Genomic DNA, 56,758 nt, shown 5'->3' with positions numbered 1-56,758 from the left:
ACTGAACCCGCTTCTGCCATTTGGCCAGATTCCCCGGCCCGGCATTATAAGCGGCAGCGGCGAAGAACAGGTTCCCGTCCACTTCCGGCTGGGCCAGCAGGGTTTCCAGATATTTCTGGCCCAGCGACATGTTCACTTCCGGCACCATCACCGTCTTCGATCCGGTCAGCCAGCCATTGGCGTTGCCATCCCAGCTGGCCACCAGCCGGGCGGTGGCCGGCATCATCTGCATCAGCCCCTGCGCTCCGGCCACCGACCGCGCTTCCGGATTAAAGGCCGACTCCTGCCGGATGAAGGCATAGAGCAGGGCGCGGTCCAGCCGCCAGCCGTCTTCCGGCTCCCAGAACGGTACCGGATAGCGGGCGGCATCGGTCACCGACACACTGCCCTCATCGGTCCGGCTGCGGTAGGACGCCAGCCCGAGGGCAAACGACGCCATGCCGGAAATATCGGCCATCCGGACGATGGCATCCTTGGTGCGTTCATCCACCACCGCATACAGGCGGCGCAGTTCTTCCTCGGCGTAATCAATCCGGCCCAGCTGCGCCAGAGCCAGCGCCCGCCGCCCGGCGGCGGTCCGGCCCAGCGTCTCGCTGTCCGCCGCGCTCAGGAAGTCCCCTTCCCACGCGAAGGACAACGGCAGCCCCAGAGCCCGGCGGGCAGTCAGACCATAGAAGGTGCGGGTTTCTTTCGCCGCTTCGTTCAGCCAATAGGAAACTTCTTCCGGACGCCCGGTGCGCAGGGCGGCGCGGGAGGCCCAGAACGCCCCCCCGGCGGTCAGCCATGGCGAGGAATCGCTGGACCGGGCCAGACGGGCAAACCAGTCGCGGGCCTGATCGTACCGGCCCTGCCGCCAATGGGCCAGACCACCGGCCCACAGCGCCATCGACATCCGGTCACCGGACCGGGCCACGGCCTTTTCCGCCCATTCCACCGCCTCTTCGTCATTGCCTTCAACGAACAGGGCATAGGCGAGGGTGCCGCGCATCCGGTCATGGTCGAGGGCGGTCAGGGTCGAGGCGACTTCCTTGGTATCAACGGTCCGCGCCACCTGTGTGGTCGGCTGCTTCCCCAATGCGGTGCGGAACTTGGCCCACAGGGCAGCGGCCTTCTGCGACTGGCTGCTGGAATAGGTCCCGGCCAGCTCCCACAGGGCCGACATGCTTTCCCCGGTTCCCCCGGCATTGAAGCGGGGGGCCGAGGCCGGGGACCGCAGCACCACCGGCGGCTCGGCCTTAACCGGCGGCGGCGGGGGCTGCTGCGCCACCTTCTGGTCTTTCTTCCCGGCAACAGGCTTTCCGGCAGCGCCCTTCCGGGCCTCCGCCGCCTTCTGGGGACCGGACTTCTGGGGACCGGACTTCTGGGAAGAGGATTTCTGGGAAGAGGATTTCTGGGGGGCCGCCTTCGGGGCCGGACGCGACGGGGTCATCCGCCCCTGCGCCACCGAATAGACGATTTCCGCCATCGGCAGATCGGCATAGCTGTCCAGCCAGTCCCGCAGTTCCGTCAGGCGGGCTTTCTGCGGAGAGGCCATCAGCCGCTGATGGTGGACATACCCCATCAGCAGCGGATCCTGCACCTGCGGAATCAGCGCCGCCGCGGCATCCCAATGCCCTTCGCCCTGCAAAGAGAAGATACGGGAATACAGATCCATGTCCTGATCGGACAGACGCCATGACGTCAGACTGGACGATTGGGTGGCCACCTGCTCCAGCCGCAGGCCCTGCGCGGCGGCGCGCGGGCTGTCAAGCCCCAGCCCGGAGACCAGGGTTCCGGCCAGAGCCGCCCCCAGCAGGGTGGAGCGTCCGCCCGTGCGTAAAGCGCGGAGAGCCCAGCGGAAGGCCTCGTCTGCCCCGGTGTTACGCTCGGGTGCAGCGTGTCGCATACGTTTCATCCGGTGACATCCCCCTAACGGTCTGCGCGACTGCCCCTCCCAGCCGAGGAAGATATAGGCGGAAGTTTTTCCCGGGGACAACCCCGGAAACCGAATGCCCGGAAAGAAAAGAGTATATCTCCGGGCTGCATCAGCACCCCAGAGCCCCCTTTTACCGGGTGAACAGTAGCCCGATTCGGTGTTACCCCCTGTGCGGACGGTCACAGGAGACCGTGATAAAGTCGTGGCCACAGAGACAAGGACCGCCCGCCATTATCTCCGCACCGCTCCGTCTTTTCCCTTTTCCTGATCCGGCAGCAGGAGTACAACCGCGCCAGTTCTGGCTGCCCCGGCACCCCGGACAGGCAGCCACCCGGGGTCGCGTCTGCCGCCCCTTTTTTTCCCGCGCCGTCGTGATGGACCATGACTGATCTGACTCAGCCTGACGTGACTGTCGTCGTTCCCGTGAAGAACGAAGAGGACAACATTCTGCCGCTTCTGGCAGAGATCCATGCCGCCCTCAACGGCGTCACCCCGTTTGAGGTCGTCTACGTTGACGACGGTTCCGACGACCGCACCCCGGCTGTTCTGGCCGATGCCAAGCGCCAGTACCCGTATCTGCGCACCGCCCGCCACCGCTTTTCCTGCGGGCAGAGTCAGGCCGTGCACACCGGTGTGCGGATGGCGCGCGGCACCTGGATCGCCACGCTGGACGGCGACGGACAGAATGATCCGGCCGATATTCCTGCCATGCTGGCCCGCCGGGATGAAGAAGCCACCCGCTCCGGCAAGCCGGTGACCATGGTGATGATCGCCGGTCACCGCCAGAAGCGGCAGGACAACGAAATCCGCCGCCTGTCATCGAAGGTCGGCAACGGGGTGCGCGCCTGGCTGCTGAAGGATGATACCCCGGATACCGGCTGCGGCCTGAAGCTGTTCGCCCGTGACACCTTCCTCAGGTTTCCCCGCTTCGACCATATGCACCGCTATCTTCCCGCCCTGATGCTGCGGGAAGGCGGCCATGTCGTCAGCGTGCGGGTCAACCACCGCCCGCGGGAACGCGGCACGTCGAAGTACGGGGTGTGGAACCGCCTGTGGGTCAGCCTCTACGATCTGGTCGGCGTGATGTGGCTGCAACGCCGCGCCCGGAACCCGCAGGTCGAAGCCCAGGACTGAGGGAACAGCGATGCCCGTTTCCGCCGATAAACCGGATCAGGCCCCGCTGTCTGAGTCCCTTTCCCCCGACTCCGGTCTGGGCAGTTCCCTGCTGGTGGAGGACGGCGATACCGTCGCCCGGAAGCAGAGCGGCCTGAAGTCCCTGATGAAGGGGCTGATCATGATTGCGTCGCTGGTGGTGATCGGCACCGCTGCCCGCAAGCTGGGGCTGGCCGATACCCTCTCCACCAGCTGGCTGGATCACGAGGTGATCGGCAAGGGGATTCTGGGGGAACTGATTTTCATCGGACTCGGCGCGATGACCTCGGCGATCGGGGTGCCGCGTCAGCTGGTCGCTTTCGGCGGCGGCTACGCCTTCGGGTTCGGCATGGGCATCCTGATTTCCAGCCTTGCCCAGATCATCGGCTGTACCGTTTCCTTTTTCTATTCCCGCCTGCTCGGCCGGTCGCTGGTCCGGCGGCTGTTCGCGGCCCGGATCGAACGGCTGGACACGCTGCTGCGCGGTCATCCCTTCTCGATGACCCTGCTGATCCGCCTGCTGCCGGTGGGGTCGAATCTGGCCACCAACATGGGCGCCGGGGTCTCCAGCGTTCCCGCCGGACGCTTTCTCTCCGGCACGCTGGTCGGCTATCTGCCGCAGACCGTTGTCTTCGTTCTGCTCGGCACCGGGGTGCAGGTCGATGCCACCGCGCAGATCGCCCTGTCGGCGGTGCTGTTCGTGGTCTCCGGCCTGATCGGCGTCTGGCTGTACCGGCGGATGCGCACCGACGTCGCCTAAACCTGACCCCGGAATCCCTACCCGGAATCCCTACCCCGGAATCCCTTACCCCGGCATCGCCCGGGCCCGGCGGTAACTGAGGGCCTCGGCGATATGCAGGCGGTCCACCTGATCCTGATTGGCCAGATCGGCAATGGTGCGCGCCACCCGCAGCACCCGGTGATACCCCCGGGCCGACAGCCGCAGGCGGCCCGCCGCTTCCGCCAGCAGGGCCTGCCCGGACGCCTGAAGCTGCACCGCCTGATCCAGAATACTGCCGTCCGCCTCGGCATTGCGGCGCACCGCCCCGGAGGGGTCCAGCCGGGCATAGCGGGCCCGCTGCCGGTCCAATGCCGCCGCCACCCGCTCCGCCACCGGGGCGGAGGTCTCCCCGGCCGGGGCCCCGGCCAGATCCAGCGGATGCACCGCCATCACCTCCACAGTCAGGTCAATGCGGTCCAGCAGCGGCCCGGACAGCCGGTTCTGATAATCATCCCCGCAGCGCGGTGCCTTGGAGCAGGCCATGCCGGGATCGGTCAGATAGCCGCAGCGGCAGGGGTTCATCGCCGCCACCAGCTGCACCCGGGCCGGATAACTGATATGGGCATTGGCCCGGCTGATCACCGCCCGCCCGCTTTCCAGCGGCTGCCGCAGGGCTTCCAGAACCTGCCGGGGGAATTCCGGCAGCTCATCCAGAAACAGCACCCCGTTGTGGGCCAGACTGATATCGCCCGGTCTGGCGCGTAACCCGCCGCCGATCAGGGCCGGCATACTGGCGGAATGATGCGGATCCCGGAACGGACGGCGGGTGGTCAGGCCGCTGTCCGGCAGCAGTCCGGCAATCGACTGCACCACCGAAACCTCCAGCGCTTCCTGGGGGGTCAGCGGCGGCAAAAGTCCCGGCAGACGCCGCGCCAGCATGGATTTTCCGGATCCCGGCGGGCCGATCATCAGCAGGTTATGGCCCCCGGCGGCGGCAACCTCCAACGCCCGCTTGGCGGTCTCCTGCCCTTTGACATCCCCCAGATCCGGGATGTGGCCGGAGTCTTCAGGCATCCGGGGCTCCGGACGCGGCAGCAGCACGGTGCCTTTGAAATGATTGATCAGGGCCAGAAGGGACGGCGTTGCCAGAATATCATCGCCCCCGGCCCACGCCGCTTCCGCCCCCTGACGCTGCGGGCAGATCAGGCCCAGATCCGCCGCCACCGCCGCCATCGCCGCCGGAAGCACCCCGGACACCGGTGCCACCGATCCGTCCAGCCCCAGTTCCCCCAGCACCAGATAGCGGTCGATATCCTCCAGCGGCAGAATCCCCATGGCCGCCAGCACCCCGCAGGCAATCGGCAGATCGTAATGGCTGCCTTCCTTGACGATATCCGCCGGGGCCAGATTGATGGTGATGCGTTTGGGCGGCAGAGCCAGACCGATGGCGGTCAGCGCCGCCCGGACCCGTTCCCGCGACTCGCTGACCGCCTTGTCGGCAAGCCCGACGATGGAGAATGCCGGAAGGCCGTTGGACAGCTGCACCTGTACGTCGATATCAATGGTGTCGATACCGGCAAAGGCCACCGTCCGCACATGCGCTGTCATCTCTGTTCCGGTCCCGTCCATCCGCCAATACACGCGGAAGTGACCGTACAGGGGCAGGAATCGTGTGTAAACAATCGCGTGAAGACAACCGGTCCGCGAGACGGCCGACCCGTGAGATGAGCGCCCCCCCCCCCCACACAAACGCCAACGCCCCCGGACAGACATCACGGGGGCGCGGGAGGGACCCTGACGGTCAGAACAGATCCCGGTCAGGCCGGATCGGAGGCCAGCGCCCGGGCCAGGCCGGACAGCGCTTCCTGATGGCGTTCGTTCTGGATCATCGCGAAATTGCGGGCCAGTTCCAGACACATCCGCTGACGCGGGGCCAGATCGGTCCCCCGGGCGTCATCCAGCCCTTCAAAGAAATAGCTGACCGGCACATTCAGGACCTGAGCAATCTCATACAGGCGACCGGCAGAGATGCGGTTGATGCCGCGCTCGTACTTGTGGGCCTGCTGGTAGGTCACACCGATCATATCGGCCATCTGCTGCTGCGACAGCCCCAGCATGATCCGGCGTTCCCGGATTTTGGTGCCGACGTGACGGTCGGTGTCAGTGGCCCGGTTGGCGGGCTGGTCGGGGCGCACGGTGGTGGGCGAGTAGTTCATGATCGACATCCCTCTCATCTCAAGCACGGGCATATCTTCCGGGAACGGACCACCAACGGGACTGGCGGCTTTCGGCTGGATATGGATCGGGACCGGTCATCTTCTGCGACCATATTCTGTCCCCCTGATCAACTAAAGGGATACGCTCCCCGCGCCATTGCTGCAAGTGATCCCTCGGAACTACTCCTGATACGATAATATCCTTTTTCATACACCAAAGAACAAAGCAGCCTTTGCAGAATGCGAATACATGAACTTCTGGTCGGAAAATCGTGTGCATTTTGCAAATACACGCAGATAAACACCCCTTTGGCGTGCCCCAACAAAAAAGCGACCACCGTCTTCCGATACGGTGGCCGCTTGGCATCAGATCACGCGGATCTGAAATAACAGGGGATCTCAGCCCTTCTTGCTCAGGGCATCCAGCTGTTCCTGCATGGCATTCAGCTTGGCCTTCAGGTCATCAATGCTCGATTCCCCGGCCGCCGGGCGGGCGGTGCCCGGCTTCCCCGGAACCCCATCCTCTCCATAGAACCGGCCAAACATCTTCATCGCATTCTCGAAGAAGGAGACGTTCTGTTTGTTCAGCTCTTCAAACTGTTGCAGCGGAAAGATGCCGCCGAAGGCGTTCTGCATCATGTCGCGCATCCGCTCTTCGTTATGCGAAAACGCCTGCATGCTGTGTTCCAGATAGCGCGGTACCAGACCGCCCAGACTGTCGCCGTAAAAGCCGATCAACTGGCGCAGAAAACCGATCGGCAACAGGTTCTGGCCACCCTTGCTTTCTTCCTCGACGATAATCTGGGTCAGGACGGAGCGGGTGATGTCATCGCCGCTCTTGGCGTCATAGACCACGAATTCGGTCCCGTCCTTCACCATCTGACACAGGTGGTCCAGCGTGACATAGCTGGAGGTCGCCGTGTTGTACAGCCGACGGTTGGCGTACTTTTTAATGGTGATCGGGCTGTTCCTGGTTTCAGCCATTGTGCGTTTCCCTGTTATGGCAGGGTTCAGTCTCCCGCGCCGTCATCCGGCTTTCCCTGCGTCATTGCAGCTTCAACAGTGCCTGCGATGCCGCTTTGCAGCAAGAAAAATGCAAGTGCGGCAGCAATTTCCTGCTGTACTCTGTGTTCTCTCAGACTGTTCTTTCAACCCGTTCGGTGCGGCCATGACAAAACCCTCCTCTCCCCCCGGCGGCGACAGCGGCGGCCCGGCCTCCCCGCCCGATCTGTCGGCACTGGCCCGCAAAACCCTTGATCTGTGGCAGGATCAGATCGGCAGGATGTCGCAGGACCCGGCAACGCTGGACCTGATGACCCGGACCTTCTCGATGATGACCAAAGGCAGCGAGGCCCTGCACGACCTGCCGAAGGCCGCCAGGGATCTGGCCGGTCTGTGGCCACAGACCGCACAGGCCGCACCGGCGGGCCACTCCGCCGCCCACACTGCCGCCGCTTCCGCCCCACAGCCCGGAGAGACGCCCGCCGATGAGCCCGCCCCCGCCGCTGCACAGCCGGGCCCCGCGACTGGGGCCGCGCCCGCTGCCGATGTTTCTGGGAATGGAGCTGACCTCACTGCTGAGCTGCTGCGCCGCATCGCAGCTCTTGAAGAGCGGGTCCACGCGTTGGAATCCCGACCTGCCGGAGGAAATGGCAACCCTGCTCGGCGACGCCAGCCCGGCTGAATTCGCCGAGGCATTCGAGGCGGAATCCCGCAGCCGCTTTAACCAGTTCCTGCACGGACTGGATCTCTACCGCCATCACCCCTACCGCCGCCGCCTGAAAGATGCCCCGGTGGTCTGGCAGGCGGGCGGCGTCAGCCTGCGCAGCTACGGCGGGCCGGAGGACGGCCTGCCGGTGCTGGCGATTCCGTCGCTGGTCAACCGCGCTTATGTGCTGGACCTGAACGGAAAGCGCAGCTTCATGCGCTGGCTGGCCCGGCGTGGCTTCCGGCCGTTTCTGGTAGACTGGGGCGACCCGCTGGAGGAGCGCCGGTTTTCCCTCGGGGATTACGTCCTGCACCGGCTGGAACCGGCGGCGGCGGAAGTTCTGCGGCTGACCGGACGGAAACCGGCGGTCATCGGGTACTGCATGGGCGGGGTGCTGACGCTGGCGCTGGCCCAGCGCCGCCCGGACCTGTGCGCCGCCTATGTCGGGCTGGCCACCCCGTGGAACTTCCATGCCGGATCCGGCGGCGGCCTGCGTCTGCTGCTGGAAACCCGCCAGAAAGTGGCGGAGGCGGTGGAACATCTCGGCTTCCTGCCGGTCGATATTCTTCAGGCGATGTTCTCCGGGCTCGATCCGGGGTCGATCTCCCGCAAATTCCGCATGTTTTCCGGGTTGCCGCAATCTTCCGACAAGGCCAAGGCCTTTGTCGCCCTGGAGGATTGGGTGAACGACGGGGTGCCTCTGGCCGGACCGGCAGCGCAGGAATGCCTGCTGCACTGGTACGGCGAGAACCGCACCTTCCGGCAGGAATGGGCGGTGGATGGCCAGACCATACGGCCCGGCGGCCTGACCATCCCGTCCCTGACCATCGTCCCGCTGAATGACCGGATCGTACCCCCCGGATCCGCCATTGCCCTGTCCGATGCCCTGCGGGGTGCTCCCGGCGGCACCACCCGTCTGGATGTGCCGCTGGGCCACATCGGCATGATGACCGGCAGCGCCGCCGTGCGGACGGTCTATGGCCCGCTGGCCCGCTGGCTGCGCCGGGCCTGCGCCGAAACCCCGGCAGAACAGCCCGGCTGACGCGACGGCAGGAAACCGGCCCGATACTATTTTGCGGCGCAATATCCCATGGACTTGCACCGCCCCCCTCGCTACTCTTTCGGGCGGTCCGGCACCGGCGCCCGGTTCCACACCGGGACACCAGGACGCTTCGATGTCGGCAACGCAGTCAGCCCGTGCGGTGCAAAGCCCCACGGCAGGATCAGGGAGGAACACGATCCATGACCGAAGTCGTTATCGTCAGCGCAACCCGTACCGCCATCGGCGCCTTCAGCGGCAGCCTGTCGGCCTTTTCCGCCGCCGAACTGGGCGGGATTGTCATCAAGGAAGCGCTGGCCCGCGCCGGTGTTGACGGGGCCGAAGTCTCCGAAGTCATCATGGGTCAGGTCCTGACCGGCGGCACCGGCCAGAACCCGGCCCGTCAGGCCGTGCTGAAGGCCGGTCTGCCCGATACCGTTCCCGCCTATGTGCTGAACATGGTCTGCGGCTCCGGCCTGCGCACCGTGGCGCAGGGCGCAATGAGCATCCTGTCCGGCATGGCCGACATCGTCGTCGCCGGCGGTCAGGAAAGCATGACCAATGCCCCGCACTGCACCTATCTGCGCTCCGGCGTCAAGATGGGGTCGGCGGAACTGGTCGACACCATGATCAAGGACGGCCTGTGGTGTGCCTTCAACGGCTATCACATGGGCAACACCGCCGAAAACATTGCCAACAAGTGGGGCTTCAGCCGCGAGGCACAGGATGCCTTCGCCGCCGCGTCCCAGCAGAAGGCCGAAGCCGCCATCACCTCCGGCCGCTTCAAGGACGAAATCGTCCCGGTGACCTACACCGTTAAGAAAGAACAGAAGCTGTTCGACACCGACGAGTTCCCGCGCTTCGGCTCCACCGCCGACTCGCTGGGCAAGCTGCGCCCGGCCTTCGCCAAGGACGGCACCGTCACCGCCGGGAATGCCTCCGGCATCAATGACGGCGCCTCCGCCGTGGTGCTGATGAGCGCCGAAGCCGCCGCCAAACGCGGCCTGAAGCCGCTGGCCCGCATCAAGTCGTTCGCCGCCGCCGGGGTGGATCCCGCCTTCATGGGCACCGGTCCGATCCCGGCCTCTAAAAAGGCGCTGGAAAAGGCGGGCTGGACCGCTGCCGATCTCGACCTGATCGAAGCCAACGAAGCCTTCGCCGCGCAGGCGATGAGTGTGAACCACGAAATGGGCTGGGACGTGTCGAAGGTGAACGTCAACGGCGGGGCCATTGCGCTGGGTCACCCGATCGGGGCCTCGGGCAACCGTATCTTCGTCACCCTGCTGCACGAAATGCAGAAGCGCGATGCCAAGAAGGGCCTTGCCACCCTGTGCATCGGCGGCGGTATGGGCGTTGCCCTGACCATCGAGCGCGACTGATCTCCGTCAGCGCCCCGACGGCCCATAAAGACAAAACCCCGGCCAGAACTCTCTGGCCGGGGTTTTTATATCAGACAGACGGTGCCGTTTCAGGCCGGAACCGCCTGCAACAGCCGCCCAAGACTGGCCACTGTCACCGGTGCCACCGGAGCCCCGCCCCGTACCGGCCGCACCGGCACCGGCCAGCGGTCCGGCTCGCCCAGATCCGACACCGCCAGCGCCGCCCCGGAAAAATCCTGCTCGCGGGTATACAGACTTTCCGTGATCACGCAGCGTAGACCGGCAGAGCGGGCGGAGTGCAGGCCGACGGCGGAATCCTCGACCGCCACCGCCTGCCCGGCGTCCACCCCCAGCCGCTGCAAGGCCAGCAGATAGCTTTCCGGATCCGGTTTCTTGACCCGGACATCCGACCCGCAGATCACCACCCGGAATCCGGCCGCCAGCTCTTCCCCCAAGGTCTGCCGCAGCACCTGTTCCGCCACCGGACGCTGGCTGGTGGTCACCAGCGCCAGCGCCACACCGGCGGATAAAGCCTCCCGGCACAGGCGGGCCACCCCGGGGCGGGCGACAAGGCCGCTGTCACCGGAGGCCAGAAGCGCCGCCATATCGGTGGTTTTCCAGCGGTGCAACGCATCAAGGGCCGGATTGTCGGTCAGGGCCACATAGTCCGCCGTCCCGGTCCGGGTGGCATAGGCGGCAATCCGCTCCCGTCCCCCCGGCACATCAAGCAGACGGTGATAGGTCGGTTCATCCCAGTGCCACGGCAGATGGAAGGCGGCAAACGCCCTGTTGAAACAGCAGCGGTGCAGCTCTTCCGTCTCGGCAATGGTGCCGTCCATATCGAACAGCAGGGCCGCCGGGGTCATCATCCCGCGCCGACCGGTCAGCGGGCCTTTTCCAGCAGGCGCTGAATCTTGCCGTTCCCTCCGGCCTGCGCCCACGACAGCGCATCCCGGCCGGTATAATCGTTCAGGGTGACATCGGCCCCGGCCTTCAGCAGCTTTTCCACCGCCGCGACCGATCCCTTTTCCGATGCCCGCATCAGGGCGGTCACCCCCTGACGGTTCTGAAGGTTGATGTTGGCTCCGGCCTTGATCAGCCGGTCGACGATTTCAACGTTGTTCTGGTCAGCCGCCCACAGCAGGGCAGAATTGCCGAAGGGATCCGGCTGGTCCACCTTCGCCCGCTGATCCAGCATGATGTCGATGGCCGGGATCAGGTTATTGCGGGCGGCCAGCACGATCAGCGGCTGCTTGGAATTATCGGTGCCGTTGACATTGGTGCCCCCCAGAAAGGCGCGCTTCAGCTCGTCCCAGTTCTGGTTCATCATCGTCCTGACAATCGGGCTTTCCAGCGGAAGGTCCATGTCGGCACGGGCCGGAGACGCCACCGCCAGCAGGACCGGCAGCACCAGCGCCCCCAGCAGGCCTGCCCGCAGGCCGGTGGACAGGGACAGGAAACGGGGCGGATGCAGCTTGAACGCCATGGGGCTCCTCGGACGCTGAATGAACGGGCACTCCGCCTGAAGCTAGCGCAGGCCCGGCCCCGACGCAACCGAGCGCCCGAAAATCCTGCCCGGCGAAAGCGGATCGCCCCGCTCACGCGGATATGACTGTTTCAGTCTTTGCAGGCAGTCCGGCGGAGGTGTATGAACCTGTTTCATGATGACGGACACCGCTGCACATACACCGGACACGGCAACCGGCCCGGCCCTCCGCCCGGCCGGGGTGGACTATCCTGAGTTCCTGCCCGGCTGGGTCTGGCTGGTGGGGGCAGGCCCCGGCGATCCCGGCCTGCTGACCCTCTACGCCCTTCAGGCGTTACAGCAGGCCGATGTGATCGTTTATGACGCACTCGTCGACGACCGCATCCTCGCCCTGGCCCCGCCCGCCACCGAGCGGCTGTATGCGGGCAAGCGCGGCGGACGGCCCAGCGCGAAACAGGCCGATATCTCTGAAACTTTGGTGGCACTGGCCCGCAGCGGCCGCCGGGTGCTGCGGCTGAAGGGCGGCGACCCCTTCGTGTTCGGACGCGGGGCGGAGGAATGCCAGTTCCTGCACGCCCACGGCATCCCGTTCCGGGTGGTCTCCGGGATCACCGCCGGAATCGGTGGTCTGGCCGCCGCCGGGATTCCTGCCACCGTGCGGGAAACCAATGCCGCCATCACCTTCATCACCGGCCATGCCGCCAACGGCGAGGTTCCGGACAGCCTGAACTGGAACGCGCTGGCCCATGCCTCGCCGGTTCTGGTGTTCTACATGGGCCTGAAGCATCTGCCGGTGATCGTGGACCGTCTGGTCGCCGCCGGGCGGTCTGCCGACACCCCTGCCGCTGCGGTGGCCGAAGCCACCACCCCACGCCAGCGGGTGGTCACCGCCACCCTCGGCACACTGGTCGAGGCCATCCGCACCGCCGGGCTGCATCCCCCCGCCATCGTCGTGGTCGGCGAGGTCGTCTCCCTACGGCAGATCATCGCCGCCGGGGCGCGGCAGGCCGGACCGTAAGCCATGGCCAGTCCCGACACCGCCTTTGCCCTGATCGCCGCCGGTCTCAGCCATTGCTCCGGCGTGGTGGCGGAACAGGGCGGCCTGCTGACCAGCCTGTTCCTGACCGGTCTGGTCGGTGGCGTCAGCCACTGCATCGGCATGTGCGGCCCGTTTGTGCTGTCGCAGGTCGGGGCCCGTCTGGAAAAGATCCCGGCTGACCGGATGCGGGAATGGCACCGGCTGACCGGTGCCGCCCTGCTGCCCTATCAGCTGGGCCGGATGACCACCTATTCGTTGCTCGGCGCGGCCGGGGCCACGCTGGCCGGGCAGATCAACAGCCTCAGCGGCCTGCGCTGGCTGTCTTCCGGCCTGCTGCTGCTGGCGGCCGTGCTGTTTGCCGGTCATGCGATTCCCCGCCTGAAGCGGCTGTGGCAGCCGTCAGCCACCGTCAGCACCCCGGCGGCGGGGCGCTGGATCAACCGGCTGGCCGCCCCGCTGTTCGCCGCCCCGCTGGGCTGGCGTGGCTATGGGCTGGGGATGGTTCTCGGTTTCATTCCCTGCGGGCTGCTCTACGCCGCCCTTGCCGCCGCCGCCGCCACCGGCGATCCGGTGGCCGGAGCCTTTGGCATGGCCGCTTTCTGTCTGGGCACCCTGCCCAACCTGTTTGCCGTCGGGCTGGCCGGACATCTGGCCGGGCAGCGCTGGCGCGGCCTGATTGCGCAGGCCGCCCCGGTGCTGCTGGTCCTGAACGCCGGGGTGCTGGCGTGGCTGGCCGTCTCCCTGTTTGTCTGAGTGTAGCCCGATCCTTTTCAGCAGCAGCCGGGGCCCGGCACGCGGACTGATGGCCCCTGAGCGGAGGACCCCCCGATGAAGCCTTTGCAAGTCATCCTGATCGTCATCGCCGTCGCGGCCGTCGCCCTTGGCCTGCGGTTTGCCCCGGGCTTTCTGGAGAAAAACGAAGCCACTGCCCTCGGCGGCCCGTTCACCATGACAGCCACGACGGGGACAGGCACTACCGGCAAGACGGTGACGCAGGAAACCTACAAGGGCAAATATATGCTGATCTACTTCGGCTATACCTACTGCCCGGATGTCTGCCCCACCGGCCTGACCACCCTGTCGCAGGCCCTGAACAGCCTGCCTGCCGCCAAGGCCGACAAAATTCAGCCGCTGTTCGTCACCGTTGACCCGGCCCGCGACACGCTGGAGCAGATGACCGCCTATGTCGCCGCCTTCCACCCGCGTCTGGTCGGTCTGGTCGGCACCGCAGACCAGACCGCCGCCATCGCCAAAGCCTACCGGGTTTATTACGCCAAGGAAAAAGGCAAGGAAAACGACACCGAAGGCTATCTGGTCGACCATTCCGCCATCACCTACCTGATGGGGCCGGACGGACGGTTCCTGTCCTACTTCGGGCATGACACCACCCCCGAAGAGATGGCCAAAAAGCTGGCCGCCGCCCTGTAACGCCCCCCCCTGCACTCCACTGTCGGCCACGCTGTGATGCCCCACTCCCTGTCTGCGCCCCCCCATCTGGCCCCCGGCCTGATTGTCTCCGCAGCCTCTTCCGGCAGCGGCAAGACAGTCCTGACCCTTGGTCTGGTCCGGGCCCTGCGCCGCCGGGGGCTGGTGGTGCGCACCGCCAAGACCGGGCCGGATTACATCGACCCGGCCTTTCACGCCGCCGCCAGCGGCCATCCCTGCCTGTCGCTGGATACCTGGGGCATGCGGCCGGAAACGCTGCTGACCTCCCTGCGCTGGCTGGACGGCGATATGACGGTGGCCGAAGGGGTGATGGGGCTGTTTGACGGGGCTTTCGTCGACGACCGTCTGGCTGATGGATCGACGGCGGCGCTGGCCCTGCGCACCGGCTTCCCGGTGCTGTTTGTCCTCGACGTCAGCGGCCAGAGCGCGTCCGCCGCCGCCGTTGCCAAAGGCTTCCAGACCTTCCGCCCCGGTGTCACCCTGTCCGGCCTGATCCTCAACCGGGTCGGCGGCCCCCGCCACGAAGCCGCCATCCGGCAGGCCCTTGCCGAGGCGGTTCCCGATGTGCCGGTGCTTGGCAGTGTTCCACGGGCCAAGGCCCTTGATCTGCCGCACCGGCACCTCGGGCTGATTCAGGCGCAGGAACACGCCGATCTGGAGGCATTTCTGGAAGCCGCCGCCGATACGGTGACCGCCCATGTCGATCTGGAGGCGGTGATGGCCCTGAGCCGCCCGCCGCGGCCCCCCGCCATCGCCCGCCATCGCCCGTTTCCACCGCCGCCGGGGCAGCGGGTGGCGGTGGCCCGCGATATCGCCTTCGCCTTCGCCTACCCCGGTCTGCTGCGCGGCTGGCAGGAACGGGGGGCAGAGCTGGTCCCGTTCTCCCCGCTGGCCGACGAATCCCCTGCCCCCGACGCCGATGCGGTATACCTGCCCGGGGGATATCCGGAGCTGCATGCCGGGCGTCTGGCAGCGGCGGAAAGGTTCCGGCAGGGCATGCGGGAGGCCGCCGCCCGGGGTGCCACCATTATCGGCGAATGCGGCGGCTACATGACCCTTGGCGACGCCCTGACCGACGCCGACGGCCAGACCCATCCGATGCTGGGGCTGCTGCCGGTTGAGACCAGCTTTGCCAGACGGAAACTGCATCTGGGCTACCGGCGGGTCGTGACCCTGACCGACAGCGGGTTCGGACCGGCGGGAACCCCTCTGCGCGGTCACGAATTCCACTACGCCAGCATTGTGCGGGAGGACGAGTCCACCGCCGACCGCCTGTTCCGGGCCCATGACGCCACCGGCACCGCGCTGCCCGCCATGGGCCTGCGCCGGGGCTCCGTGGCCGGGTCATTCCTGCATATGATTGATCTGGAAGATTTTTAAAATCGCTGACGGCAGAGCCCCGCCGTGCTATGCTGCATTGCAACATAAAAGACTGTACGGGTCTTATGGACCATTTCCAGATTCTGTCTTGCCGGGTCTCGAATCTCCGGCAATAAATCAAATGACGGTCCGGTTACGGTCGCAACAAAATTACAAATCCGGAGGCAACCGGAACCCCGAAAAGACGGCACCCCCTCCCGCCCCACCCGGCCCGGAGCAACAGGCGGTGTCACGTTGTGCGGATATGTCGGAGGGTACGAGCAGGATGCCACTGTATCATTTTCACGAAATGCAGCATGCGGCCCTGGCGCCGATGCGGCTGATGGCCCAGACCATGCAGACGATGTTCACCAACCCGTGGATGCCGTTTGCCCATACCAACACCGGCCGCAGTCTCGCCGCCGGGGCGGAACTGTTCGAGCGGATCACCCGCCAGTACCCCAAACCGCCGTTCAATCTGCCCATCACCGAAATCAACGGCCATAAGGTTGCGGTGCACGAAGAAGTCGTGATGCAGCTGCCGTTCTGTAACCTGCTGCATTTCGCCCGCGATGGTGCCGCGAAGACCGACCCCAAGGTGCTGCTGGTCGCCCCGATGTCGGGCCATTATGCCACCCTGCTGCGCGGCACCGTTGAAGCGATGCTGCCCGACCACGACATTTACATCACCGACTGGGTCAACGCCCGCGATGTGCCGCTGTCAAAGGGCGACTTCACCTTCGCCAGCTATGTGGACTACCTGCGCAGCTTCCTGACCTTCCTTGGCCCCAACACCCACATCATGGCCGTCTGCCAGCCCAGCGTGCCGGTTCTGGCCGCGGTGTCGCTGATGAGCGAGGACAAGGACCCCTGCCGTCCGGCCTCGATGGTGATGATGGGCGGCCCGATCGACACCCGCCAGAGCCCGACCGCCGTCAACGAATTCGCCGATACCCACGAGATGAGCTGGTTTGAAAGCAAGGTGGTCCACACCGTGCCGATGAGCTACGCCGGGCGTGGGCGGCGGGTCTATCCGGGCTTCCTTCAGCTGTCCGGCTTCATGTCGATGAACATGGACCGCCACATGAACGCCCATCTGCACTATTACCGCCACCTGATCAAAGGTGACGGCGACTCGGCGGAAAAGCACCGGGAATTCTATGACGAATATCTGTCGGTGATGGATCTTCCGGCAGAGTTCTACCTCGACACCATCCGCTGGGTGTTCAAGGAACATGCCCTGCCGGAAGGCACCCTGATGATTCACGACCGCCGGGTTGACACCAAGGCGATCACCGATGTTGCCCTGCTGACCGTCGAAGGCGAACGCGACGACATCACCGGGGCCGGACAGACGATTGCCGCCCATAGCCTGTGCAGCAGCCTGCCGGATGACTTGCGCAAGCATCATCTTCAGCCCAAAGTGGGGCATTACGGTATTTTCAACGGGCGCCGCTGGCGCGAGGAAATCCTGCCCCATGTCCGAGACTTCATCCGCGCCCACGGGGCGCGGGCCGAAAAGCAGCGCGCCGCCTGAGGCTGCCGCCCCCCTGACACCGCCGTCCGCCCCCTCCGGAGAGCTTCCGTTCTGGAAACGGAAATCTCTGGAGGAGATGGACCGCGATGAGTGGGAATCCCTGTGCGACGGCTGCGGAAAATGCTGCCTGCACAAACTTCAGGACGAGGACGAAGACGGCGAACCGGGTGAAATCCACAACACCAATGTCGCCTGCCGTCTGCTCGACCTCGGATCCTGCCAATGTTCCGACTACCCCAACCGCTGGGACTTTGTGCCCGACTGTGTGCAGCTGTTCCCGCAGTTCATTGAGACGGCGGTCTGGCTGCCGACCACCTGTGCCTACCGGCTGCTGCACGAAGGCAAGGATCTGGCGTGGTGGCACCCGCTGGTCTCCGGCAGCGCCGAAACCATTCATGAGGCCGGGATCAGCGTCCGGGGCCGGGTGATTTCCGAACGCAAGGCCGGGCCGCTGGACCACCACATCGTTGACTGGCCGGATCTGTGAGCAGCAGCCCACAGCCCCGGTCAGCAACCCTGTCGGTGGAGGTCGGCGGGCAGGTTCTGCCGGTCCGGGTGCGGGTGTCGCCCCGGGCGGTCCGGCTGACCCTGCGCTACATCCCCCGCGACAACTGCCTGACCGTCACCGCGCCGCCGGGAGTCACCGCCCGTTTTATCCGGGGATTTGTCAGTGACCATGCCGACTGGATCGGGCGGCGGCTGACCACCGCCCCCGGACGGGTGCCATTCCTGCCCGGTCACCGCATTCCGGTGGCCGGGCAGGACCGCCTGATCACCCATGATCCACAGGGCCGCCGGGGAATCACTCTGACCGAGACGGCGCTGATCCTGACCGGACCGGTGGAAAAACCGGAGAACCGGGTGCGGGATTATCTGACCCGGCTGGCCCGGCAGGAAATCACCGCCTGCTGCCAGAGCCTGTCCCCCCTCGCAGAAGGGCGGGTGCGACGGATCACCGTCCGCGACACCCGTTCCCGCTGGGGCAGCTGTTCCACACTGGGCGATCTGTCGTTCTCGTGGCGGCTGGTGATGGCTCCGCCGCCGGTTCTGCGCTATGTGGTGGCGCACGAGCTGGCCCATCTGGCGGAAATGAACCACTCCCCCCGGTTCTGGGCGGAGGTGGCACGGCTGATGCCGGATCACGCCGTCCCCCGCGACTGGCTGAAGCGGCATGGCAGCAGCCTGCATCTCTACGGCTGAGGTCTCCGTCCTGACAGGGTTACCATCCGGTAACCCGATCCTGCCCCGCCCCGCCGATTCGGGTGGTTCCCGTCAGCGGACCGCCCTGTCATAGTTGCAAATGAAACAAGTAGCGCGGAAGTCCCCCTCCCCCATGTTCGTCAAACCTGATCCCCGGACCCCGACCGTCGCCGTCCTGCTGACCTTTCTGGTCGCCTTCGGCCCGGTGTCCACCGACCTGTATCTGCCGTCCCTGCCGGACATGACCCGGGCCTTCGGCACCACCGTCAGTCAGGTGCAGATGACCCTGTCGGCCTTCACCCTCGGCTTTGCCTGCGGCATGCTGATTTACGGCCCGCTGTCGGACCGTTTCGGGCGGCGCCCGGTGATTATTGGCGGCATCATCCTGTACCTGCTGGCCTCGGTCGCCTGCCTGCTGGCCCCGACCATCGATGCCCTGATCCTTGCCCGCTTTGCGCAGGCGTTCGGGGCCTGCGCCGGGCCGGTGCTGGGCCGGGCCATTGTGCGGGATGTCTATCACCGCGATGAGGCGGCGCGGATGATGTCCTATATGGCCAGCGCCATGGCTCTGGCCCCGGCGGTCGGGCCGATCATCGGCGGCTGGCTGCATGGCAGCTTCGGCTGGCGGTCAAACTTTGTGGCGCTGGTGGTGTTCGGGGTCTGCGTGCTGGCGGCAACCCTGCTGCTGCTGCGGGAAACCAACGCCCATATGGATCCACAGGCCACCCGGCCCGGCCGTCTGCTGCGCACCTATGGCAACCTTCTGAAATCGCCGGTGTTCATGGGCTATACCCTGACCGTCGGTTTCGGATTCGGCGGGCTGTTCAGCTTCATTTCCGGCTCGTCGTTTGTAATCATCGACGTGCTGGGCATCGACAGCGCCCATTTCGGTTTTGCCTTCGCCTGCGTCGTCGTCGGCTACATCAGCGGCGGTTTCCTCGCCGCCCGCCTGACCGGACGCTATGGGCTGGACCGGGTTCTCGGTTTCGGAACACTGGGAATCGGTGCCGCCGGGCTGCTGACCGCCGGAGTCGCGCTGGCCGGGATCCAGACCCCGGTCGGGGTGATTGCGCCGATCTCGCTGTACTTCTTCTTCTGCGCCCTGACCCTGCCCAACGGCACCGCCGGGGCGATTGCCCCGTTCCCGAAAATCGCCGGATCGGTCAGCGCCCTGCTGGGCTTCCTGCAAATGGGCTGCGGGGCCATCGCCGGATATCTGGTCGGCCTGCTGCACAATGGCACCACCCTGCCGATGTGCCTGAGCATCGGCATCATGGGGGTCCTGTCGATGGCAACCTACTGGATTCTCGCCCGCAGTGCCCGGAAGAACACCCTGTAAGCCGACAGATTCACCGGTCGGAAACAGAACAGGGGGTCCATCGGGCCCCCCTGTTCTCATCACATGACCGCAGCATCCGGAAGCGGTATCACCCGTTCGTCGCCAGAACATCCCCGGCCAGATACAACGACCCGCAGATCAGCACCCGGCGCGGAGCGGTCTGATCAGCCACCAGCGCGGCCACCGCGGCCGCCACACTGTCACAGGCCGAGACATCAGCAGCGCCCAAGCCCCGGGCCGTCTCCGCCACCGCCTGCGGCAGACGCCCGGCGGCACTGGACAGCACCGGCACGGTGCGGACCCGCTGCACCAGCGGCAGCAGCGGACGCAGGAACCCGGCTTCATCCTTGGTATCAATCATCCCAACCACCAGATCCAGCGGTCGGGTCTCCCCCTGCTGACGCAGATAAGCGGCAAGGCGTTCCCCGGCATCGGGGTTATGGCCACCATCCAGCCACAGGTCCCAGCCCTGTGGCAGAGCTTCCACCAACGGGCCCCGGCTCAGGGGCTGCAACCGCGCGGGCCACTCCACCGCCGGAAGACCGTCACGCAGGGCCTGTTCCGGCACAGCCAGCTCCGGCACCCGTGTCAGGACTGCCAGCGCCAGACCGGCGTTCTGGATCTGATGATCCCCCGGCAGACGGGACCGGGGCAGGGTCAGCCGGAGATCCCCGACGACAAAAGACAGGGTCTGCGTCTCTGCGGCAGTGGCCGTAAAATCCCGCCCTTCCCGCCACAGGACCGCGCCGATCCGGGCCGCAGCCTGATCCACCACCGCAGCAGCCTCCGCCGGATGGGCGGCGGCGATGCAGGGCACACCGGGGCGCATGATCTCGGCTTTCTCGGCGGCGATTGAGGCCAGTGTCTCCCCCAGATACTGCTGATGATCGAGAGAGATCGAGGTCAGTACGGTCGCCGCCGGACGGGTCACCACATTGGTGGCATCCAGCCGCCCGCCCAGACCGGTTTCCAGCAGCACCACATCCGCCGGAGTGCGGGAGAACGCCAGAAAGGCGGCGCAGGTGGTCACCTCAAAAAAGGTGATCGGCTGACCGGCATTGGCGGCTTCCACCTCTTCCAGCAGGGCCACCAGCGCCGCATCGCTGATGATCTCACCGGCCAGACGGATCCGTTCATTAAAGCGGACCAGATGCGGCGAGGTATAGACGTGGACGGTCTTGCCCGCCGCTTCCAGACAGGCCCGCAGCGTTGCCACGGTCGATCCCTTGCCGTTGGTTCCGGCCACATGGACGACCGGTGGCAGGTGATCCTGCGGATTGCCCAGCGCCGCCAGCAGACGCCACACCCGATCCAGCGACAGGTCGATGATCTTCGGGTGCAGCGCCGTCAGGCGGTCAAGGGCGGCGGACGGATCAGCCGGAACGACGGACATGGTTATTCCGCCGCAACCCGGGTCCGCAGCGGCACGACCTGCCCGGCCGGGCCACGGTTGCGCAGCAGATCAAGGATATTGATCAGCGTCTTGCGCAGATCATGGCGCTTGGCCACCACATCCACCATGCCATGGTCGCGCAGGTATTCCGCCTTCTGGAACCCTTCCGGCAGCTTCTGGCGGATGGTGCTTTCAATCACGCGGGCCCCGGCAAAGCCGATGGTCGCCCCCGGCTCGGAGACATGGATATCACCCAGCATCGCGAAACTGGCGGTGACGCCGCCGGTGGTCGGATCGGTCAGCAGCACGATGTACGGCAGACCATGTTCCTTCACCTTTTCCACCGCGACGGTGGTACGGGCCATCTGCATCAGCGACAGAATGCCTTCCTGCATGCGCGCACCGCCCGAGGCCGGAACCACGATCAGCGGCGCATCCTGCACGATCGCCAGCTCGGCGGCCGCCACCAGACCCTCGCCGACCGCCATGCCCATCGACCCCCCCATATAGGAGAAGTCAAAAGCGGCGATCACCACATCCATGCCGCCCATCGCGCCATGGGCAACGATGATGGCATCATGCTCCCCGGTCTTCGACCGGGCTTCCTTGATGCGGGCGGGATAGGCCTTGAGGTCCTTGAACTTCAGCGGATCCTCGGCCACCTTCGGCAGCTCGATGCGCTTATAGTTGCCGTCATCGAACAGCAGCTCCAGCCGCTTCTTCACCGGCAGGCGCATGTGATGACCGCAGTGGGTGCAGACCTGTAGATTCTTCTCCAGCTCCCGGTGGAAGATCATCTGTTCGCAGGCACCGCACTTGATCCAGAGGTTATCAGGAACCTCCTTCGGGCGGACAAGCTGCTGGATCTTGGGGCGGACGAAGTTGGTCAGCCAGTTCATCGGTGGGGCAACCCCATACTGTCAAAAAGATGCCAATACATGCACCGCTCCGCCCCGGATGTCCAGCCCGGGGTGTGCAGGGCAGACCGGCATCTGCCGGGACAGAACCGGACGGGACCGGGCGCAGGATCAGAAATCCATCACCGTCATCAGGATAAACGGCAGCAGGATAAAGGACATCAGGGTCGACACCACCGCGATGCCCGCCACTTCTTCCGGCCGGTTGTTATAACGGACCGCAAACAGATAATTGAACATCGCCACCGGCATGGCGCTCTGCACCACCACCACACCCCGGGCCGCCCCGTCCAGCCCCAGCAACCATGCCACTGCCCAGCCGACAGCAAAACCCATGACAATCCGCATCAGGGCAATACCGACGCTGCGGCGGATACTGGTGATTTTCAGCCGCGACAGCGACACCCCGAGCGCGATCAGCATCAGCGGAATCATCACTCCACCCAGCAGTTTCAGGGTGTTACCGATCCACACCGGCATCTGGATCCCGGCCACAATCATCAGGATCGCCACCGGCACCGCATAGACAATCGGGGTCCGTGCCAGATCGGTCAGCGACGCCTTCCCCGAGGCCAGCTGTGATCCCAGCGTGAACAGAAAGATGGAATTGAGGGTGAAATACCCGATCGACAGCGCCAGCCCATGATCGCCAAAAGCAAACAGGCACAGCGGAATCCCCATGTTCCCGGTATTGCCGAAGGCCAGAGAGGGCAGGAATGCCGAAATCGGCTGTTTCGCCGCCTTCAGGATCAGCCAGCCGATCGCCACGAAAGCCAGATGGGTCAGCAGGGCGGCCAGCATCATTTCCAGCAGCACGGACAGGTCGAGATTCACCCGCAGCAGGGTCTCGACAATCAGGGCCGGAGCCCCCAGCGCCGTCACCAGCAGGGTCATCGCCGGAGTATCAAACGGCAGCTGCCGCCGCGCCCACACATAGCCGATGACCGCCAGAATCAGAACCGGCGCAATAACATTGAACAAAATCATCAGCATGGGGAGGGATCCGGGTGCGGCGAGTCGAAAAAGGGGCGAAAACAGTATCATCCCCGGCCCCCGGCGCAAGCCGACAGCAGAACAGATACGGTCAGCCGAACGGATTCATCACCGTCCGGCGCTCCTCGGGCCGCATCGACTTCAGCACGGCCTTGGCGTTTTCTTTGGCGTTGGCGATGCCCAGCGCATCGGCCTTGACGTACAGGTCAAACGCCTGCGTCAGGTCGCGTTTGACACCGACGCCATTGGTGAACATCCAGGCCAGCAGTTCAATCGCCTGCGGATCGCTGCGCTCTGCCCGGCGGCGCACCGCATCAACGGCAAACGGACTCGGCTGCCCGCCGGCGATGCTTTTCAGCACCTCATTCCACGCCATCTGCGTGTTCAGCTGGGTTTCAACCACACCCGCCCCAAGGCGCCCCTCGCCGCTGCCCGGCACCGGCGGTTTCGGTTCCGGATACGGGGGCAGGCCACGGTTCAAAACGTATCCCGGCAACGCCCCGGCATTTTCCTCGCGCAGGGAATCCCGGTAGATCTGATCCAGACTGATCGCCTGCGCCCGGGCTTCCGGGGCCCCGGCGATCCATGGACCGGCACAGACAGCCGCCACCACCGCACAGCGGAGTCCGCAGTGCAGCATCGGGGTCAGCGTCTGGAGCAACCGGGGAATCATGCGGTGCGGGGATCCGGAACAGGAAAAATCGGGACAGGCGGCGCGGGCACAGCCCCGGCCATTTTGCTGGAGTGTCGCAGGACACTCTTACTAAAGCATGAAGGCAGCAAAGACGAGCAGTTCTGTCGGACTATCACCGGACCCACCGGGGAGAAATCCGGGGCAAAACCGGCCCATCGGTTGACTTTACCCCCCGGCAAACACACTCTCTGATCATGACGATGATCCACGCCACCTGCGTTTCCATTGATGGTCATGGGGTTCTGCTACGCGGCCCATCCGGCAGCGGCAAGTCCGATCTGGCCCTGCGCCTGATTGAGGGCGGGGCCGTTCTGGTCGGGGATGACTACTGCGCGTACCACACGGAATCCGGCTGGGACGGGGATACCCTGATCGCCACCTCCCGCCCCGAAATGGCCGGAGTGCTGGAAGTGCGGGGACTGGGGCTGGTCCGGGTCGGCCATATCAAGGAGGCCCCGGTGCGCCTGCTGTTCGATCTGTGCCCGGGGCAGGTGCCGGAGCGGCTCCCCCCCCGGGAAACCGTTGACCTCTTCGGGGTCGCCGTGCCCCGCCTGCATCTGGACCCGTTCCAGACCTCCGCCCCGGCCAAGGTCCGGCTGGCTGTCCGTATGATCACCGGTGATGTGGTGCTGGTCTCATGAATACCTCCCCCTCCCCCCTTCCCCCCGGCGAACGGGTCGTCATCGTCACCGGCCTGTCCGGGGCCGGAAAATCCACCGCCCTGAAGGCCTTTGAGGACATGGGCTATGAGGCGGTGGATAACCTGCCGCTCGGCCTGCTGGAACGTCTGGTCGGGGACACCTGCCCGGGGATGCGCAAACCGCTGGCGGTGGGCATTGATATCCGCACCCGGGACTTTGACGTCAGCCGTCTGCTGAACGTGACCGAAGCCCTGCGCACCCACCCGGATCTGGACGTCGATCTGCTGTTTCTCGATGCCGACGACCATGTTCTGGCCCGGCGTTTCACCGAAACCCGGCGCCGCCACCCCATTGGCGGGGACCTGCCACTGCCCGACGGCATCGCGCTGGAACGGCAGATGGTTTCCATGCTGCGGGACCGCGCCGACGCGGTGATCGACACCTCCCGCCTGCCGGTGGCCGACTTCCGGGCGCTGGTGGAAAAGCAGTTCGGCACCGATGCCAACCCCGGCATGAGTGTGGTGGTGATGTCTTTCGGCTTCCGCAACGGGCTGCCGCGGGAAGCCGATCTGGTGTTTGACGTGCGCTTCCTGCGCAACCCGCACTACGTCGATGAGCTGCGCCCGAAAACCGGCCAGTCCCCCGAGGTCGGCGCTTATATCAGCGCCGATCCGGCCCTGCCCGGCTTCCTCGACAGCCTGAAAACCCTGATCGGCCCCCTGCTGCCCCGCTATGAGGACGAGGGAAAGTCCTATCTGACGATTGCCGTCGGCTGTACCGGCGGCAAACACCGCTCCGTCTTTGTGGCCGAACACCTTTTTGACTGGCTGGCGACGATCGGGCGACGTCCGACCTTGCGGCATCGCGATATGCCGGGCACACTCTCGGCGTCCACACCGGATGCCCCACATCTCCGTGGCGGCGTCTGAGCTGCCCACCGGACCCTGCCGGGGCCGGACCAAAGAAGCAGACACGGCATACTGAACCTGAGGGGAAACGCGCGGATGATTGGAATGGTACTCGTCACCCACGGCCGGCTGGCGGATGAACTGATCGCTGCGCTGGAGCATGTGGTCGGCCCGCAGGCAGGGGTGGCCTCGGTCTGCATCGGACCGGACGATGATATGGAACAGCGGCGCGCCGATATTCTCGACAACGTCGGCCGGGTTGAAGACGGCAGCGGGGTCGTGGTCCTGACCGACATGTTCGGCGGCACCCCGTCCAATCTGGCGATCTCGATCATGGGCAAGGCCAAGGTGGAAGTGATCGCCGGGGTCAATCTGCCAATGCTGATCAAGCTGGCCAGCGTGCGCAACGACATGGCCCTTGCCGATGCCGTTCTGGCCGCGCAGGACGCCGGACGGAAATACATCAATGTCGCCTCGAAGCTGCTGAACAAATAATCTGTCAGCCTGCCCCTGAAGACGTCCCCGATGACGGGCCCGATGACGGGCCCACCCCGTCATCCAAAGGCAAAAAACCGCCCGGGAGGAACCCGTTATGTCCGATCTCGCCGCTGACAGCCTGATTTCCACCGATACCGACGGTTCGGTGTTCCGTAAGGCCACCATTACCAACAGCCGGGGCCTGCATGCCCGCGCCGCCGCCAAGTTCGTCAAACTGGCGGAAACCTTTGACGCCGACGTCCGCGTCACCAACCGGGGCGAAACCGTCTCCGGCCGCTCAATCATGGGGCTGATGATGCTGGCAGCCTCGCCCGGCACCACCATCGAGCTGCGGGCCACCGGCACGCAGGCGCGGGAGGCTCTGGAGGGACTCGGCAAGCTGGTGGACGACAAGTTCGATGAAGAATGATCCACCCCCCGGCCGCTGCTGCGTCGGCGGCCCCCGCGAGGAACAGGTGTTCCGGGGCCTCGCCGTCGGCCCCGGGGTGGTGATCGGTGTTGTCCATTTCCATGACCCCGGCGATGTGCGCGCCCCGGAATACCGGATTGCCGCCAACCGGGTCACCGCCGAGAAAAAGCGCTTTGCTCAGGCAGTCGCCGCCGCCCAGCGGCAGCTGAACGTGCTGCGCGGCAAGGCGGAGAAACTGCCCGCCCACGCCGGGGAAGAACTCGGCTTCATGCTGGATGCCTACGGCCACATGCTGCAAGGGTCCCGTCTGGTACGCGGGGTGGAACAGCGGATTGAGCGGGACCGCATCAACGCCGAGGCCGCCGTCCGCACCGTCATCGCCGATCTGGCCGAAGCCTTTGCGTCGATGAATGACGCCTATCTGGCGGGCCGGGCCGATGACATCCGCGAGGTCGGGCAGCGGCTGATCCGCAACCTGACCAAGACCACGGTCAAGGCCTTCGACAATCTGCCGCGCCGGGCGGTGGTGATCAGCCGGGAGCTGACCCCGGCCGACACCGCCATGTTCGATCCGCAGTATGTCCATGGCTTCGCCACCGAGTCGGGTGGGGCCCAGAGCCATACCGCCATCATGGCGCGGTCGCTGGACCTGCCGGCCGTTCTGGCGGTGCCGGATCTGACCCGGGCGGTGCGGGGCGGCGAAACCGTCATCATTGACGGCCTCGACGGTCAGGTGATCCTGCATCCCTGCGCCGACACCCTCGCCGCCTACCGGATCAAGCGGGCCGACTATCTGCGGGGCCGCCGGGCCCTGACCCGCCTGAAGGATCTGCCCGCCGTCACCACCGACGGGGTGGCGGTGCGCCTGATGGCCAACATCGAACTGCCGACCGAAGCCGAGGCCGTTCTGCATGCCGGGGCCGAGGGAATCGGCCTGCTGCGCAGCGAATTCCTGTTCATGAACCGCCCGGACTGGCCGACGGAAGATGAGCAGTATGCGGTGCTGCGGTCGGTGATTGAACGGATGCAGGGCCGTACGGTGACGGTGCGCGTGCTGGATGCCGGTGGCGACAAACTGACCTCGGCCAGCGGCACCAGCCTGCCGGACAACCCGGCCCTCGGCCTGCGGGCGGTACGCTTCCTGCTGTCGGCACCGCAGGTGCTGGAGGCCCAGCTGGCAGCGATTCTGCGGGCCGCCGTCCACGGGCCGGTGCGGATTCTGGTGCCGATGGTCGCCAACTGCGACGAAATCCGGGCGGTGCGGACAGCGGCGGAAACCGTCCATGCCCGCCTGAAGGCCAACGGGACCCCGGTACCGGAGACCCTGCCGCCGATCGGCATCATGATCGAGATCCCGGGGGCGGCCCTTGCGGCGGATGCGCTGGCGCTGGTCTCAGACTTTTTCGCCATCGGCACCAACGACCTGACCCAGTACACCCTGGCCATCGACCGCACCGACGAAACGGTGGCCCATCTGTACAATCCACTGCATCCGGCGGTGCTGCGGCTGATTCACTTCACCACCGGGGCCGCCCTGCGGGCCGGGATCCCGATCAGTGTCTGCGGTGAAATTGCCGGGGATCCCCGGTTTGCCCCGCTGCTGCTGGGCATGGGTATCCGCGAGCTGTCGATGGCGGCGGGCAGCCTGCCCCGGGTGAAACAGCGGATCCGGCGGATCAGCCATATGGACACCGAAGCCTTCGCCCGGCGGGTGATGGCGGAATTTGATCCGCTCCGGATCGCCGCACTGGTCGACGAGTTTTCCTGACCTCTGCGCAAAGCCGGTGTCCTACCGGACAAGAATCCGGCTTCCGGCCCCACCGGGGGCGGTCTATTGTCGGCCTCCCCCGGGGTCCGGCCTGACTGTTGGCTGACAGTACGCCCCGGCTGGACCGGAACAGGCGAGGACTGCCGTGGATTTTTCACTGGGTTATGATGTGCTGGCCATCCTGTTTGCGGTGGCTCTGGTCGCCGGATTCCTCGATGCCATGGCCGGAGGCGGCGGCCTGATCACCATTCCCGCCCTGCTGCTGTCGGGAATTCCGCCGCTGCTGGCACTGGCCACCAACAAAATGCAGGCCAGCTCCGGCAGCCTGACCGCCACCCTGACCATGATCCGGATGGGAATGCTGCGCCCGGTTGATGTGGCGTGGCCGTTTGTCGCCGCCCTCGCCGGATCGGTGGTTGGCACCATTGCCCTGCACTTCATTGATGCCAAGGCGTTGGACATCATTATCCCCAGCGTGCTGATCGGCATCGCCCTGTACTTTGCCCTTGCCCCCCGGGCCGGGGACGTCGACGGCAAACCCCGGATCGGACGGCTGGCCTACCGCCTGTTCGTCGTCCCCACGATCGGGCTGTACGATGGCATGTTCGGCCCCGGCACCGGGTCGTTCTTTGCGCTGGCCGGAGTCACCCTGCGCGGCCAGAATCTGGTGCGGGCCACCGCCCATGCCAAGGCGATGAATTTTGCCAGCAACCTTGCCTCGGTGGGGGTGTTCATTTTCAGCGGCAAAATCCTGTGGGCGATCGCCCTGACCATGATGTGCGGGCAGGTGATCGGGGCCAGTCTGGGTTCTATCGCCGTGGTCAAGGGCGGATCGAAGTACATCCGTCCGCTGATCGTCACCATGTGCGTGATCATGATCGGCCGGTACTTCTGGCAGTACTTCCGGTAACAGCCCTGCCCCTTCTCAATGCCTGCCACAACAGAACACCCCGGCAGCGGACGCTGACCGGGGTGTTTTTCCTGATGCGGACCCGCCGGGCAGGCGGTCAGAAATCAAGGTCGGCGTAATGCTTCGGCGGCAGAACGCCGGGAATCACTTCCTTCAGCAGGGGCCGGAAGCAGGGACGGCTTTTAATCCGCACGTACCAGTCCTTGGCAAAGGGATGGTCATCCCACGGCACATCGCCGATGTAGTCGATCAGCGACAGATGGGCCGCCGCCGTGATGTCAGCCAGCGTCATCGCCCCGCCCGCCAGCCACTTCCGCCGCTCGGTCAGCCAGGTGATATAGGCCAGATGGGTGTGGATGTTGGTCCGCCCGACCCGCACCCAGCGGGAGTCCGGCGGATCGCCGCCCAGCATCCGCTTCATCAGCTTTTCGCTGACCAGCGGATGAGTGACTTCCTGCTGGAACTTCCGGTCAAACCATGCCACCAGACGGCGGGTTTCCGCCCGCTCCGGCACCGAGCGCGGCAGCAGCGGCACCTCGGTATAGGTTTCTTCCAGATATTCGCAGATGGTCTGCGAATCGCACAGGACCAGCCCGTTCGGCTCGATCAGAACCGGAACTTCCCCAGCCGGGTTCAGCGCCAGAAACTGGTCACTGCGGTCCCAGTCGGCCTGAAGGGTTTCGGTGACGTCCAGACGCTTCTCGCCAAGGACCAGCCTGACCTTCCGTGCGAACGGTGACAGCCAGTGATGATACAGAATTCGCATATGCCCTATTTACCGAATCAGGAAAGTTTATCAACCTTCCCCACCATAGGGTCCCACTGCCCGTTGGACCTGTGTGCTGTGTCACGGATGGCATCATGACCCGCGAAATTCCGCAAATCAAACCTTCTGATAGCCACCGCCGGAGTGTCCGCGCCCTGCTGCGCGGTTGCCGGAGCGGCAGTCTTGCCACAACCCTGCCCGCAGCAACAGAGGAAGACGCAGCAGGCCCGACGCCTTATGTCTCTCTGGTCACCCATGCGACCCTGCCCGACGCCTCTCCCGTCTTCCTGCTGTCCGAACTGGCAGACCACACCCAAAATCTGCTGCGGGATCCCCGGGCGGCCTTTCTGGTGGAACAGGCCTCCGGGCTGCCAAACCCGCAGACCGGTCCCCGCGCCACGGTCACCGGAACCCTGCACCGGGCCGAAGGGGCAGAGCTGGAGCAGGCCCGGTCCCGGTTTCTCGCCCGCCACCCGGGGGCAGCCCTGTATGCCGGGTTCGGCGACTTCGCGGTCTGGGTCATGACGGTGGAGCGGATCCATTTCGTCGGCGGCTTCGCCCGCGCGGTGTGGATTGAGGACGGCCCCGGCCTGCCCGCCGCCCTGTGCCGGGAACTGGACGCGGTCGCCGCCTCGGCCTGCGGACACATGAACAGCGATCACGCCGATGCCGTCGCCCTGCTGGCCGCAACCTATGGCAGTAACCGGGACGCCGCCGACGGCTGGACCATGACCGCCGTTGATGCCGATGGCCTTGATCTTGCCAATGGTGAAACCAGCCTGCGCATTCCGTTTCCGAACCCCCTGAAGGATGCAAACGAACTCCAACCCACATTGGTGGCACTGGTCCGTGCCGCCCGTGCTGCACCGCAGTAATCCGCCTGTCGCGCAGGATTTTGTATCCAACCCATCCGGGTAGGCCGGGTTTTCCGCTCCGGAATCCCCGGCCGAATCTCCGGAATGCGAAACAAGCGGTTGCGGGGCACCCTCCGGCCCTTTATTGTCCCCATCGGGACTGTCCGGAGGCCATGCCGGACAGGGATCCCGAACAGGCATGAAGCCCGTGCGCCACCCGTCCTCCGGGATGGACCGGCACACCGGCTGAAGGAGAGCATTCCGGCGATGCAAGAGGGACCGAAACGGCCCGAGGCTCGTAAGAATAAAAATGCCCCTGACACCCGGTCTCTGGCCCGGGTGCACCCCCGTTCTGTCCGCTCCGGGGTGATAACCTGTTGTGCGAAATCCGGACTGCCGACCCGGCAGGCCCGTATTTCTTCCCCAAGACTGACCGCCGTTCGCGCCTTACCTCCTCTTTCCGTCACACTGCCGGAAGGACCGGGCGCGGATCGTCCACTGGAGATCCGTTAAATGACCGCTGCCCCGACTAAGAATGCCAAGCTTCTGGCTTGGGTCGATGAAGTTGCCAAGCTGTGCAAGCCGGACCGTGTGTACTGGTGCGATGGCTCCGATGCCGAATATGACCGCCTGTGTCAGGAAATGGTCGATGCGGGCACGTTCATCCGCCTGAACCCGGAAAAGCGCGCCAACAGCTACCTGTGCCGCTCCGACCCCTCTGACGTCGCGCGCGTTGAAGACCGCACCTTCATCTGCTCCGAAGACAAGGACGATGCCGGCCCGACCAACAACTGGGTCGATCCGGCCGAGATGCGCTCCACCATGCACAAGCTGTTTGACGGCTGCATGAAGGGCCGCACCATGTACGTGGTGCCGTTCTCGATGGGTCCGCTCGGCTCCAACATTGCCCAGATCGGCGTCGAGATCTCTGACAGCGCCTATGTCGCCGTCAACATGAAGATCATGACCCGCATGGGCACCAAGGTGCTGGACGTGCTGGGCGATGACGGCGCCTTCGTGCCGTGCATCCACTCCGTCGGTGCGCCGCTGGAAGCCGGTCAGAAGGACGTGGCCTGGCCGTGCAGCGAAACCAAGTACATCGTCCACTTCCCGGAAACCCGGGAAATCTGGTCCTACGGCTCCGGCTACGGCGGCAACGCCCTGCTCGGCAAGAAGTGCCTCGCCCTGCGCATCGCCTCGGTGATGGCCCGTGACGAAGGCTGGCTGGCCGAACACATGCTCATCCTCGGCGTGAAGAACCCGCAGGGTGAAAAGACCTATGTGTCCGCCGCCTTCCCGTCCGCCTGCGGCAAGACCAACTTCGCCATGCTGATTCCGCCGAAGGGCTTCGATGGCTGGGAAGTCACCACCATCGGCGACGACATCGCGTGGATCAAGCCGGACGCCAACGGCCAGCTGCGCGCCATCAACCCGGAAAACGGGCTGTTCGGCGTCGCCCCGGGCACCAACACCAAGTCCAACCCGAATGCGATGGCGACCCTGACCGCCAACTGCATCTTCACCAACGTCGCCCTGACCGACGACGGTGACGTGTGGTGGGAAGGTATGACCGATGAAGCCCCGGCCCATCTGATCGACTGGACCGGCCGCGACTGGACCCCGGACTGCGGCCGCCCGGCTGCCCATCCGAACAGCCGCTTCACCGCCCCGGCCTCGCAGGTGCCGTGCATCGACGCCGAATGGGAAAACCCGGCCGGCGTGCCGATTTCCGCCTTCATGTTCGGTGGCCGTGTTTCCAAGAACTTCCCGCTGGTGTTCCAGTCCTTCAACTGGAGCCACGGCGTCTATCTGGCCGCCACCATGGGGTCCGAAGCCACCGCCGCCGCGGTCGGTCAGGCCGCCATGCGCCGCGACCCGATGGCCATGCTGCCGTTCTGCGGCTACAACATGGGCGACTATTGGGACCATTGGCTGAACGTCGGCCGCAAGCTGCCGAATCCGCCGCGTTTCTTCCGCGTCAACTGGTTCCGCAAGGACGAGAACGGCAAGTTCGTGTGGCCGGGCTTCGGCGAAAACATGCGCGCCCTGAAGTGGATCGTTGACCGCGTCCACGGCCGTGCCGCCGCCACCGAAAGCCCGATCGGCTGGATGCCGCATTACTCCGACCTGCATTGGTCGGGTCTGGACTTCCCGCAGGCCAAGTTCGACGAGATCATGAAGATCTACAAGGGCGCGGCCATGGCGGAAGCCATTGATCAGGAAGTGATGTTCAGCAAGTTCGGCGACCGTCTGCCGAAGGAACTGGAACTGCATCGCCAGATGCAGATTGCCCGTCTGGAACGCAGCCCGGAAATCTGGTCGCTGTCCGACGCCGCTGAGTAAAGGACTGGCCAGTCCGGATCCCCGGGCTGGCCTCCTCCGTCAAAAAGGGCGGGCTCTTCAGAGAGCCCGCCCTTTTTCTGTTCACGGCACAGGTTTTGTTCCAGAAACAGGGGGCAGAACGGCCCTTCCGGACTGCCCTTGCTACGGCGGCTCTGCCGTCACCGGCACCCTGAATCAGAACAGCTTCAGCAAGCGGTTCAGGTACTCCAGTTCCTCTGCCGGACGGTTCCGGTCGCTGGCCCTTCTCCGCAGTTCCTGCAACAGGTCCCACGCCTTGGCCCGCTGCGGCTTATCCGGGATCGGCTGACCGGCGGTCCCCAGCGAGTCCCCGCCGCGTCCGGTCGGATCGTCTGACAGACCCGGCCCGCCCGGGGACATCAGCACCATCGGCCCACCCCCGCCCCGGGACATCATGTTTCCCAGCGCTTCCCCCTGCCCCTTCTTCAGGGCCGACAGGGCCGCTGCCTGCGACTCCAGCGCCTCCTCCCAGCGGGCTGAGCGCAACGAAGCCGCTGCGGCTGTCATCGCCGACTGGGCTGCGGCCAGAGACTCCGGCATCAGGGACGGATCCGGCCCTGCCGCCCCGACACTGTCCTTCAGCCGCTGCGCCAGCTGCTCCTGCTCCGTCCCCAGCTCCATCCCCCGGCTGGCGAAGCGCGACGGCGTCCCCTTGCGGCGGGCCGGTTCATCCTGCCGGATATCAAAGGTCTGCTTCAGCAGGGCTTCCTGCTGGCGGACCGCCTCCTGAAGGGCCTCCATCATCCGGCTGACCATCTCCATCTGGCGGGCATCAGGCATCGATGCCGCCGACTGCAACCGCGACAGCGCCCGGGACAGCTGATCCATCATCTGCCGGGCCGCCTCGGCTGATCCCAGACGGCTCAGGTCTTCCAGCGCCTGCGCCATCCGGTCAATGCTGTCTGCCGACATCGCCAGACCGGACATCTGCGGCAGCGGCACCGCCATTCCTTCCATCCGGTTCAGCAATTCATTGATGAAGGCCCCGGCCGCCCGGCGGACAGCGGCAATCGCCGCCTGCATTTCCTCCGGCGAGGCATGGCGCTCCACCGCGTCTGCCAGATCCTGACGGGCCTGTTCCAAAGCATCCCGCGCTCCGGCCAGACGCCCGTCCTCCACCCGGACCGCCGTCTGCCACAACAGCGCCCCCGTCGCCTGCCGGGCTTCCGGCGTTACGGTCCCGGCCGAGAAAACGGCGGCCCGTAACGCTGCGACGCGCAGCGCCAGAAACGTCACCGGGTCGCCGCCGAAGGCCCCGGGCTGCGCACTCAGGTGGCTGAGGGCGGCAGAGACCATAATCATGTCCGGCGGGGCCACCGTCATCAGGGTCTTCCGGGTGGCAATAATCTTTCTGGCCACCGGATGGGTGAACGAGCGCTCCGGCAGGGTGACTGCCGCCCAGTCCGTCAGCCCGTCCTGTCCCGCCGCATCCTGTCCGCGGACCCGGACCTGCACCTCCAGCCCCGCCCACGGATGGGCCGCCAGCGCTGCGGACACCGCAGAGCGGAGCGTCTTCGGCTGACCGCTGAGAGGCAGGGCCACAGGGGGTGCCTCCTCGCCCTCCCGCCGCAGTTCCAGCGACAGGGCGGTGAACCCCCAGTCATCATCCCCCCGCAGCGGCAGGGTCAACGCGCCGTCCGCGCCGGGGCGCGCAACCGATACCGGCGGAGCCACCCACGCCAGAGACGGCGGCTGATCCGCCACGACATGCACCGGCCACGTCAGCCAGGTCCGCCAGAACGAGGAAATCCGGATCTCCGGGGCCGTCCTCTCCGCATCCGGCGTCAGCACCAGATCCCAGCGGCGGGCCTTCTGATCAAGCACGTCCGGCGTCAGCGCCATGCCGCCCAGATGCACATCCACTGCGGCATCGGACCGCACCAGAAGCTGCACCCGCGTTCCGGAGGGAAGGGCGCTGAACAGCCCTTTCCACGCCCGCAGGGCCTCTTCAGCCTCCGGCGTGGCAACCGGCAGGGTCAGACTGCGGGTCAAAGGCGGCAGACCGGTATAGGCGGGGGGGGTCAGCCAGACTTCGGCGGTCAGGCCCCGCCCGGGAAACACCGGCCCCGGGGTCAGGGAATCGCGCAGCCGGTGGGCCGGATCCTGCCACCCCACCGTCAGGGCAATGACAAACGCCAGCACCGGGATCGCCCGCAGCCCCCAGGGATCACGGGCGGCAACCTCCGGGACCATCAGGCCGACGGCCAGACCGGCCCCTTCTGCGCGGGCCTGCCGCTTGTGCTCCAGCCACAGGGCTTCGGTCAGGGGATCTCCCCCCTGACTGAGGCGGTCAAAGCTGGCGGTCAGAGGACGGTGCACATGGCCACCTTCCCAGCGGCGGACCGTGTCCTGCCGGTCCGGCCAGCGGAACCGGCGGACCATCGCCACGGCAGCAGCAAGAAGCCCCCCCGCCGCCAGAGCCAACCCGGCCAGATGCAGCCAGCCCGGCAATCCCGGAAGAACGCCGGACAGCATCACCGCCAGACAGGACAGACACAGGGCCCGCAGGACCCAGCTTTCCAGCCACAGGCGTTCCAGACCGGTGATGGTCTGCATCAGGCGCAGGCGGTATTCAATCCGGCGGCGCAGATCCCCACAGTCCGCCGGGGGCACAGACTGTTCTGTCACACCAGCCCCGGCAACCCCGGCTTTCGGGGACTCTGGCGGGGTTTCCGGTAAAGCCATGGCGGTATTCCGTCTAAACCACGCAATTGCGGGGAGTCTACCGCACAGGGGCGGAACGAAGCGAGAAGGTTTTGTCTTGATCGGCCGTCTTCTGTGTGCAGCGCAAAACCGATCCCGGGCAGATCACGCAGCTTTGTTTCTGCAACCGGAGATGTTACCGTAACGGAAAGGCCGATCCGCCACCCCGCTGTTGGCATATCCCCCGGATTACCCGTCAGGACGTCGCGCAGCAATGCTGAAATGCGACAGAATTCTCCCTGCCATCTTGTAATTTTGTTACATAAATATCGGTTTCTTTATCCGGAAATTTCATTACACTCAGTCTTATGACGCCGTAAGAGCGCAGCTGGCCCCACGGGCCAGCCCCGGAACGCCGTGCCCTGTCACGCCGGGACAAACCATGTGTACAGATCCATTTACCTGCAAAAACGCTGATGCAAGGGGAGTTCAAGAATGTCTGAAGGTCGTGTGGCGGTTGTGACCGGTGGGACCCGTGGGATCGGGCGTGCCATTTCCGAAGCCCTGAAGAACAAGGGCTACAAGGTGGCGGCCACCTATGCCGGAAACGACGACGCCGCCAAAAAGTTCAGCGAAGAAACCGGCATCGCTGCCTACAAGTTTGATGTCGCCGATTTCGCCGCCTGCGAAGCGGCGGTGAAGAAGATCAGCGAAGAGCTGGGTCCGGTCGATGTACTGGTCAACAACGCCGGGATCACCCGTGACACCACCATCCACCGCATGGATTACCAGAAGTGGGATGAAGTGATTCAGACCAACCTGTCCTCCTGCTTCAACATGTGCCGCTGCGTGATCGATTCCATGCGCGACCGCAGCTTCGGCCGCATCGTCAACATCGGTTCCATCAACGGGCAGGCCGGTCAGTACGGTCAGGTCAACTATGCCGCCGCCAAGTCCGGCATCCATGGCTTCACCAAGGCGCTGGCGCAGGAAGGGGCCAGCAAGGGCATCACCGTCAACGCCATCGCCCCGGGCTATGTCGATACCGATATGGTGCGCGCGGTGCCGCCGAACGTGCTGGAAAAGATCATCGCCAAGATCCCGCGCGGCCGCCTCGGCAAGGCCGACGACATCGCCCGGGGTGTGCTGTTCCTGGTCGCCGATGATGCGGACTTCATCACCGGCTCGACCCTGTCGATCAACGGCGGCCAGCACATGTATTGATCCCGGACTGCGGCGGGGTGGCACTGCCACCCCATCCATCCGGCAGAGACCAAACCAACAGAGACCTCTGCAACCGGCCTTCGCTCAGGAGGCCGGTTTTTTTTCAGAACCGCTCAGCCCCCGATCCGGATCTCATATTCACAGTGCTCATGCCCGGCGACATTGCATTTGGTTTCCCGGACCCGCACCGTCTTCCCGGTCACCTTCGCCATCGCCCCTTCCAGAATCGCCCCCTCCAGATCACAGACCGAGGTGCCGCTGGCGGGCAGACCATCACAGAAGCAGTCTTCCACCACCACCCGGACCAGATCCGGATCTTGATGGATGACTTTCGGCAGGCCGATCTTCAGATCGACGAAGATTTTCAGGATATCGTCCACCGACCGGACCGGCAGGCTGTCGCCGATTTTGCGCCCGACCGTCAGGGTGGTGGCCTTGCCCCCCATCGGCAGGCCCTGATGCAGGCCGATCAGACGGATTGTCCGGAACAGCTCCAGCGGCACCTCGCCGCCCAGGGTTTTCCGGTCAATCTTGCGCATGTCGTCAAAGGTAAATGCCGTCATTTTCAGCCATCCTTGTCACGCGGCGGATCCCCGCCTCTCTGGAATAGCTGAAAATCGCAAATCCGGGGCACCGCCGCCTTGATATCCGACAAGGAGAGTCTTCTATTGTCCCGCAATCAGAACCCGGTTTCCTGTGTCCGGTGACGGTTGCTGGTGACCAGACGTTCACACAGGGTCCGCGACAGGTTGAACAGCAGCTTGGACGCCATGGTCGGCGAGGTCCGCATCAGCCGCCGCAGGAAGTTCTGACTGAGGGCCAGCACCCGGGCATCCGACACTGCCACCACATCGGCGGAGCGGGTGGTGTCAGCCAGAAAGGCAATTTCCCCAAAGACCTGCCCGGTATCCAGCACCGCCAGCGGCGTGTCTTCCCCCGGCAGACGCACTTCCACCAGACCGGACAGCACCACAAACACTTCCTTCCCCACCGTTCCGGTGGTGATGATGCGGTCGCCGCGCTGACACTCCAGCACCGTTCCGCTGCGGAACAGCCGTTTCTGTTCATCCTCGCTCAGGTCGGTCAGGATCGACGGTTGCCCGGCGGCGCTGTTCCAGACTTTTTCAGTCAGGAACCGCCAGTACAGGTCTTCGTCCTCCACCCAGTCCCGCACCACCGATTTGACCGGAAACGTCCGCCGCAGCCATTCCCCAATCGGGCCGCCATCACCGGCATCCGGATGATGGCGCAGGATCCGCAGCAGCGGCGAGCGGATCGCCTCCAGATGTTCGGTATCGCGCAGCACCAGCACCAGCGGCACCTGATAGCCGATCACCGGATCGACGACATTAGTGGTGAAACGGCGATAGCCCAGATGCTCGTACAGATCGACCAGACCGGGGGCACAGGTACAGAAATCAAACTGGGTCCCGCGGTTGAGGCCATCGCCATAGGCACAGGCCACCAGCGCATTCAGGGCCGGGGTTCCGCGCAGCCCCGGTGACACCATCAGCCGGGCGCTGAAGGACAGGGCATCGGGCCCGAAACCGTGGAACCGCTGAAAATCCGGCATCTGTGCGAAACGGGCCGGAACCCCCTTGCTGCCGGACAGAACCCGCAATGTCCCGGCGATCTTACCGACGGCGCGGGCCACATACAGGCGGGCCTCCGCATCCTCGACATCCCGCAGCAGACCATTGGCATGGTCCGCCTCCACCATCCCGAATTTTCCCATCTCCCGGACATAGATGTCATAGCGGAAACGGAAGATCTCTTCCCGCTCGGCCGGACTGAGGGCTTCGGTAACGGTCAGGGGGAGGGAGGCAAGCGGACTGTCAGTCATGGAGGGAAGACCAAGCGGCGGGGGAGAGACCAGAACGGCGGGACTGACCGGGACCGGAAGGGGGATTGATCCTGATCACCGACACAGGAAAAACCATCATCGCGCTGATCGTCTGAAAGGGCTACCCGGAAACGGGAAGACCAAAAGAAATTGGTCCTTCCAGACAGAAACATCGCCCAAAAATAACGGCAGGGCCCTGTTTTGAGGGCCCTGCCGAAAACTTATACCCTTACAAAACCTATCTCAGAAATCACTCGCGGTTCTGACCGAAGAAGCGCAGCAGCATCAGGAACAGGTTGATGAAGTCGAGGTACAGGGTCAGCGCGCCCATGATCGCCTTCTTGGAGGCAACATCGGCACCGTCGGCCTCGAAATACATTTCCTTGATCTTCTGGGTGTCATAGGCGGTCAGACCGGCGAACACCAGCACACCCACCGCCGACAGGATCCAGTCCATCATCGAGCTTTGCAGGAAGATGTTCACCACGCTGGCGATCAGCATCCCGATCAGGCCCATCATCAGGAAGGAGCCCAGACCATCAAGGCTGCGCTTGGTGGTGTAGCCATACAGGCTGAGACCGGCAAACGCCGCCGAGGTGATGAAGAACACCCGGACGATGGAGGTATCGGTATAGGTCAGGAAGATGGTGGACAGCCACACCCCGTTCAGGCCGGCATACAGCCAGAACAGCGCCTGCGCCGTCGCCGCCTGCATCTTGGCAACACGGAAGGACAGGAAAAACACCATACCGAGGGACGCGAACAGGGCGACCCACATCAGCAGGCCCGGCTGGGTCTTGCCGTTGGCGGCAACGGTGTAAAACACCTTGCTCAGGCCGGTGTTGGCGACCAGCCACGACACGATACCGGTCAGCAGCACGCCGGAGGCCATGTAGTTGTAGACCCGCAGCATATAGGCGCGCAGGCCCTCATCAAGCTGAACCGCTTCGGCGGCCGAACGCGCCTGGGTCCAGGTGGAACGGTCTTCGAAAGCCATAGTGTCCTCTCTGTTTTCGCGAAAGAGCGATGATGTGAGTCAATATGGCATGAATTTCACGCGCCGCAATGGGGCAGAAAAAAGATTCTGCCCCGCAGCGCTCCGGTCCATGCGCAGACAGACGGCTTTTTCCGTTTATTCCGCCCGCAGTACCCGCCCCGGCTTTTCGGACAGGGCTTTCAGGGTTCCCACAGCCCCCCCGGTGAGGGTCAGTGCGATACTGATCAGGCTGACCGCCGCCGTCAGGCCGGGCATGGCCTCCCATGGCATTTTCATCACCTTGGTCACGATCATCCATGCCGCCCCGGTCCCGACTCCGGCGGCCAGCAGCGCCGTTGCCGCCCCGATCAGACCGTATTCCAGCAGCCACGCCCGGGCCAGCAGGGCGCGCGGTGCCCCCAGAACCTTCAGGACCACCGCATCATAAACCCGGCGGCGGTGCCCGGCGGCAATCGCCGAGGCCAGCACCAGAATCCCCGCCAGCAGGGTCAGCGCCGTGGTCACCCGGATCGCCTGCGCCGCCGTGGTCATGATCTGCTCCACCGTCTCCAGCGCCTGCCGCACCGGAATCGCCGAAACATTGCGCAGGGCCTTGCCAACCGCCCGCTCCACCGCCAGTTCGGCTGAAGGCGGGGCCGCTACCGTGGCAATCCACGTCCGTGGCGCCCCCTTCAGTGCATCAGGGGAGATGACAAAGGCAAAGTTCATCGACAGGGACGACCAGTCAACCTCCCGCAGGTTGGCAACCGTCGCCGTGATATCGCGGCCCAGCACATTCAGGGTGATCCGGTCCCCGACCCCGATGCCCAGCCCCTTGGCCAGAGTTGCCGCCACCGACACCAGCGGCGGCCCGGCATGGTCCGCCGCCCACCAGGTGCCCTCCACGATCACCGCGTCGTCCGGCTTTGCCGCCGCCGAGGTCAGGCCCCGGTCGCCGCGCACCGCCCATTCAGACTCCTTGCTGACACTCTCCGGCGTCACCGGCTGGTCTTTCAGCCGGACCACCCGGCCCCGGGTCATATCCGCCGTGTTCAGCACCTGCGCCCCGGGCACACTGGCCACCGCCTTCCGGAAGGCCTCCAGCTGACGGGGCTGGATATCAATGAAGTAGTAGGCCGGGGCCGATTCCGGCAGCCGTTCATGAACCTGCCGGGTCAGATTGGCCTGCGTCAGCACCGACGCCACCAGCACCGATACCCCAAGCCCCAGCGACAGCACCACCGGGGCCGTCGACGCCCCCGGACGGTACAGATTGGTCAGGGCCAGCCGCAGGACCGGACGGTTGCGCACGGCCCGGCCCCGGATCACCACCCGGCGGGCCAGCGCCATCACCCCGGCCGCCATGCCCCGGAACAGACCGACCGCCAGCACTGCCGCCACCACAAAACCGATGGCAATATCCTTCCGGTCCGCCGTCAGCACCGTCACCGCCACCAGCACCGCCGCCGCCAGCCCGACGCCCAGCGCGAACCGCCCCCGGGGCCAGCCGGACACCGGGGCCAGCAGAGACCGGAACAAGGCCGTCGCCGGAACCCGGTAGGCCTGCGCCAGCGGCCACAGACCGAACACCAGTGTCACCAGCAGACCAAAGGCCCCGGCAGTCAGCAGCGGCACCGGATACAGCGCCGGTTCCATCCGCGCCGGCAGGAACGGGGCCACCAGCGGCCCCAATCCCCACGGCAACCCGGCCCCGGCGGCCAGACCGATCGTCACCCCGATCAGCGCCAGCGTCAGGATCTGGAGCAGGCTGATCCGGAACACCAGCGCCCCGGACGCCCCGAGGGTTTTGAAAATCGCCACCGTCTGGCGGCGGCTGTCCATAAAGGCCATCACCGCATTGGCCACCCCGACACCACCGCTGAGCAGGGCGGTCAGACCGACCAGCGTCAGGAACAGGGTGATATTCCCGAGAAAGCGGTCCAGTCCCGGCGTTGCCGCATCGACTCCGCGCAGATCCCACCCGGCTTCCGGGAAGCGGGCATTCAGCGCCCGGATCAGATCCGGGACCGCAGACCCGTCCTCGACCCGCAGCTTGGTGACATTGCGGATCAGCGCCCCCGGCAGATCCAGCCCTGACGCCTCAATCGTTCCGGGGCCGACCAGCAGGCGCGGCCCGAAGGCCATCACCGAGGCCACCCGGTCCGGCTCCGACACCAGCACCGCCCGGATCCGCACCCGGGCCTCTCCCACCATCACCTCACCGCCGACCGTGGCCCCAAGGCGGTCCAGCAGCCCGGCCTCGGCCACCGCCCCGGAGACAACGGTGCCATCGGGCAGGGTTTCCGGCCGCAGGACCTCCGCCAGCGGCAGCGGCGGATCCAGTTCCACCGTGCCATACAGCGGATAGGTGGCCGGATCGATTGCCTTCAGTTCGCTGAAGGCGCGCTGTTCGGCCTCTCCCTCGCCCCGGCGGACAGTGGCCCGGAACTCCCGCAGATCCGTCAGGCGGCCATGGAGACTCAGGGCCTGCCGCTGAACCGGATCAAGGGCGCGGTAGGTCATGCGGATCTCCAGATCCCCGCCGAGGAGGATCCGGGCATCGCGGGCCAGTCCGGCTTCCACCGCCGACCGCATCGACCCGGCGGCGGCGATGGCAAACACGCCCAGCGCCAGACAGGCGACCAGCACCCATAGCCCGCGCAGGTTGGCGGCCAGCCCCCCGCGCAGATCGCGCCAGCCCAGACGCCAGGCCAGAGACCAGCCGGAAACAGAAGCAGCGGAGCGGGGGAGCGGGGACGGGGGCGGCATCAAAGATCCTGTGTCCGGTGGCAAAGAGAGCCGGTGAACAGAAGCCCGCCGAAATAGCGTTCCGGCGGGGTAAATCCGGCTTCGCCCAGCAGGGCGGCAAAGCGGGTTTCGGGGATGAAATGAATATCGCGCTCGATATGGCGCAGGCCTTTTTCAATCTCCTGCGGGTCAATCCCGGCCTCAGCCTGCCAACGGGTCCAGGCGGCCAGAAGATGCCGGAAGCGCGGACTGGCCGGATCTTCCGCCATATCGGCGATCACCAGCGGGGCCCCGGGGCGCAGGCGGCGGGCCACGGAGTGCAACAGCGCCAGCTTGGTGCCGTCATCGGGCAGAAAGTGCAGCACCAGCAGACAGGCCGCCGCATCAAAGAGGTCCTGCGGCGGCAGACTGTCGGTGATGCCGACATGCAGGCTGACCTGCCGGTCCAGACCGGCCTCTTCCAGCCGCGCCTGCGCCACCGCCAGCATGCCTTCCGCCGGATCGCAGGCCACCAGATGCCAGCCCGGATTGCGGCGGGCCATCAGCTCCAGTTCCGTTCCGGTTCCGGCCCCGGTCACCAACACCCGGGCCGCATCCCCGGCCCCGGCGGTTTCCAGCATCACCGCCGACAGCGCATGCAGGGTGTCATACCCCGGCAGAACCCGGCGGATGGTGTCATCGTAGCGGCGGGCCCGGTCGGCATGAAAGGTCTCGCGGCGGGGCTGGGTCATCTCGGTGGTCATGCGGGCAATCCTGACGGTGTGGTCACGGGGGCCGGACGGTCCGCCGGAACGGCAGGAGACGCAGCCGCAACGATCAGCCCGTCCTGCACCCGGACCACCCGGTCACAGCGGGCAGCCAGAGCCGGATCATGGGTGATCAGCACCAGAGTCGATCCCGCCGCCGCCCGGCGGTCGAACAGCAGATCCATGATCGCTGCCCCGGTGGTGCCGTCAAGGTTTCCGGTCGGTTCATCGGCCAGCAGCAGGGCCGGGCGGGGGGCAAAGGCCCGGGCCAGCGCCACCCGCTGCTGCTCCCCGCCCGACAGGTGCGGCGGATAATGATGCAGGCGGTGCCCCAGCCCGACGGCGCGCAGCTCGGCCTCCGCCCGGTCAAAGGCATCGCGGTGCCCGGCCAGCTCCAGCGGCACCGCCACATTCTCCAGCGCCGTCATGGTGGGAATCAGGTGAAAGGACTGGAACACCACGCCGATATGATCCCGGCGGAACACCGCCAGTGCATCCTCCCCCATCCGGGTGAAATCCGCCCCGCAGATCCGCACCTGCCCGGCGGTGGCCTGCTCCAGACCGGCCATCACCATCAGCAGCGTACTTTTTCCCGACCCCGACGGCCCGATCAGCCCCACCGCCTCGCCGGGGGAAACCGTCAGGTCCACCCCCCGCAGAATATCAACGGTGCCGGAAACCCCGCTCAGGGTCACTTCCACCGCTGCCATCTCGACCCTATAGTCAGGGGCCTGTACCTTGCTGACCGTCTGGAAGGAAAGATCGGACATGACGCTCCTGCGGCCCTGCTGGCAGCATTTTCGAATTGCGGACATCCTGCGGCGGCAGGCTCTGTGGGCATATGCGGCAGTTTTTGCCATTGTCAATGTGCTGCTGCTGCCAATTCCTCCGGCGGCGGCCCAGACCACGGCCCCGGCAGGATCCCAGAAGACCCTGAAAATCCTTGCCCTCGGCGACAGCCTGACCGCCGGGTATAACCTGCCGAACGGCCAGTCGGTCCCCGACCAGCTGGCCCGTCTGCTGGCGGCGTCGCCGGTGATTCAGGAGAACCGTTTAAAGCTCGAAATGATCAATGGCGGTCTGTCCGGGGATACCTCCGCCGGGGGACTGGCCCGTCTGGACTGGATGCTGACCGACCGCCCGGATCTGGTGATCATCGAGCTGGGGGCCAACGACGCGCTGCGCGGCCTGTCCCCCGATGATACCCGGCTGAATCTGGTCGCCATCATTCAGGCCCTTCAGGAGGCCCGGATCGGAATCCTCCTGACCGGAATGCTGGCCCCGCCGAACGTTTATTCAAAGGACGATATGACCGAGTTCAACGGCATTTACCCGGAACTGGCGGCGGAATTCGGCGTCCCGCTGTACCCGTTCTTTCTGGACGGGGTCGCCGGAAACCCGGCCCTGCTGCAAAAAGACGGCATGCACCCGACCGAGCAAGGGACCCGCGAAATTGCCCGCCGCATCCTGCCGGACCTCGAAGAGGTCATCCGCAGCGTCCTCGAAAAGCGTGAGAACTCCTGAGGCCATGCTCAGGCTGTTTCTTGGCATCGCCCTGCCCGGCCTGCTGCGCGACCGGATCGCCACCGTTCTGAACGGCATCCCGGAGGCCCGGTGGATCCACCCTGCGGATGCCCATATCACCCTGCGCTTTATCGGCGAGGTCCCGGAAGACAGCGCCGAAGAGCTTGACGGACAGCTGCGGGTGACCCGGTTTCCGGGGGGACCGCTGACCCTGCGGGGGTTTGATACCTTCAGCACGAAACGCGGGGTGCGGGCGCTGTTCATCCCCGTCCTGCCGACCCCGGCCCTGCTGGCCCTGCATGATAAATGCGAAACGGTCTGTCAGCAGATCGGCCTGCCCGCCAGCCGGGAGCGGTATCATCCGCATGTGACGCTGGCGCGGTTCTCGCCGCCTGCCACCGGGCGGGTGGAGCAGGTGGCCGCCGCCAATACCGACTGGCCGGGGGGAACCTTCACCCCCAGTCACCTGACCCTGTTCCGCAGCCACCTTGGCCGGTCCGGCCCCTTGTATGAGGAACTGGCCGCCTATCCCCTCAGTCCGGAAAGCGGACAAACAGGGTAAAATCGTCTTCGAGATAATCGTCACGGCACCACACCCGCCCGCCCCGGGGGGCGGCTTCCGCCTCCAGCCAGTCCTGCCAGCGCTGCGGATCGGTGTAATACATCGGCCGGTCGGTGCGACGGCGCTGATGCAGCAGGTTGAAGGCCATGCCTTTCCGGCACTGGAACAGAAAATGGCGGAGGGACTCCTCCACATACGGCTCCCAGACAGAGGGCGCCGCGCCATCACTGAAATTATAGGTCCCGGAGACAAACCCGTAATCGGCGGGTTCCTCCGCATGGGCGGAAAGGACAAAGCGGACCCGCTGGCCTGCCGCCGGATAGGTCCGGCGGGCGGTATGGATCATTTCGGGCGTAATGTCATACCCGGTGTACTGGGCAACCGGTGGTGCGGTACGGTCCTGCAACAGGCCCCACAGCGCCCCCCAGCCACAGCCAAGATCATGGACATGGACCGGAACCGCCGGGTCCGCCTGATCGAGCAGATCACACAGGACGGACAGACGCAGCATCTGCACATCGGTGGTGGACCACCCGACCCCCAGCGAGGTCGCGCCCCGGGCCCGGACCGCCGCCCCATAGCTGTGGGCAATCAGATCCACTTCCAGCGGAAGGTCTGGCGGCGGCACGCGGACCGGATCCATCAGCCGCCCCTTCAACCACTGCGGCTGGCGGCGGCAACCTGCGGGTAGCGCTGCCGGATGTGATTCAGCAGGGCGGCACAGCCGTTTTCGATCAGATCGAGAACGTATTCAAATCCGGTTTCCCCGCCGTAATAAGGATCGGGGACATCCAGCATCGGCGGATCGCTGAGATAACTCAGGAACAGGGTCACCACTTCGGGGGACTGTTCCGCCGGCACCATCCGCCGCAGGGCGGCAAGATGCCCCTGATCCATGGCGATGATCAGGTCAAAGCGGCGGAAATCCGCCAGCTCCACCTTCCGCGCCTTCAGTTCCGCCAGCTCCACCCCCCGGCGCCGGGCCGCCGCCTGAGACCGCCGGTCCGGCGGATCCCCGACATGCCAGTTGCCGGTGCCCGCCGAGTCGGTCTCAATCACTCCGGACAGGCCTTCCCGCTCGACCAAGGCCCGGAAGAAGCCTTCCGCCGATGGCGACCGGCAGATATTCCCGGTGCAGACGAACAGAACCCGGACCGGACGGCCCACTGCGGCAGACGCCGGAGAAGAGATGGCATGATCGGCTGCTGGCACTGGAAACCCCATGATGGTGAAGCCCGCCATGGTCCCATGACAGCGGGTGTCGGAAAACCCCTTTTCTTCAGATATCATGCCCCCGGCCTCAAAAGTCCGGGAACCCCGCCAGATGTCTGCCCCCGCCTCCTCCCCGCCGCCGATCGTCATTCTGACCGGGGCCGGAATATCCCGCGACTCCGGGCTCGACACCTTCCGCTGTGCCGGTGGCATCTGGTCACAGGTCCGGCTGGAAGACGTCGCCACCCCGGACGGTTTCCGCCGGGATCCGGCGCGGGTCCACGCCTTCTACAATGCCCGGCGGGCTCAGCTGGCGGATCCGGCGATCCAGCCCAATGCCGCCCACCACGCGCTGGCCCGGCTGGAGCAGGACTATCCCGGCGAGGTCCTGCTGGTCACCCAGAACATTGATGACCTGCACCAGCGGGCGGGGTCCCGCTGCGTCCTGCCCATGCATGGGGAACTGCGCAAAATCCGCTGCGACGCCTGCGCAACGGTTCTGCCGTGGGATCACGACTGCTCCCCTGCCGTTGCCTGCCCGGCCTGCGGCATCGCCGGAGCCCTGCGGCCGCATGTGGTGTGGTTCGGGGAGATGCCGCTGGAGATGGACCGGATCTATGCCGCTCTCGATGACTGCGGACTGTTCCTGTCCATCGGCACCTCCGGCACAGTTTATCCCGCCGCCGGATTTGTCTCCCATCTGTCAGACCTTGGCATGGCCCATACGCTGGAACTCAACCTCGCCCCCAGCGAAGGGGCCAGCCTGTTCGACGACGGACTGTACGGCCCGGCCAGCGAGGTGGTCCCGGCGGTGGTTGACCGGATCCTGCGCGGGGATATTCCGGGATGGTAACACCCGCCCTTCCCCCCGGCCGACCGGAGCCGGTGGAGACGGTGGAGACGGTGGAGACGGTGAAAGCCGCCGCCCGGGCCTGCACGGTCTGTGCCCCCGTCCTGCCCCTCGGCCCGCGCCCGGTCCTGCGGGGCAATCCCCCGGCCCGGCTGCTGATCGTCGGGCAGGCCCCCGGCACCAGAGTTCATGCCAGCGGGATCCCATGGGATGATGCCTCCGGCACCCGGCTGCGGCAGTGGCTGGCCCTGCCGCCGGAGGTTTTCTATGACGAGGACCGCGTCGCTATCGTTCCGATGGGTCTGTGCTATCCGGGTGCCAACCCCAAAGGCGGCGATAACCCACCCCGCCCCGAGTGCGCGCCGCTGTGGCAGGCCTGGATGCGGGCCGCCCTGCCCGCCGTGACCTTGACCCTGCTGATCGGCCAGTATGCGCAGGGCTGGTGGCTGGGCCCGGCCCGCCAGCCGACCATGACCGCCACCGTCGCCCACTGGCGGGACTACGGCCCGGCGTTCTTTCCGCTGCCGCATCCAAGCTGGCGCAACACCGCATGGCTGAAAAAGAACCCGTGGTTTGAGGCTGAGGCCCTGCCGGTCCTGCGGCAGCGGGTGGCGGAGGCCGTACATTCCGTCATGACCTCATGACAAAAAGGCGGCATCCCGGAGACCGGTGCCGTCTGGACGGCGGCGGCGGGAACCGGCTACGCTCCCGGCATTGTTTCAGCGTCCGCCGCGAGTGACTCCCATGTTGCACCTCAACAGCCGCCCCGACCTTCTAACCGACTATCCGTTTGCCCGCCTGAACACCCTGCTGGACGGGCTGACCCCCGGTCAGGATCCGCTGATCTGTTCCATTGGCGAACCGCAACATCCGGTTCCGGCGCTGGTCGCCCCGGCGCTGGCGGCGGCCAATGCCCTGTGGAGCAAGTATCCGCCGGTGAATGGCACCCCGGACTACCGCGCCACCCTCGCCCGCTGGCTGACCAACCGCTATGACCTGCCCGACGGCATGATTGAGGCGGACCGCCACCTGCTGCCGGTATCCGGCTCCCGCGAGGGGCTGTACATGATCCACGAGATCATCGTCCCGGAGCTGAAGAACGGCAAGCGCCCGACCGCGATCATGCCGAACCCGTTCTATCAGGTGTATTACGCCGGGGCGCTGATGACCGGTGCCGAGCCGGTGCTGGTGGACGCCACCGAAGAAACCGGCTTCCTGCCGGACTTTGACAGCCTGCCGGAAGAGACGCTGGCCCGTGCCGCCGTCGTCACCCTGTGCTCCCCCGCCAACCCGCAGGGCGCGGTGGCGACACTGGACCAGTGGAAGCACATGATCGAGCTGGCGCGGAAGCATGACTTCGTGCTGATCGCCGACGAATGCTATTCCGAAATCTATTCCGACACCCCGCCGCCGGGCGCGCTGGAAGCCTGCCGGGATCTTGGCGGCTCGCTGAAGAACGTGCTGGTGTTCAACTCCCTGTCGAAACGGTCCAGCGTGCCGGGTCTGCGCTCCGGCTTCGTGGCCGGGGATCCGGACCTGATCGCCCGCTTCGCCAAGCTGCGGTCCTATTCCTGCGCCGGAATGCCGCTGCCGGTGGTGGCCGCTGCCACCGCCCTGTGGGGGGATGAGGCCCACGCCATTGAGAACCGCTCGCTGTACCAGCAGAAGCTGACTCTGGCGCAGGATCTGCTCGGCCCCCGCTTCGGGTCGGTGATACCGGCAGGCGGCTTCTTCCTGTGGCTGAAGACCGGCGACGGCGAGCAGGCCACCCGCCGCCTGTGGCAGGAGGCTGGGGTCAAGGTGCTGCCCGGGGCCTATCTGGCTCAGGCCAGCGCCGATGGCAGCAACTGCGCCACCGACTACATCCGCGTGGCGCTGGTCCATGATCTGGACACCACCCGCAAGATCCTGACCCGGATCGCCGCCGTGGTGTAACCCCGGTCCCTGAAGACGGAAAAACGGCGGAGCCCCGATGGACTCCGCCGTTTTTCATTTCTGCCCCGGTCCCGTTACCAACGGCGGCGACGGGCGGCCTCTTCCTCCATCCGCACGCCCCGGCGCGGCGGCGGCGGCTCGTCACCCAGACCGTGATCATCCAGCGCCCCGACCTTGGCAAACGCCCGCAGCCGGGCCTGAACCCGGCGGTTGATGCTGCCGCTGGTCCACTGGCCATCCTCCTCCTGCTCCCCGGCAGAAATTCCGGTCAGTAGGGAAATTCCCTCATCGATATGATGGATCGGCCAGATGTGGAACGCGCCGTCGGCGCAGGCCTCCACCACATCATCCCGCAGCATCAGATGGGCGATATTCGACGCCGGAATCAGCACCCCGTGATCCCCGGTCAGACCCCGGCTGAGACACAGATCGAAGAACCCCTCGATCTTCTCATTCACCCCGCCGATGGCCTGCACCCGGCCAAACTGGTCCACCGACCCCGTAACGGCCAGAGACTGCCGGATCGGAACCTCGGACAGCGCCGACATCAGGGCATACAGTTCCGTCGAGGAGGCGGAGTCGCCGTCAACCATGCCATAGGACTGTTCAAAGGTCAGGGTGGCGGTCAGGCGCAGCGGCTCCATGGTGCCAAAGCGGTGGGCCAGAAACGACGACAGGATCAATACGCCCTTGGAATGGGTCGGTCCGCCCAGATCAACCTGCCGCTCGATATCAATCACCTCGCCGCGCCCGGCCCGGACCCGGGCGGAAATCCGGCTGGGCTTCCCAAAGGCATTGGGGCCGACTTCCATCACCGCCAGACCATTAATCTCACCGATCGCCTCGCCATCGGTCTCAATGCGGATGATGTCACGGGTGATCTCATCCTGAAGGGCTTCCGGGATCCGCCCGGACCGCCGCCGCCGCCCGTCGATCGCCTCGGCCACATGGGCCGCCGAAATCACCTCCTGCCGGGCACCGCGGGCGAAATGATCGGCCTCGCGGATCAGATCAGCCAGATCCCCCATATGGGTGGTCAGCCGCTCGGCATCTTCCGCCAGACGGGATCCATATTCCACGATTTTGGCGGCGGCCAGCCGGTGCAGCGGCAGCGTGCCTTTCTGCCGGGCCATCTCGGCCAGCACCAGCGTGAAGTCGCGCACCGTCTCCGGGGTGCGGTCAATGTGGGTGTTGAAATCCGCCACCACCTTGAACAGGCCGCTGAAGTCCGGATCATATTCCGACAGCAGATAGAAGGTCGCCGGTTCCCCGACCAGAACGACTTTCACCTGAAGGGGAATCGGTTCCGGCTCCATCGCCTGCGTCGACCACATCCCCCAGGCCCCACCGGGCACCTCAATCCGGATCTCGCCCTTGCGCAGGGCCCGCTTAAGGTCATCGTAGGCGAAGGAATTCTGAAGGAGTTTCCGGGCTTCCAGCATCAGAAACCCGCCGTTGGCCCGGTGCAGGGCTCCCGGCTTGATCAGATGGAAATCGGTGATCAAGGCCCCCAGCTGCTGGCGGTGCTCAATCCGCCCCACCAGCGCGGGCTGGGTCGGATGGTCTTCCATCACCACCGGGGCAACCGTTGCGCCGTCGTGATCAATCAGCACATTGACCCGGTAGCGGCGGAAGCGGGCCTCATCCCCCACCTTGCGCAAATAGGGCGGCACCCCGTCCTGCGGGTCCTGCTCCTGCGGGTCCGTCAGGAACAGGGTGGCATTGTCCTTCAGGTCGGCATGGGCCTGATCGAGGTAGTCGAGCACCTGCGGACAGTCGGCATAGATCTCTTTCCGCTCGGCGATCTCCAGCCTGACCACCCGGTCGGCGGTATCCGCATCCAGCGCCTTGATCTTCTCCCGCTTGTCACGCTCCCACTGCGGGGCCTGACGCAGGGCTTCTTCCAGATCGTGCTGAAGGATCCCCATCGCCTCCTTCAGCTGCTGCTGTTCCTCTTCCGGAAGCTTATGGAAATCATCGGGGGTCAGGACCTCGCCATCCTTCTCCGGGGCCAGCGCCAGCCCCATCGGGGTGCGGACCAGCGCAATCCCCTTCGCCTCGGCCCGGGCCCGGTGGTCGTCCAGCGCCTGTTCCTGCCGCTGCTTGACCGCTTCCTCCAACGCCTTGCGCTGCTGGCGGTAGTCATCGGCCTCAAACGCCGCAGGCAAGGCGTGGCGCAGTTCCTCAACCAGAGAATCCATATCGCGGGCGAACTGACGGGCCCGCCCGGCCGGAAGGGTCAGCGCCCGTGGCCGGTAGGAATCCGCGAAGTTATAGACATAAACCCAGTCCTGCGGCACCGGCAGCGCCGCCGCCGCCTCGGCCAGATAACGGCGGACCAGACTGGACTTTCCGGTCCCCTCAGGCCCCATACAGAACAGGTTATACCCCGGACCGTTCATTCCCAGAGCAAACCGGACCGCCTCAATCGCCCGGTCCTGCCCGATCGGCTGATCAAAAGGCGGGGCGTCGCTGGAGACATCATAGGGCACCAGCGCCGGATCAATGCGCCGGGCCAGAAGCTCCGGCGGCAGCGGATCGGGAAAGAACGGGGACGGAGAGAATGTCTCGGGCATCGGCGGCACCTGCGGACCGTAAAACGGAAGGACGGAAGCGGAAAACCGGGTGGGACGGATCAGGGAACGCTGGCCTCGATGCGGTCCATATCCCCATCCGACAGCCCGAAATGATGGCCGATCTCATGGATGATGACATGGCGGACCAGATGGCTCAGGTCTTCCCCGGTCTCACACCAGTAATCAAGGATCGGGCGGCGGTAGAGGAAGATCATGTCCGGCTGGGTGGAGACCGTGCCGACGCTTTTTTCCGCCAGCGAAATGCCGTGATACAGGCCCAGCAGCTCAAACGGGCTTTCCAGCTCCATTTCCCGCTCGACCTCGGCATCCGGGAAGTCTTCGACCTGTACCACCAGCTGGGTGACATGGTCCGCAATCTCCGCCGGCAGGGTCAGGATCGCGTCACGGGCGATCGTATCGATCTCGGCCAGAGACGGGGCAACGGTATAAGATGGGGCAGAAGACACGCGGCACTCCCTGAGGACAGACCAGACCCGGATGTGGCGGCGCGGAGTCCGCCAGCCCCGTCTTGCTGTCACGGGGCGGATGGGTCATCTTCCCGGAGATGGGGTGGAAATGCCAGACTTTCCAGAGCGTTTTCAGGCCGCAGCCCTGTTGCGGCGCACCCTTCGGCCCGCTGCGGATGCAGGTTTCTGAAAGGACCACAGGATGACGACGGATAGAAAAGCAGCCTGCCCTCAGCCGTTAACCGCCAGCGAGCGGGACGCCCTGCCCCGGATGCTGCCGCAGTGGACGGTCAGGCCTGACGGCGCGGCCCTCAGCCGCAGCCTGCGCTTCGAGGATTTCTCCGCCGCCTTCGGCTTCATGACCCGGGTCGCGCTGGAGGCCGAGCGGATGAACCATCATCCGGACTGGAGCAACGTCTATGCCACGGTCAGCATCAGCCTGACCACCCACGACGCCGGAACCCTGACGGCGCTGGACCTGCAACTGGCCGGGGTGATTGACCGGCTGGCGCGGGAGTCCGGCGCATTCTGAACGTGATACGCCGGTTCCGCCCTCCGGTCAGCCCGCCTTCCGCAGCATGTCCATCGCCGCATTGAGCTGACTCATCCGGTTGTGATTGCCATAGGAGCTGTCCGGATGGTGGACCGTCGCCAGCATCCGGAACCGCGCCCGTATTTCCCGGGCGCTGGGGTCGGAATAAGGCGAAAATCCCAGAATGTGCAGGGCTTCTGCCCGGGTGGTGACGCCATTGGGCAGCGGGTCAAAGGACAGCACACTGATCACCGTCCGCAGGCGGTCAATTTCCTCCCGCAGGGCCATCAGCTCCTTCTGTTTCTGACGTCGTTCCTCGTCGCGCGCCCGCTCGGCTTCCGCTGCGGCAACCTCGGCCTGCCGGGCATCCAGCGCATCCGGGTGGTCGACATCCAGCGACATCGTTCCGCCATCGAGTGCAAGGGCCAGATTCAAGGCTTTGCGGATGAAGGGGACCGTCAGACCCGGGGGAAGGCGCACCTGAAGCCGCGGCTTGCGCTTCCACGGCCGCCCTTCTGCCCGGCCGGATTTCAGCACAACCGTTTCGCGGTCATCCTCCGGGGGTTCCCCCGGGTCGGCGAAGGCCTCAATAACCGGCTCTGGCACCACCAGCATCACCGAGCGGGCCACATCCCCGGCATTGACATGGCGGCGCTCCGCCAGCGCAAGGACCGCCTCCCGGAAAGCCGAGGAGCACGATAGGGTATAAGAGTCTTTTAAGGTCGCCATAGTGGTAGAAAAACCATCCGAGTCTGGTCAACCTGCGGCCCTGTCACGAAAAAATGGCGGTGTCCGATCACGCCACCATACCGATTTCGCAACGGAAACACCGGTGCAGGCATAATTTTAACTACATTTGCAGACCACACCACCCTTGGCAATCTTCTTTTCCGGCTGCCCCTGCGCCCAACGCACGGACGGACAGCGGCGTCAGCAGGAGACTCTCCGAAAGCACATGAAAATATCAGACTAATTCATTGTTTTATAAAAATTTTTATCGCACCTACAGAAGAAGGCGCCGACTTGGTGATCCCTCGGAAATCACCTACATTCGCAGATATCCACTGCGGTTCCGAAATGGCCGCAAGGAGAGGTCTTAGGAAAATACGCGAAATACGCGCACCCGCTCTGCCAGTAAGGCCGGTCAAGAGAATGATAGCCTGTTGATATTTAATGATTTATGAACCGACCTGCGGCGCACCCACAAAGACCGTCTGCAACAGTCCTGCGATCACCGCCCCGGCAACCGGGCGGGAAAACAGATAGCCCTGCCCCTGATCGCACCCTTCCTGACGCAGGAAGGCCCATTGTGCAGAGGTTTCAATCCCTTCCGCCACCACCGACAGACCCAGAGCCCGCGCCATGGCGATCACCGCCCGGACGATGGCCGCATCTTCCCCGCTGTGCGACACCCCATTGATGAAAGAGCGGTCAATCTTCAGATAGCGGATCGGAAACCGGCGGAGGACGGAAAGCGAGGAATATCCGGTGCCGAAGTCATCAATCGCGCAGAAAATTCCCATATCTTTCAATTGAGTAACAACAGAGATGGCCTGTGCGGGATCGGCCATCGCCGACGATTCCGTCAGTTCCAGCTCCAGAAGATCAGGGGAAACCTGCCATGTCTCCAGTGCGGAGCGGATCTGACCCAGCAGAAGCCTGCTGTTGTGGAACTGCCGCCCCGAAACGTTGACCGCCACCGGAACCGGTATCGCCCCCTGCGCCTGCCAATCCCGGATCCACCGGCAGGAATCCGTCATCACCTGCTCGCAAATCGCATCGATCAGGCCATATTCTTCAGCAATTTCAATAAATTCTGAGGGTGGCACCAACCCCCGGTCCGCCGTGGACCACCGCGCCAGCGCCTCCAGCCCGACAATTCTGCCGGTCGCGGTTTCCACCTTTGGCTGGAAATGGGCAATGAATTCCCCGGCATCCAGACCCCGGCGGATTTTCTGCCGCAGGGTCAGCATCTGGCTGGCCCGGCGGCCCAGTGCCTCTGTATAGATTTCCATGCCGCCCGGCCCCTGCGCCTTGGCCCGGTGCAGCGCCGCTTCGGCATGGCGGATCAGCGTGTCCGCGTCCAGCCCATCCCGGGGATAAACAGACACCCCGGAAGACAGCGACAGATCGAATTCCATTTCGCCAAGAAGCAGAGGCGTTTCAAAGGCTTCGGCAATTCGCGTCAGCAATGCTCCCAGCCCGTCCCGGTCTTTCAGGCCGGGGGCCAGAATCAGAAACTGGTCGCCACCGGTCCGGCAGACCAGCGCCCCCGACCCGGCCAGAGACTGAAGATGCACGGCGACCTGACGCAACACCTGATCCCCGACATCATGGCCGCAGGTGGTGTTAATCATGGTGAAGCGGTCCAGCCCCAACATCAGGACCGCAACCATACTACGATTGTGGTCGGCATCAGCGCGGGCGGCCGGAAAGCGATCCAGGAATAAAGCCCGGTTCCCCAGACGGGTCAGGGGGTCATAATAGGCGAGGAAGGTCAGCTCATCTTCCACCCGCTTGCGGTCGGTGACATCCAGCGCCACGCCATCCCACATCACCTGTCCGTCTTCCGTCACCCGGGGCGTCGCCAGAAACCGGACCCAGTGCCCGATCCCGCTGCGGGCCTGTAGGAAGAGATCCAGTTCCAGCGGATCAAAACGCTCGGCCGACTGTTCCAGCGCCTGCGTGAAGACCGCTGCCTGATCCGGCTCCATCAGGGACTGAAAAACCTGCGGATCCAGAACCAGATCATCCGGCAGGACCCCCAGAAGGTCCCGGCAGCCATCGCTGGCGTACACAAAACGGCCACCGCCCTTCCCCGGCACGGCCCGCATCTGGAACACCATGCCCTGTAGGTTCTCCGTGATGCTCAGCAGGCGGTGTTCCGTGGCATGCAGACGCGCCTCGGTCTCTTTGCGGTGGGTAATATCGCGGACAACCGCCACAAAAGTCCGCTGTCCGGCGGAAGAAACCTCAGAAACTGTCAACTCAACCGGAATCAGATGGCCATTCCGACGCTGCACGGTCATCTCATGCGGTCCCGCCCCGATAATCCAGCCCCCACCCCGCTCGATATGCCCGGCCAGCGCCTGCCGGTATTCCCCGGCCTGCGGATCCGGCATCAGGGAGAAAACGGACTGCCCCTGCAACGCCTCCTCCGGCAGACCAAAGACCCGGGCGGCGGCGACATTGATCAGTTCAATCGTCCCCAGATCATCAAAGGTCAGAATGCCGTCCGCTGCATGATCCATGATCATGCTCAGGCGCTGCTCGGCCAGCATCCGTTCGCTGACATCAATCAGCACGCAATCCCAGCGGATTTCTCCGGTTTCCATCCGCTCCGGCCGGGCCGTTCCTGACAGCCAGCGGATTTTGCCGTCGCGGGTCACCGCCCGGACGGTTTCGCTGTATGGAGTCAGATCAATCGCGGACCGGCGGATCCGGTCCATATACTCATCGCGGTCCGCCCAGTGCAGACAGCCAAGGCATCCGTCCGGAGTCACCCGCATTTCCGACGGGGCATAGCCCAGCGCATCGCGGACCCCCCCGGAAAAGAAAGGATACTCAATCCGTCCGTCCGGGTGCATGACCCGGTGGAACACCAGTCCCGGCAGGCCGGTAGCCAGCATACCAAGGCGGTCTTCCGCCGCAGCGCCGCCGGTCTGTTCCGGCCGGGCCGGATCCATGCCCTCAACCCGGCGCAGGGTGAATACACGGACCGCATCCTCCCCCCGGCCCTGCACCTGCACTGAGACGTCAAGGATTCCGGCTCCCCCGTCCTCCGCGCCCGGCAGCAGAACCGTTCCCCGGTCGGGATCGCCGGTCTTCCCGGCATCGTCCGCCGGAACGGCGGCAAGGGCGGACAGACTCTCCCGCTCAGAGGGCGGCAGCGCGTCAATCCGGCTTCCCAGAATCCGCGCCGGATCCACCCCCAGCAAACGCCCGGCCTGTGGATTGATCAGGGTGACGGTCCGGGTCGCATCAACCACCACCAGCCCGACAGACGCCACAACACCGGCAGCCTGAAAGATTTCAGCCGTACTGGCGTGCTTCAGAAAGTCTGCTGACCGGGAGGATAAGCCTGCACGCATTCCGCCCCCTTGTCCGGACCGGCCCACCATTCCGTGCCGGTCATCGTTCCCTGCCCATGTTCCTTTAAACCGGCTCCTGCCCCGGCTCCGGCTTTCCCGCAACCGGCTCGCCACTGAACGGAACATGCTCCGGGTCCGCGCATTTCGGCGGATTGGCGGAAATGGTACCCCTGCCCGGCCC

General features: G+C 65.4%; 52 protein-coding genes (1 of these 52 running past the window's edge). 28 read left to right on the top strand and 24 right to left on the bottom strand.

The features are described from left to right. Positions 1–1,885: the 5' portion of a lytic transglycosylase domain-containing protein gene (locus tag FHS48_RS06580; protein ID WP_184262558.1), read on the bottom strand. Its footprint begins 215 nt before the window's first position; the window shows 1,885 of its 2,100 coding nt (coding positions 1–1,885); the start codon lies at positions 1,883–1,885; its stop codon lies beyond the left edge, outside the window. A gap of 411 nt (positions 1,886–2,296) precedes the next feature. Between FHS48_RS06580 and FHS48_RS06575 the strand changes: the two genes are divergently transcribed. Beyond that, positions 2,297–3,049: a glycosyltransferase family 2 protein gene (locus tag FHS48_RS06575; protein WP_184262556.1), complete on the top strand. Its 753-nt coding sequence runs from the start codon at positions 2,297–2,299 to the stop codon at positions 3,047–3,049. Positions 3,050–3,059: 10 nt separating this feature from the next. Then, entirely contained in the window at positions 3,060–3,827 is a 768-nt protein-coding gene (locus tag FHS48_RS06570) for a TVP38/TMEM64 family protein (protein WP_184262554.1), read from the top strand. Positions 3,828–3,872: 45 nt separating this feature from the next. On the opposite strand, the gene FHS48_RS06565 is transcribed toward FHS48_RS06570, so the two are convergent. From FHS48_RS06565 to phaR, 3 genes are all read right to left on the bottom strand, one after another. Continuing rightward, positions 3,873–5,396 carry a YifB family Mg chelatase-like AAA ATPase gene (locus FHS48_RS06565; protein ID WP_184262552.1) on the bottom strand — a complete coding sequence of 508 codons (1,524 nt, stop codon included), beginning with the start codon at positions 5,394–5,396 and terminating at the stop codon, positions 3,873–3,875. A 209-nt stretch (positions 5,397–5,605) separates the two neighbouring features. Next, positions 5,606–6,004, bottom strand: coding sequence for a helix-turn-helix domain-containing protein (locus tag FHS48_RS06560; protein ID WP_184262550.1), 399 nt, complete (start codon positions 6,002–6,004; stop codon positions 5,606–5,608). A 399-nt stretch (positions 6,005–6,403) separates the two neighbouring features. Continuing rightward, a complete protein-coding gene (gene phaR, locus FHS48_RS06555; protein ID WP_184262548.1) occupies positions 6,404–6,988 on the bottom strand; it encodes a polyhydroxyalkanoate synthesis repressor PhaR in 585 nt (194 codons plus the stop codon). Between the two features lie 184 nt (positions 6,989–7,172). Here phaR and FHS48_RS20050 point away from each other — a divergent pair, with 184 nt between their 5' ends. The 3 genes from FHS48_RS20050 to FHS48_RS06545 all read left to right on the top strand — a co-directional run bounded on the left by FHS48_RS20050 (position 7,173) and on the right by FHS48_RS06545 (position 10,130). Further along, positions 7,173–7,688, top strand: a complete 516-nt coding sequence (locus FHS48_RS20050; protein ID WP_260402368.1) for a hypothetical protein — start codon at positions 7,173–7,175, stop codon at positions 7,686–7,688. After that, positions 7,654–8,754 (top strand): alpha/beta fold hydrolase, encoded by a 1,101-nt coding sequence (locus tag FHS48_RS06550; protein ID WP_260402367.1) that lies wholly within the window; start codon positions 7,654–7,656, stop codon positions 8,752–8,754. Before FHS48_RS20050 ends, FHS48_RS06550 begins: the two co-directional genes overlap by 35 nt. 200 nt (positions 8,755–8,954) lie before the next feature. Continuing rightward, complete coding sequence (locus FHS48_RS06545; RefSeq protein ID WP_184262544.1) at positions 8,955–10,130, top strand: acetyl-CoA C-acetyltransferase; 1,176 nt, start codon at positions 8,955–8,957, stop codon at positions 10,128–10,130. 89 nt (positions 10,131–10,219) lie between these two features. Here FHS48_RS06545 and FHS48_RS06540 read toward each other — a convergent pair whose 3' ends face one another. Continuing rightward, positions 10,220–10,999 carry an HAD-IA family hydrolase gene (locus FHS48_RS06540; protein ID WP_184262542.1) on the bottom strand — a complete coding sequence of 260 codons (780 nt, stop codon included), beginning with the start codon at positions 10,997–10,999 and terminating at the stop codon, positions 10,220–10,222. Positions 11,000–11,013: 14 nt separating this feature from the next. Next, on the bottom strand, positions 11,014–11,616 hold the full coding sequence (locus FHS48_RS06535) for an ankyrin repeat domain-containing protein (RefSeq protein WP_184262540.1): 603 nt from the start codon (positions 11,614–11,616) through the stop codon (positions 11,014–11,016). A 178-nt stretch (positions 11,617–11,794) separates the two neighbouring features. On the opposite strand from FHS48_RS06535, the gene cobA reads away from it, so the two are divergent. The 8 genes from cobA (at position 11,795) to FHS48_RS06495 (ending at position 19,536) form a co-directional block, all read left to right on the top strand. Beyond that, positions 11,795–12,634: a uroporphyrinogen-III C-methyltransferase gene (gene cobA, locus FHS48_RS06530; protein ID WP_184262640.1), complete on the top strand. Its 840-nt coding sequence runs from the start codon at positions 11,795–11,797 to the stop codon at positions 12,632–12,634. Positions 12,635–12,637: 3 nt separating this feature from the next. Further along, on the top strand, positions 12,638–13,408 hold the full coding sequence (locus tag FHS48_RS06525; RefSeq protein WP_184262538.1) for a sulfite exporter TauE/SafE family protein: 771 nt from the start codon (positions 12,638–12,640) through the stop codon (positions 13,406–13,408). Between the two features lie 75 nt (positions 13,409–13,483). Further along, on the top strand, positions 13,484–14,083 hold the full coding sequence (locus FHS48_RS06520) for an SCO family protein (RefSeq protein WP_184262536.1): 600 nt from the start codon (positions 13,484–13,486) through the stop codon (positions 14,081–14,083). A 36-nt stretch (positions 14,084–14,119) separates the two neighbouring features. After that, the gene (locus FHS48_RS06515; RefSeq protein WP_184262534.1) at positions 14,120–15,481 is read left to right on the top strand and encodes a cobyrinate a,c-diamide synthase; all 1,362 of its coding nucleotides are present in this window, start codon (positions 14,120–14,122) and stop codon (positions 15,479–15,481) included. A 265-nt stretch (positions 15,482–15,746) separates the two neighbouring features. Beyond that, the gene (locus FHS48_RS06510; protein WP_184262532.1) at positions 15,747–16,997 is read left to right on the top strand and encodes a polyhydroxyalkanoate depolymerase; all 1,251 of its coding nucleotides are present in this window, start codon (positions 15,747–15,749) and stop codon (positions 16,995–16,997) included. 13 nt (positions 16,998–17,010) lie between these two features. Continuing rightward, positions 17,011–17,484 (top strand): YcgN family cysteine cluster protein, encoded by a 474-nt coding sequence (locus FHS48_RS06505; RefSeq protein WP_184262639.1) that lies wholly within the window; start codon positions 17,011–17,013, stop codon positions 17,482–17,484. After that, the gene (locus tag FHS48_RS06500) at positions 17,481–18,197 is read left to right on the top strand and encodes a M48 family metallopeptidase (RefSeq protein WP_184262531.1); all 717 of its coding nucleotides are present in this window, start codon (positions 17,481–17,483) and stop codon (positions 18,195–18,197) included. The genes FHS48_RS06505 and FHS48_RS06500 overlap by 4 nt, the downstream gene beginning before the upstream one ends. A gap of 133 nt (positions 18,198–18,330) precedes the next feature. Beyond that, the gene (locus FHS48_RS06495) at positions 18,331–19,536 is read left to right on the top strand and encodes a multidrug effflux MFS transporter (protein ID WP_184262529.1); all 1,206 of its coding nucleotides are present in this window, start codon (positions 18,331–18,333) and stop codon (positions 19,534–19,536) included. Between the two features lie 88 nt (positions 19,537–19,624). Here the strand turns inward: FHS48_RS06495 and FHS48_RS06490 are convergent, their stop codons facing one another. The 4 genes from FHS48_RS06490 to FHS48_RS06475 all read right to left on the bottom strand — a co-directional run bounded on the left by FHS48_RS06490 (position 19,625) and on the right by FHS48_RS06475 (position 23,512). Then, positions 19,625–20,929 (bottom strand): bifunctional folylpolyglutamate synthase/dihydrofolate synthase, encoded by a 1,305-nt coding sequence (locus tag FHS48_RS06490; protein WP_184262527.1) that lies wholly within the window; start codon positions 20,927–20,929, stop codon positions 19,625–19,627. 2 nt (positions 20,930–20,931) lie between these two features. Continuing rightward, a complete protein-coding gene (gene accD, locus FHS48_RS06485) occupies positions 20,932–21,828 on the bottom strand; it encodes an acetyl-CoA carboxylase, carboxyltransferase subunit beta (protein WP_184262525.1) in 897 nt (298 codons plus the stop codon). Positions 21,829–21,957: 129 nt separating this feature from the next. Continuing rightward, positions 21,958–22,839 (bottom strand): AEC family transporter, encoded by an 882-nt coding sequence (locus FHS48_RS06480; RefSeq protein WP_184262523.1) that lies wholly within the window; start codon positions 22,837–22,839, stop codon positions 21,958–21,960. A gap of 91 nt (positions 22,840–22,930) precedes the next feature. Further along, positions 22,931–23,512 carry a sel1 repeat family protein gene (locus FHS48_RS06475; protein ID WP_184262521.1) on the bottom strand — a complete coding sequence of 194 codons (582 nt, stop codon included), beginning with the start codon at positions 23,510–23,512 and terminating at the stop codon, positions 22,931–22,933. A 221-nt stretch (positions 23,513–23,733) separates the two neighbouring features. Here FHS48_RS06475 and FHS48_RS06470 point away from each other — a divergent pair, with 221 nt between their 5' ends. The 6 genes from FHS48_RS06470 to FHS48_RS06445 all read left to right on the top strand — a co-directional run bounded on the left by FHS48_RS06470 (position 23,734) and on the right by FHS48_RS06445 (position 28,667). After that, positions 23,734–24,174: an HPr kinase/phosphorylase gene (locus FHS48_RS06470; RefSeq protein WP_311769095.1), complete on the top strand. Its 441-nt coding sequence runs from the start codon at positions 23,734–23,736 to the stop codon at positions 24,172–24,174. After that, the gene (rapZ, locus tag FHS48_RS06465) at positions 24,171–25,103 is read left to right on the top strand and encodes an RNase adapter RapZ (RefSeq protein WP_184262517.1); all 933 of its coding nucleotides are present in this window, start codon (positions 24,171–24,173) and stop codon (positions 25,101–25,103) included. The genes FHS48_RS06470 and rapZ overlap by 4 nt, the downstream gene beginning before the upstream one ends. Before the next feature lie 75 nt (positions 25,104–25,178). After that, positions 25,179–25,577: a PTS sugar transporter subunit IIA gene (locus FHS48_RS06460; RefSeq protein ID WP_019644961.1), complete on the top strand. Its 399-nt coding sequence runs from the start codon at positions 25,179–25,181 to the stop codon at positions 25,575–25,577. 97 nt (positions 25,578–25,674) lie between these two features. Beyond that, positions 25,675–25,989, top strand: coding sequence for an HPr family phosphocarrier protein (locus tag FHS48_RS06455; RefSeq protein WP_184262515.1), 315 nt, complete (start codon positions 25,675–25,677; stop codon positions 25,987–25,989). Continuing rightward, entirely contained in the window at positions 25,979–27,757 is a 1,779-nt protein-coding gene (gene ptsP / locus FHS48_RS06450) for a phosphoenolpyruvate--protein phosphotransferase (RefSeq protein ID WP_184262513.1), read from the top strand. The genes FHS48_RS06455 and ptsP overlap by 11 nt, the downstream gene beginning before the upstream one ends. A 145-nt stretch (positions 27,758–27,902) precedes the next feature. Further along, positions 27,903–28,667: a TSUP family transporter gene (locus FHS48_RS06445; RefSeq protein ID WP_184262511.1), complete on the top strand. Its 765-nt coding sequence runs from the start codon at positions 27,903–27,905 to the stop codon at positions 28,665–28,667. 97 nt (positions 28,668–28,764) lie between these two features. Here FHS48_RS06445 and fzlA read toward each other — a convergent pair whose 3' ends face one another. Further along, a complete protein-coding gene (gene fzlA / locus FHS48_RS06440) occupies positions 28,765–29,433 on the bottom strand; it encodes an FtsZ-binding protein FzlA (RefSeq protein ID WP_221443389.1) in 669 nt (222 codons plus the stop codon). 95 nt (positions 29,434–29,528) lie between these two features. On the opposite strand from fzlA, the gene FHS48_RS06435 reads away from it, so the two are divergent. Together FHS48_RS06435 and FHS48_RS06430 are read left to right on the top strand one after the other, a co-directional pair. Next, positions 29,529–30,308, top strand: a complete 780-nt coding sequence (locus tag FHS48_RS06435) for a HugZ family pyridoxamine 5'-phosphate oxidase (RefSeq protein WP_184262509.1) — start codon at positions 29,529–29,531, stop codon at positions 30,306–30,308. Positions 30,309–30,800: 492 nt separating this feature from the next. Continuing rightward, the gene (locus FHS48_RS06430) at positions 30,801–32,630 is read left to right on the top strand and encodes a phosphoenolpyruvate carboxykinase (GTP) (RefSeq protein WP_184262507.1); all 1,830 of its coding nucleotides are present in this window, start codon (positions 30,801–30,803) and stop codon (positions 32,628–32,630) included. A gap of 174 nt (positions 32,631–32,804) precedes the next feature. Here FHS48_RS06430 and FHS48_RS06425 read toward each other — a convergent pair whose 3' ends face one another. Then, a complete protein-coding gene (locus FHS48_RS06425) occupies positions 32,805–35,333 on the bottom strand; it encodes a DUF4175 family protein (RefSeq protein ID WP_184262505.1) in 2,529 nt (842 codons plus the stop codon). A 453-nt stretch (positions 35,334–35,786) separates the two neighbouring features. Here FHS48_RS06425 and phbB point away from each other — a divergent pair, with 453 nt between their 5' ends. Further along, positions 35,787–36,515 (top strand): acetoacetyl-CoA reductase, encoded by a 729-nt coding sequence (gene phbB / locus FHS48_RS06420; RefSeq protein WP_184262503.1) that lies wholly within the window; start codon positions 35,787–35,789, stop codon positions 36,513–36,515. Between the two features lie 113 nt (positions 36,516–36,628). Here phbB and FHS48_RS06415 read toward each other — a convergent pair whose 3' ends face one another. The 6 genes from FHS48_RS06415 to FHS48_RS06390 all read right to left on the bottom strand — a co-directional run bounded on the left by FHS48_RS06415 (position 36,629) and on the right by FHS48_RS06390 (position 43,598). Continuing rightward, the gene (locus tag FHS48_RS06415) at positions 36,629–37,078 is read right to left on the bottom strand and encodes a V4R domain-containing protein (RefSeq protein WP_184262500.1); all 450 of its coding nucleotides are present in this window, start codon (positions 37,076–37,078) and stop codon (positions 36,629–36,631) included. 116 nt (positions 37,079–37,194) lie between these two features. After that, on the bottom strand, positions 37,195–38,358 hold the full coding sequence (locus FHS48_RS06410) for a cyclic nucleotide-binding domain-containing protein (RefSeq protein ID WP_184262498.1): 1,164 nt from the start codon (positions 38,356–38,358) through the stop codon (positions 37,195–37,197). A gap of 250 nt (positions 38,359–38,608) precedes the next feature. Next, positions 38,609–39,355 carry a Bax inhibitor-1/YccA family protein gene (locus tag FHS48_RS06405; protein ID WP_184262496.1) on the bottom strand — a complete coding sequence of 249 codons (747 nt, stop codon included), beginning with the start codon at positions 39,353–39,355 and terminating at the stop codon, positions 38,609–38,611. 135 nt (positions 39,356–39,490) lie between these two features. Then, a complete protein-coding gene (locus tag FHS48_RS20415; RefSeq protein WP_184262494.1) occupies positions 39,491–42,103 on the bottom strand; it encodes an ABC transporter permease in 2,613 nt (870 codons plus the stop codon). Then, on the bottom strand, positions 42,103–42,825 hold the full coding sequence (locus FHS48_RS06395; RefSeq protein ID WP_184262492.1) for a class I SAM-dependent methyltransferase: 723 nt from the start codon (positions 42,823–42,825) through the stop codon (positions 42,103–42,105). Before FHS48_RS06395 ends, FHS48_RS20415 begins: the two co-directional genes overlap by 1 nt. Further along, positions 42,822–43,598, bottom strand: a complete 777-nt coding sequence (locus tag FHS48_RS06390) for an ABC transporter ATP-binding protein (RefSeq protein WP_184262490.1) — start codon at positions 43,596–43,598, stop codon at positions 42,822–42,824. Before FHS48_RS06390 ends, FHS48_RS06395 begins: the two co-directional genes overlap by 4 nt. On the opposite strand from FHS48_RS06390, the gene FHS48_RS06385 reads away from it, so the two are divergent. Together FHS48_RS06385 and thpR are read left to right on the top strand one after the other, a co-directional pair. Continuing rightward, the gene (locus tag FHS48_RS06385) at positions 43,597–44,352 is read left to right on the top strand and encodes an arylesterase (protein ID WP_184262488.1); all 756 of its coding nucleotides are present in this window, start codon (positions 43,597–43,599) and stop codon (positions 44,350–44,352) included. The genes FHS48_RS06390 and FHS48_RS06385 overlap by 2 nt on opposite strands. A 4-nt stretch (positions 44,353–44,356) precedes the next feature. Then, positions 44,357–44,914: an RNA 2',3'-cyclic phosphodiesterase gene (gene thpR, locus FHS48_RS06380; protein ID WP_184262486.1), complete on the top strand. Its 558-nt coding sequence runs from the start codon at positions 44,357–44,359 to the stop codon at positions 44,912–44,914. Here the strand turns inward: thpR and FHS48_RS06375 are convergent. Both FHS48_RS06375 and FHS48_RS06370 read right to left on the bottom strand, forming a co-directional pair. Further along, complete coding sequence (locus FHS48_RS06375) at positions 44,886–45,557, bottom strand: class I SAM-dependent methyltransferase (protein ID WP_184262484.1); 672 nt, start codon at positions 45,555–45,557, stop codon at positions 44,886–44,888. The genes thpR and FHS48_RS06375 overlap by 29 nt on opposite strands. 11 nt (positions 45,558–45,568) lie before the next feature. Next, positions 45,569–46,204, bottom strand: a complete 636-nt coding sequence (locus FHS48_RS06370; RefSeq protein WP_311769094.1) for a low molecular weight protein-tyrosine-phosphatase — start codon at positions 46,202–46,204, stop codon at positions 45,569–45,571. A 34-nt stretch (positions 46,205–46,238) separates the two neighbouring features. Here FHS48_RS06370 and cobB point away from each other — a divergent pair, with 34 nt between their 5' ends. The 3 genes from cobB (at position 46,239) to FHS48_RS06355 (ending at position 48,911) form a co-directional block, all read left to right on the top strand. Further along, a complete protein-coding gene (gene cobB / locus FHS48_RS06365) occupies positions 46,239–46,979 on the top strand; it encodes a Sir2 family NAD+-dependent deacetylase (protein WP_184262482.1) in 741 nt (246 codons plus the stop codon). Continuing rightward, complete coding sequence (locus FHS48_RS06360) at positions 46,973–47,620, top strand: uracil-DNA glycosylase family protein (protein WP_184262481.1); 648 nt, start codon at positions 46,973–46,975, stop codon at positions 47,618–47,620. Before cobB ends, FHS48_RS06360 begins: the two co-directional genes overlap by 7 nt. 100 nt (positions 47,621–47,720) lie before the next feature. After that, positions 47,721–48,911 carry an aminotransferase class I/II-fold pyridoxal phosphate-dependent enzyme gene (locus FHS48_RS06355; protein ID WP_184262479.1) on the top strand — a complete coding sequence of 397 codons (1,191 nt, stop codon included), beginning with the start codon at positions 47,721–47,723 and terminating at the stop codon, positions 48,909–48,911. 74 nt (positions 48,912–48,985) lie between these two features. On the opposite strand, the gene FHS48_RS06350 is transcribed toward FHS48_RS06355, so the two are convergent. Both FHS48_RS06350 and FHS48_RS06345 read right to left on the bottom strand, forming a co-directional pair. Further along, complete coding sequence (locus FHS48_RS06350; RefSeq protein WP_184262477.1) at positions 48,986–51,487, bottom strand: ATP-binding protein; 2,502 nt, start codon at positions 51,485–51,487, stop codon at positions 48,986–48,988. A 59-nt stretch (positions 51,488–51,546) separates the two neighbouring features. Beyond that, positions 51,547–51,954 (bottom strand): metallopeptidase family protein, encoded by a 408-nt coding sequence (locus tag FHS48_RS06345; protein ID WP_184262475.1) that lies wholly within the window; start codon positions 51,952–51,954, stop codon positions 51,547–51,549. 202 nt (positions 51,955–52,156) lie between these two features. On the opposite strand from FHS48_RS06345, the gene FHS48_RS06340 reads away from it, so the two are divergent. Further along, positions 52,157–52,486: a 4a-hydroxytetrahydrobiopterin dehydratase gene (locus tag FHS48_RS06340; RefSeq protein ID WP_184262473.1), complete on the top strand. Its 330-nt coding sequence runs from the start codon at positions 52,157–52,159 to the stop codon at positions 52,484–52,486. A gap of 27 nt (positions 52,487–52,513) precedes the next feature. Here the strand turns inward: FHS48_RS06340 and FHS48_RS06335 are convergent, their stop codons facing one another. Further along, positions 52,514–53,215, bottom strand: a complete 702-nt coding sequence (locus FHS48_RS06335) for a J domain-containing protein (protein WP_184262471.1) — start codon at positions 53,213–53,215, stop codon at positions 52,514–52,516. Positions 53,216–53,664: 449 nt separating this feature from the next. Continuing rightward, the gene (locus FHS48_RS06330; protein ID WP_184262469.1) at positions 53,665–56,577 is read right to left on the bottom strand and encodes a sensor domain-containing protein; all 2,913 of its coding nucleotides are present in this window, start codon (positions 56,575–56,577) and stop codon (positions 53,665–53,667) included. Positions 56,578–56,758: the final 181 nt, after the last annotated feature.

Source organism: Novispirillum itersonii, assembly GCF_014205675.1.
GTDB classification, from domain to species: domain Bacteria; phylum Pseudomonadota; class Alphaproteobacteria; order Rhodospirillales; family Rhodospirillaceae; genus Novispirillum; species Novispirillum itersonii_A.
The sequence above is the reverse complement of the archived record's forward strand: the minus strand, read 5'-3'. Positions and strand labels throughout refer to the sequence as shown.

Coding starts and splice junctions, on each gene's coding strand:
- accD (WP_184262525.1), bottom strand. CDS start 21,828: ATGAACTGGCTGACCAACTTCGTCCGCCCCAAGATCCAGCAGCTTGTC.
- FHS48_RS06340 (WP_184262473.1), top strand. CDS start 52,157: ATGACGACGGATAGAAAAGCAGCCTGCCCTCAGCCGTTAACCGCCAGC.
- FHS48_RS06515 (WP_184262534.1), top strand. CDS start 14,120: ATGCCCCACTCCCTGTCTGCGCCCCCCCATCTGGCCCCCGGCCTGATT.
- FHS48_RS06525 (WP_184262538.1), top strand. CDS start 12,638: ATGGCCAGTCCCGACACCGCCTTTGCCCTGATCGCCGCCGGTCTCAGC.
- FHS48_RS06335 (WP_184262471.1), bottom strand. CDS start 53,215: ATGGCGACCTTAAAAGACTCTTATACCCTATCGTGCTCCTCGGCTTTC.
- FHS48_RS06330 (WP_184262469.1), bottom strand. CDS start 56,577: ATGCGTGCAGGCTTATCCTCCCGGTCAGCAGACTTTCTGAAGCACGCC.
- FHS48_RS20050 (WP_260402368.1), top strand. CDS start 7,173: ATGACAAAACCCTCCTCTCCCCCCGGCGGCGACAGCGGCGGCCCGGCC.
- FHS48_RS20415 (WP_184262494.1), bottom strand. CDS start 42,103: ATGCCGCCCCCGTCCCCGCTCCCCCGCTCCGCTGCTTCTGTTTCCGGC.
- fzlA (WP_221443389.1), bottom strand. CDS start 29,433: ATGCGAATTCTGTATCATCACTGGCTGTCACCGTTCGCACGGAAGGTC.
- FHS48_RS06395 (WP_184262492.1), bottom strand. CDS start 42,825: ATGACCACCGAGATGACCCAGCCCCGCCGCGAGACCTTTCATGCCGAC.
- FHS48_RS06535 (WP_184262540.1), bottom strand. CDS start 11,616: ATGGCGTTCAAGCTGCATCCGCCCCGTTTCCTGTCCCTGTCCACCGGC.
- FHS48_RS06410 (WP_184262498.1), bottom strand. CDS start 38,358: ATGACTGACAGTCCGCTTGCCTCCCTCCCCCTGACCGTTACCGAAGCC.
- FHS48_RS06455 (WP_184262515.1), top strand. CDS start 25,675: ATGTCCGATCTCGCCGCTGACAGCCTGATTTCCACCGATACCGACGGT.
- FHS48_RS06385 (WP_184262488.1), top strand. CDS start 43,597: ATGACGCTCCTGCGGCCCTGCTGGCAGCATTTTCGAATTGCGGACATC.
- FHS48_RS06570 (WP_184262554.1), top strand. CDS start 3,060: ATGCCCGTTTCCGCCGATAAACCGGATCAGGCCCCGCTGTCTGAGTCC.
- FHS48_RS06405 (WP_184262496.1), bottom strand. CDS start 39,355: ATGGCTTTCGAAGACCGTTCCACCTGGACCCAGGCGCGTTCGGCCGCC.
- FHS48_RS06480 (WP_184262523.1), bottom strand. CDS start 22,839: ATGCTGATGATTTTGTTCAATGTTATTGCGCCGGTTCTGATTCTGGCG.
- thpR (WP_184262486.1), top strand. CDS start 44,357: ATGCTCAGGCTGTTTCTTGGCATCGCCCTGCCCGGCCTGCTGCGCGAC.
- FHS48_RS06460 (WP_019644961.1), top strand. CDS start 25,179: ATGATTGGAATGGTACTCGTCACCCACGGCCGGCTGGCGGATGAACTG.
- phaR (WP_184262548.1), bottom strand. CDS start 6,988: ATGGCTGAAACCAGGAACAGCCCGATCACCATTAAAAAGTACGCCAAC.
- FHS48_RS06495 (WP_184262529.1), top strand. CDS start 18,331: ATGTTCGTCAAACCTGATCCCCGGACCCCGACCGTCGCCGTCCTGCTG.
- FHS48_RS06435 (WP_184262509.1), top strand. CDS start 29,529: ATGACCCGCGAAATTCCGCAAATCAAACCTTCTGATAGCCACCGCCGG.
- FHS48_RS06540 (WP_184262542.1), bottom strand. CDS start 10,999: ATGATGACCCCGGCGGCCCTGCTGTTCGATATGGACGGCACCATTGCC.
- FHS48_RS06550 (WP_260402367.1), top strand. CDS start 7,654: ATGGCAACCCTGCTCGGCGACGCCAGCCCGGCTGAATTCGCCGAGGCA.
- FHS48_RS06575 (WP_184262556.1), top strand. CDS start 2,297: ATGACTGATCTGACTCAGCCTGACGTGACTGTCGTCGTTCCCGTGAAG.
- FHS48_RS06355 (WP_184262479.1), top strand. CDS start 47,721: ATGTTGCACCTCAACAGCCGCCCCGACCTTCTAACCGACTATCCGTTT.
- FHS48_RS06360 (WP_184262481.1), top strand. CDS start 46,973: ATGGTAACACCCGCCCTTCCCCCCGGCCGACCGGAGCCGGTGGAGACG.
- FHS48_RS06390 (WP_184262490.1), bottom strand. CDS start 43,598: ATGTCCGATCTTTCCTTCCAGACGGTCAGCAAGGTACAGGCCCCTGAC.
- phbB (WP_184262503.1), top strand. CDS start 35,787: ATGTCTGAAGGTCGTGTGGCGGTTGTGACCGGTGGGACCCGTGGGATC.
- FHS48_RS06565 (WP_184262552.1), bottom strand. CDS start 5,396: ATGACAGCGCATGTGCGGACGGTGGCCTTTGCCGGTATCGACACCATT.
- FHS48_RS06425 (WP_184262505.1), bottom strand. CDS start 35,333: ATGGCTTTACCGGAAACCCCGCCAGAGTCCCCGAAAGCCGGGGTTGCC.
- FHS48_RS06520 (WP_184262536.1), top strand. CDS start 13,484: ATGAAGCCTTTGCAAGTCATCCTGATCGTCATCGCCGTCGCGGCCGTC.
- cobA (WP_184262640.1), top strand. CDS start 11,795: ATGACGGACACCGCTGCACATACACCGGACACGGCAACCGGCCCGGCC.
- FHS48_RS06545 (WP_184262544.1), top strand. CDS start 8,955: ATGACCGAAGTCGTTATCGTCAGCGCAACCCGTACCGCCATCGGCGCC.
- cobB (WP_184262482.1), top strand. CDS start 46,239: ATGTCTGCCCCCGCCTCCTCCCCGCCGCCGATCGTCATTCTGACCGGG.
- ptsP (WP_184262513.1), top strand. CDS start 25,979: ATGAAGAATGATCCACCCCCCGGCCGCTGCTGCGTCGGCGGCCCCCGC.
- FHS48_RS06430 (WP_184262507.1), top strand. CDS start 30,801: ATGACCGCTGCCCCGACTAAGAATGCCAAGCTTCTGGCTTGGGTCGAT.
- FHS48_RS06350 (WP_184262477.1), bottom strand. CDS start 51,487: ATGCCCGAGACATTCTCTCCGTCCCCGTTCTTTCCCGATCCGCTGCCG.
- FHS48_RS06560 (WP_184262550.1), bottom strand. CDS start 6,004: ATGAACTACTCGCCCACCACCGTGCGCCCCGACCAGCCCGCCAACCGG.
- FHS48_RS06375 (WP_184262484.1), bottom strand. CDS start 45,557: ATGGATCCGGTCCGCGTGCCGCCGCCAGACCTTCCGCTGGAAGTGGAT.
- FHS48_RS06510 (WP_184262532.1), top strand. CDS start 15,747: ATGCCACTGTATCATTTTCACGAAATGCAGCATGCGGCCCTGGCGCCG.
- FHS48_RS06415 (WP_184262500.1), bottom strand. CDS start 37,078: ATGACGGCATTTACCTTTGACGACATGCGCAAGATTGACCGGAAAACC.
- FHS48_RS06370 (WP_311769094.1), bottom strand. CDS start 46,204: ATGATATCTGAAGAAAAGGGGTTTTCCGACACCCGCTGTCATGGGACC.
- rapZ (WP_184262517.1), top strand. CDS start 24,171: ATGAATACCTCCCCCTCCCCCCTTCCCCCCGGCGAACGGGTCGTCATC.
- FHS48_RS06470 (WP_311769095.1), top strand. CDS start 23,734: ATGATCCACGCCACCTGCGTTTCCATTGATGGTCATGGGGTTCTGCTA.
- FHS48_RS06490 (WP_184262527.1), bottom strand. CDS start 20,929: ATGTCCGTCGTTCCGGCTGATCCGTCCGCCGCCCTTGACCGCCTGACG.
- FHS48_RS06475 (WP_184262521.1), bottom strand. CDS start 23,512: ATGATTCCCCGGTTGCTCCAGACGCTGACCCCGATGCTGCACTGCGGA.